40 protein-coding genes (1 of these 40 running past the window's edge) are annotated in these 43,235 nt (G+C 65.9%); 16 read left to right on the top strand and 24 right to left on the bottom strand.

The annotated features are described in order from the left end of the window. Together C167_RS0120750 and C167_RS0120745 are read right to left on the bottom strand one after the other, a co-directional pair. A partial coding sequence (locus C167_RS0120750; protein ID WP_017520225.1) for a PhoX family protein occupies positions 1-732 on the bottom strand: 732 nt, incomplete at its 3' end. A gap of 206 nt (positions 733-938) precedes the next feature. Further along, complete coding sequence (locus C167_RS0120745) at positions 939-1,646, bottom strand: MOSC domain-containing protein (RefSeq protein ID WP_017520224.1); 708 nt, start codon at positions 1,644-1,646, stop codon at positions 939-941. Between the two features lie 100 nt (positions 1,647-1,746). Between C167_RS0120745 and C167_RS0120740 the strand changes: the two genes are divergently transcribed. Beyond that, the gene (locus C167_RS0120740) at positions 1,747-2,625 is read left to right on the top strand and encodes a LysR family transcriptional regulator (protein ID WP_017520223.1); all 879 of its coding nucleotides are present in this window, start codon (positions 1,747-1,749) and stop codon (positions 2,623-2,625) included. A 441-nt stretch (positions 2,626-3,066) separates the two neighbouring features. On the opposite strand, the gene C167_RS0120735 is transcribed toward C167_RS0120740, so the two are convergent. The 10 genes from C167_RS0120735 to bioB all read right to left on the bottom strand — a co-directional run bounded on the left by C167_RS0120735 (position 3,067) and on the right by bioB (position 15,651). Next, the gene (locus C167_RS0120735; RefSeq protein ID WP_017520222.1) at positions 3,067-4,845 is read right to left on the bottom strand and encodes an acyl-CoA dehydrogenase C-terminal domain-containing protein; all 1,779 of its coding nucleotides are present in this window, start codon (positions 4,843-4,845) and stop codon (positions 3,067-3,069) included. 208 nt (positions 4,846-5,053) lie between these two features. Continuing rightward, on the bottom strand, positions 5,054-6,850 hold the full coding sequence (locus C167_RS0120730) for an acyl-CoA dehydrogenase C-terminal domain-containing protein (protein ID WP_017520221.1): 1,797 nt from the start codon (positions 6,848-6,850) through the stop codon (positions 5,054-5,056). A gap of 118 nt (positions 6,851-6,968) precedes the next feature. Continuing rightward, positions 6,969-8,249: a sensor domain-containing diguanylate cyclase gene (locus tag C167_RS0120725; protein ID WP_017520220.1), complete on the bottom strand. Its 1,281-nt coding sequence runs from the start codon at positions 8,247-8,249 to the stop codon at positions 6,969-6,971. 171 nt (positions 8,250-8,420) lie between these two features. After that, positions 8,421-10,226, bottom strand: a complete 1,806-nt coding sequence (locus C167_RS0120720; protein WP_017520219.1) for a phenylacyl-CoA dehydrogenase — start codon at positions 10,224-10,226, stop codon at positions 8,421-8,423. Between the two features lie 309 nt (positions 10,227-10,535). Beyond that, positions 10,536-10,772, bottom strand: a complete 237-nt coding sequence (locus tag C167_RS0120715; protein ID WP_017520218.1) for a hypothetical protein — start codon at positions 10,770-10,772, stop codon at positions 10,536-10,538. Between the two features lie 72 nt (positions 10,773-10,844). After that, positions 10,845-11,528 (bottom strand): dethiobiotin synthase, encoded by a 684-nt coding sequence (bioD, locus tag C167_RS0120710; RefSeq protein WP_017520217.1) that lies wholly within the window; start codon positions 11,526-11,528, stop codon positions 10,845-10,847. Between the two features lie 104 nt (positions 11,529-11,632). Further along, on the bottom strand, positions 11,633-12,430 hold the full coding sequence (gene bioC, locus C167_RS0120705; RefSeq protein ID WP_017520216.1) for a malonyl-ACP O-methyltransferase BioC: 798 nt from the start codon (positions 12,428-12,430) through the stop codon (positions 11,633-11,635). Next, positions 12,423-13,148, bottom strand: a complete 726-nt coding sequence (locus C167_RS0120700) for an alpha/beta fold hydrolase (protein ID WP_017520215.1) — start codon at positions 13,146-13,148, stop codon at positions 12,423-12,425. The genes bioC and C167_RS0120700 overlap by 8 nt, the downstream gene beginning before the upstream one ends. Continuing rightward, complete coding sequence (gene bioF, locus C167_RS0120695) at positions 13,141-14,346, bottom strand: 8-amino-7-oxononanoate synthase (protein ID WP_017520214.1); 1,206 nt, start codon at positions 14,344-14,346, stop codon at positions 13,141-13,143. The genes C167_RS0120700 and bioF overlap by 8 nt, the downstream gene beginning before the upstream one ends. A 246-nt stretch (positions 14,347-14,592) precedes the next feature. Continuing rightward, positions 14,593-15,651: a biotin synthase BioB gene (gene bioB, locus C167_RS0120690; RefSeq protein ID WP_017520213.1), complete on the bottom strand. Its 1,059-nt coding sequence runs from the start codon at positions 15,649-15,651 to the stop codon at positions 14,593-14,595. A gap of 243 nt (positions 15,652-15,894) precedes the next feature. On the opposite strand from bioB, the gene C167_RS0120685 reads away from it, so the two are divergent. The 6 genes from C167_RS0120685 to rarD all read left to right on the top strand — a co-directional run bounded on the left by C167_RS0120685 (position 15,895) and on the right by rarD (position 20,462). Next, positions 15,895-16,188 (top strand): hypothetical protein, encoded by a 294-nt coding sequence (locus C167_RS0120685; protein WP_017520212.1) that lies wholly within the window; start codon positions 15,895-15,897, stop codon positions 16,186-16,188. 25 nt (positions 16,189-16,213) lie between these two features. Beyond that, positions 16,214-16,936 carry a ComF family protein gene (locus C167_RS0120680; RefSeq protein WP_017520211.1) on the top strand — a complete coding sequence of 241 codons (723 nt, stop codon included), beginning with the start codon at positions 16,214-16,216 and terminating at the stop codon, positions 16,934-16,936. A 93-nt stretch (positions 16,937-17,029) separates the two neighbouring features. Then, positions 17,030-17,794, top strand: coding sequence for a TOBE domain-containing protein (locus C167_RS0120675; RefSeq protein WP_017520210.1), 765 nt, complete (start codon positions 17,030-17,032; stop codon positions 17,792-17,794). Between the two features lie 119 nt (positions 17,795-17,913). Beyond that, complete coding sequence (locus C167_RS0120670; protein ID WP_017520209.1) at positions 17,914-18,285, top strand: hypothetical protein; 372 nt, start codon at positions 17,914-17,916, stop codon at positions 18,283-18,285. A 68-nt stretch (positions 18,286-18,353) separates the two neighbouring features. Further along, positions 18,354-19,328, top strand: coding sequence for a serine/threonine protein kinase (locus tag C167_RS0120665; RefSeq protein WP_017520208.1), 975 nt, complete (start codon positions 18,354-18,356; stop codon positions 19,326-19,328). A gap of 246 nt (positions 19,329-19,574) precedes the next feature. Beyond that, positions 19,575-20,462, top strand: coding sequence for an EamA family transporter RarD (rarD, locus tag C167_RS0120660; RefSeq protein WP_017520207.1), 888 nt, complete (start codon positions 19,575-19,577; stop codon positions 20,460-20,462). 647 nt (positions 20,463-21,109) lie between these two features. On the opposite strand, the gene C167_RS0120655 is transcribed toward rarD, so the two are convergent. Both C167_RS0120655 and C167_RS0120650 read right to left on the bottom strand, forming a co-directional pair. Next, positions 21,110-21,628, bottom strand: coding sequence for a glycine cleavage system protein R (locus tag C167_RS0120655; protein ID WP_017520206.1), 519 nt, complete (start codon positions 21,626-21,628; stop codon positions 21,110-21,112). Between the two features lie 19 nt (positions 21,629-21,647). Then, complete coding sequence (locus C167_RS0120650) at positions 21,648-22,097, bottom strand: GNAT family N-acetyltransferase (protein WP_017520205.1); 450 nt, start codon at positions 22,095-22,097, stop codon at positions 21,648-21,650. A gap of 294 nt (positions 22,098-22,391) precedes the next feature. Here C167_RS0120650 and C167_RS0120645 point away from each other — a divergent pair, with 294 nt between their 5' ends. Both C167_RS0120645 and C167_RS0120640 read left to right on the top strand, forming a co-directional pair. Then, positions 22,392-24,569, top strand: a complete 2,178-nt coding sequence (locus C167_RS0120645; protein ID WP_017520204.1) for a malate synthase G — start codon at positions 22,392-22,394, stop codon at positions 24,567-24,569. Positions 24,570-25,166: 597 nt separating this feature from the next. After that, positions 25,167-26,696 carry an NCS1 family nucleobase:cation symporter-1 gene (locus C167_RS0120640; RefSeq protein ID WP_017520203.1) on the top strand — a complete coding sequence of 510 codons (1,530 nt, stop codon included), beginning with the start codon at positions 25,167-25,169 and terminating at the stop codon, positions 26,694-26,696. Positions 26,697-26,755: 59 nt separating this feature from the next. Here C167_RS0120640 and pcaD read toward each other — a convergent pair whose 3' ends face one another. Then, positions 26,756-27,553: a 3-oxoadipate enol-lactonase gene (pcaD, locus tag C167_RS0120635; RefSeq protein WP_017520202.1), complete on the bottom strand. Its 798-nt coding sequence runs from the start codon at positions 27,551-27,553 to the stop codon at positions 26,756-26,758. Positions 27,554-27,647: 94 nt separating this feature from the next. On the opposite strand from pcaD, the gene C167_RS0120630 reads away from it, so the two are divergent. Further along, positions 27,648-28,523, top strand: coding sequence for a LysR family transcriptional regulator (locus tag C167_RS0120630; RefSeq protein ID WP_017520201.1), 876 nt, complete (start codon positions 27,648-27,650; stop codon positions 28,521-28,523). Here the strand turns inward: C167_RS0120630 and C167_RS0120625 are convergent, their stop codons facing one another. Next, positions 28,524-29,276 carry a glutathione S-transferase family protein gene (locus tag C167_RS0120625; RefSeq protein WP_017520200.1) on the bottom strand — a complete coding sequence of 251 codons (753 nt, stop codon included), beginning with the start codon at positions 29,274-29,276 and terminating at the stop codon, positions 28,524-28,526. Between the two features lie 185 nt (positions 29,277-29,461). Here C167_RS0120625 and C167_RS0120620 point away from each other — a divergent pair, with 185 nt between their 5' ends. The 3 genes from C167_RS0120620 to C167_RS0120605 all read left to right on the top strand — a co-directional run bounded on the left by C167_RS0120620 (position 29,462) and on the right by C167_RS0120605 (position 33,609). After that, on the top strand, positions 29,462-29,965 hold the full coding sequence (locus tag C167_RS0120620) for an RNA polymerase sigma factor (protein ID WP_416774383.1): 504 nt from the start codon (positions 29,462-29,464) through the stop codon (positions 29,963-29,965). Next, complete coding sequence (locus tag C167_RS32835) at positions 29,962-30,924, top strand: FecR domain-containing protein (RefSeq protein WP_017520198.1); 963 nt, start codon at positions 29,962-29,964, stop codon at positions 30,922-30,924. The genes C167_RS0120620 and C167_RS32835 overlap by 4 nt, the downstream gene beginning before the upstream one ends. 276 nt (positions 30,925-31,200) lie before the next feature. After that, positions 31,201-33,609, top strand: coding sequence for a TonB-dependent siderophore receptor (locus tag C167_RS0120605; protein WP_017520197.1), 2,409 nt, complete (start codon positions 31,201-31,203; stop codon positions 33,607-33,609). A 101-nt stretch (positions 33,610-33,710) separates the two neighbouring features. Here the strand turns inward: C167_RS0120605 and C167_RS0120600 are convergent, their stop codons facing one another. After that, positions 33,711-34,568: a protein phosphatase 2C domain-containing protein gene (locus tag C167_RS0120600; protein WP_026079174.1), complete on the bottom strand. Its 858-nt coding sequence runs from the start codon at positions 34,566-34,568 to the stop codon at positions 33,711-33,713. A gap of 79 nt (positions 34,569-34,647) precedes the next feature. Between C167_RS0120600 and C167_RS0120595 the strand changes: the two genes are divergently transcribed. Continuing rightward, positions 34,648-35,613 (top strand): SMP-30/gluconolactonase/LRE family protein, encoded by a 966-nt coding sequence (locus tag C167_RS0120595; RefSeq protein ID WP_017520195.1) that lies wholly within the window; start codon positions 34,648-34,650, stop codon positions 35,611-35,613. Between the two features lie 31 nt (positions 35,614-35,644). Next, a complete protein-coding gene (locus C167_RS0120590) occupies positions 35,645-36,268 on the top strand; it encodes a glutathione S-transferase (protein ID WP_017520194.1) in 624 nt (207 codons plus the stop codon). A gap of 302 nt (positions 36,269-36,570) precedes the next feature. Here the strand turns inward: C167_RS0120590 and C167_RS0120580 are convergent, their stop codons facing one another. The 5 genes from C167_RS0120580 to C167_RS0120560 form a co-directional block, all read right to left on the bottom strand. Next, complete coding sequence (locus C167_RS0120580) at positions 36,571-36,879, bottom strand: hypothetical protein (protein ID WP_017520192.1); 309 nt, start codon at positions 36,877-36,879, stop codon at positions 36,571-36,573. A gap of 11 nt (positions 36,880-36,890) precedes the next feature. Continuing rightward, a complete protein-coding gene (creD, locus tag C167_RS0120575; RefSeq protein ID WP_017520191.1) occupies positions 36,891-38,333 on the bottom strand; it encodes a cell envelope integrity protein CreD in 1,443 nt (480 codons plus the stop codon). Between the two features lie 176 nt (positions 38,334-38,509). Further along, positions 38,510-39,925 carry a two-component system sensor histidine kinase CreC gene (gene creC, locus C167_RS0120570; RefSeq protein ID WP_017520190.1) on the bottom strand — a complete coding sequence of 472 codons (1,416 nt, stop codon included), beginning with the start codon at positions 39,923-39,925 and terminating at the stop codon, positions 38,510-38,512. Further along, entirely contained in the window at positions 39,925-40,614 is a 690-nt protein-coding gene (creB, locus tag C167_RS0120565; RefSeq protein ID WP_017520189.1) for a two-component system response regulator CreB, read from the bottom strand. The genes creC and creB overlap by 1 nt, the downstream gene beginning before the upstream one ends. A 65-nt stretch (positions 40,615-40,679) precedes the next feature. Continuing rightward, positions 40,680-41,201 (bottom strand): ATP-dependent zinc protease, encoded by a 522-nt coding sequence (locus C167_RS0120560; RefSeq protein ID WP_017520188.1) that lies wholly within the window; start codon positions 41,199-41,201, stop codon positions 40,680-40,682. A gap of 134 nt (positions 41,202-41,335) precedes the next feature. Here C167_RS0120560 and C167_RS0120555 point away from each other — a divergent pair, with 134 nt between their 5' ends. Beyond that, a complete protein-coding gene (locus C167_RS0120555) occupies positions 41,336-42,220 on the top strand; it encodes an acyltransferase (RefSeq protein WP_017520187.1) in 885 nt (294 codons plus the stop codon). Between the two features lie 6 nt (positions 42,221-42,226). Here the strand turns inward: C167_RS0120555 and C167_RS0120550 are convergent, their stop codons facing one another. After that, positions 42,227-42,790 carry a DUF2780 domain-containing protein gene (locus tag C167_RS0120550; protein ID WP_017520186.1) on the bottom strand — a complete coding sequence of 188 codons (564 nt, stop codon included), beginning with the start codon at positions 42,788-42,790 and terminating at the stop codon, positions 42,227-42,229. A gap of 97 nt (positions 42,791-42,887) precedes the next feature. Beyond that, on the bottom strand, positions 42,888-43,235 hold the 3' portion of the coding sequence (locus C167_RS0120545; protein ID WP_017520185.1) for a DUF2780 domain-containing protein. Its footprint extends 195 nt past the window's final position; only the last 348 of its 543 coding nucleotides appear in the window; the start codon falls outside the window, past its right edge; its stop codon occupies positions 42,888-42,890.

Genomic DNA, 43,235 nt, shown 5'->3' with positions numbered 1-43,235 from the left:
CTCGGGGTCGCTGGCGGTGCGCAGCAGGTCGTGGCCGGCCAGCGGGCCGGACAGGTCCAGCGGCGAGCTGCCGGTGATGCGGCGGTTGTAGCTCGAGCCCTCGACGCGCTGCCACCGGCCGCCGGCGTCCTTCTTCACCTCGATCACGCTCAGGCCGTGGGCAGCGATTTCCTTGCGCACCTCGCCTTCCGGGCGGCCGCGCGAACCGTCGGGGCGGTCCTCGAAGGTCTGGCCCTTGGGGTGCAGCGTCGGGTTGATGTACTCGTGGTTGATCACCAGCAGGCCGTGGCTGTCCGGCGCATCGGGGAAGGGGAAGTAGTGCATGCCGTCATGGTTGTCGCCGGCCTGCAGCTCCTGGGCTTTCCAGTCCTCACTGGCATCGCCCTTCCAGGCCGGCGAGCCGGTCACCACGGCGTCCCCCCAGGAAAAGAATGGCCGGGCACTGTAGCCTTCGGCGACGATCACCCTGTCGAATTTCGGGTCCTGCTGCACCGGCACGCTCTTGAAGCCCAGCAGCGCGGTGGGTACCGGGGCGTCCGCAGCGAACAGCGAGCGGCCGGGGAACAGGCCGCCGCCGAGGAAGCCGACCGCGCCCAGCACCAGGCTGTTCTTCAGCAGGCGGCGGCGCGAGGCGTCGATCAGCTCGCTCATCGGCAGGTTGCCGGAGGGGTTGATCGATTGGTCGTCGAAGGCGGCCAGTCGGTCATGGAAATCCTGGAAACGCTCACTCATCAGATGGATCCTTCCGCGCGGCCGTCTTTCTGACGGCTCGGGTTGTCAGTAAAAGCTATCGGCGGAAGGTTAGGAACGCGGTGTTACGTCGGCATGACAACGCCGCCGAACCCTGTGACAGGCTCGGCGGCGGCGATAAAAGCCGCCCCGCAGGACCAAGACGACGTCCGGGGGCGGGCGCGAGGACATTTGCGAAACAGTGCGGCTCAGCTCTGCAGGCCGCCCTGCTCCGAACATTCGGGGCCCGCCAGGCGGGCCGTCCAGTCTTCCAGCACGCCACTGGTGAGGCGTTGCGCGGCGGTCTTGCGCCAGCGCAGGGAGAGCGCGTCGCAGGCCATCATCAGGCGCAGTCCGGTACGTTCCAGCGGGTGGCCGAAGTACCAGTCCAGCAGGCTCGCCACGGTGAGCTGCGGGTAGTGCCGCTGCACCAGCTCCAGCGGTGCGTCGGGGGCGACCATGCCGGAACGGCGCACCCGGTAGAACCAGCCACAGCGCCCCTGTTCCTGCACCTCGAAAGGCAGGTCGGGCAGGTTCCAGCGCTTGGCCAGGCGGTAGCTGGGCGAACGCGGCTGGCTCACTTCGATCAGCGCTTCGCCCCAGCGGAACAGGTCGCCGATGCAGACCTCCTGTTCATTGAGGCCAAAGGTCGACAGGTTCTCGCCGAAGGCCGGCTGTCGCCAGCGCGTCTGCGGGTGCTGCTTGCGCCAGTGGCGGTAGTGCTCGGCCGGGTAGTGGTGCAGCGCGCGGTCCAGGCCACCGTCGCGGCGCAGGTCGGCCCGTGCGTCCCCCGGCAGCCCTTCGGCGCCGAGCCAGACTTCCTGATGGGTTTCCAGCTTGCCGATGTCGCTGAGCAGACCTCCCCAGCTTTCTTCGACTTTGCCTATGAAAACGCCCTGGATGACGATGCTTTCCACCTTTGTCTACCCATCTGAGACAGCGGACAAGCGCTAGAGTAGAGGCCTGGATAGGCATTACTCCATTTCGATTTTCCAGTTTCATTGATAAGCAGACCTTATGGATTTCCGCCAGCTCCGCTATTTCGTTGCGCTGTATGAGGAAGGCCACGTCGGGCGCGCCGCCGAACGCCTGGCGATTTCCCAGCCGGCGCTGTCGCAGCAGATCCGCCACCTGGAGCAGAACCTCGACGTGGCGCTGTTCCAGCGCAGCGGCAAGCGCCTGCTGCCCACCGCCGCCGCACACACGTTGTACAACCATGCGGTGCCGCTGCTCGAAGGCCTGGAACGGGCGCGCGAAGCCCTGCGCGGTTTTCGCGGGCAGAGCGCACGCAGCCTGGCCATCGGTGTGCTGCAGACGGTCAACGCAAGCCTGGTGCCGCACCTGGTGGAACGCCTGCACGCCGCGCAGCCGCACGTACAGGTGCGCATCTACGAGCTCTCGGGGGTGGAGATCGAGCGCCGCCTGCTGATCGGCCAGCTGGATATCGGCATCGGCTTCCTGCCCCCGCGCCAACCGGCGCTGCACGGCGTGGAGCTGTACCCGGACGAGCTGCAACTGGTGATCCCGGTGGATCATCCGCTGAAGGACTTCAAGAAGGTGTCGCTGGCCCAGGCGGCCGAGCTGCCGATGCTGCTGCTCGGCGAGGAATTCCGCGCCCGGCAGATCTGGCAGGAGCAACTGGCAGCCATCGGCCGGCGACCGCGGGTGCAGGCGGAGCTGAACCACATGGGCGGCATCCTCGACAGCCTGCCGCAGAGCCGCTTCGCCACTGTACTGCCCGGCCGCGCCCGGCAGATTCATGGGCACAAGGACCTGCTCTGGAAGCCGCTGAGCGAGCCGCGCATTCCGCTGAGCGTAGGGCTGGTCTATCGCGATGCGCAGCGGCAGCAGCCGACGGTGGAGCTGTTGCGGTCATTGCTCGACGGGGCGGTGTGACGGGGCAGGAGTTGCGGCTCTCGTAGGAGCGGAGCTTATCCGCGAATCCGGCCGATAGGCCGGTGGCAGGAGATTGCACCGCTGTCGCGGTGATCGCGGAGAAGCTCCGCTCCTACGAAAGCAGGCGCATAGCGACACAAAAATCCCAGGCAAGAAAAAACCCCGCCTCTCGCGAAGCGGGGTTTTGCAGACCGATATCCTGACGTCCGTGCTAGCCACCGTCCTTGGTGGATTCCCTTGTTTCCGTATTGTCGTTGGCGCTTCCTGCGCAATGTCCTGACTGAGAGAAAGGTTACCGCTGTAGGCCTTTATCAGAAAGACGCCGATCACCGCCGCTGTTTGTAAGCTTTGGCTTACACGGATTCGGACTAGCGTCAGTCAGAAAGGAAATATCCCCATGAAAAAGCCCCGCCGAGGCGGGGCTTTTTCATACGCGACCGCTTAGAACTGTGCGGCATCCAGCAGGTACAGCGACTCGCTGCCGGCCTTCACCGAGGCGCTCAGGGAATGGATGCGCGGCAGCAGGCGGGCGAAGTAGAAGCGCGCGGTGCCCAGCTTGCTGGCGTAGAACTCGTCCTGGCCTTCCTTGCCCAGTGCAGCGCGCGCCATCAGCGCCCACATGTAGGCGTAGGCGGTGTAGCCGAAGGCGTGCAGGTACTCCACCGAGGCGGCACCGATCTCGTTCGGGTTACCTTTGGCGCGATCCAGGACCCAGGCGGTCAGCTCGTCGAGATTCTGCACGGCGGCGTTCAGCGGGCCGGTGAATTCAGCCAGCTCGGCGGAGGCGGAAGCGGTGAAGGCACGGATCTCGTCGGTGAACAGCTTGGCGTAGGCGCCGCCGCTGCCGACGATCTTGCGGCCCATCAGGTCCAGCGCCTGGATGCCGTTGGTGCCTTCGTAGATCTGGGTGATGCGGCAGTCGCGCACCAGTTGCTCCTGGCCCCATTCGCGGATGAAACCGTGGCCGCCGAATATCTGCTGGCCGTGAAGGGTGGTTTCCAGGCCCATGTCGGTGAGGAAGGCCTTGGCCACCGGCGTCAGCAGGGCGACCAGTTCCTCCGCGCGCTTGCGGGTGGTTGGCTCTTCGCTGTACTTGGCGGTGTCCAGCTGCATGGCGACGTAGCTGGAGAAGGCACGACCGCCCTCGTTCAGCGCCTTCATGGTCAGCAGCATGCGACGCACGTCCGGGTGGACGATGATCGGGTCGGCGGCCTTGTCCTTGGCGACCGGGCCGGTCGGCGCGCGGCTCTGGATACGCTCGCGGGCGTACTCCACGGCGCTCTGGTAGGAACGCTCGCCGGTGGCGAGGCCCTGGATGCCCACGCCCAGGCGCTCGTAGTTCATCATGGTGAACATGGCGGCCAGCCCCTTGTTCGGCGCGTCGACGATCCAGCCGGTGGCGCCGTCGAAGTTCATCACGCAGGTGGCCGAGGCCTTGATGCCCATCTTGTGTTCGATGGAGCCACAGGACACGGCGTTGCGCTCGCCCAGCGAACCGTCGGCATTGACCATCACCTTCGGCACCAGGAACAGCGAAATGCCCTTGGAGCCCGCCGGCGCGTCGGGAAGCTTGGCCAGCACCAGGTGGATGATGTTCTCGGTCAGGTCGTGTTCGCCGCCGGTGATGAAGATCTTGGTGCCGGAAATCTTGAAGCTGCCGTCAGCCTGCGGCTCGGCCTTGGTGCGGATGATGCCCAGGTCGGTGCCGGCATGCGGCTCGGTCAGGCACATGGAACCGGCCCAGGTGCCGGCGTACATGTTCGGCAGGTACTTGGCCTTGAGTTCTTCGCTGGCGTGGTTGAGCAGCGACAGGCAGGCGCCAGCCGTCAGCATCGGGTACAGGCCGAAGGACAGGTTGGCCGAGTTGACCATTTCCTCGACCTGGGCGCCGATCACTTTGGGCATGCCCATGCCGCCGAACTCCGGCGCGCCGCCCACGCCCACCCAGCCGCCTTCGGCGTAGGTGCGGTAGGCCTCGGGGAAGCCCGCCGGGGTCTTCACGCCCTCGGCGCTCCAGCTGCAGCCTTCTTCGTCGCCGCTGCGGTTCAGCGGGGCGATTACGCCGCCGGTGACCTTGCCGGCCTCTTCGAGAATCGCGGAGGCGGTCTCGGCATCCACGGTTTCGGCCAGGGCGGGCAGTTCGGCCCAGAGATTGGCGACCTCGAAGACTTCATTGAGGACGAATTGCATGTCGCGCAGGGGAGCTTTGTAGTCAGCCATGATGGATCCTCGAACGAAAACGACGGCTGATCTGGCAGCCAGCGGTATCAGAATAGGAGGTACTCGAAGGTACGCCGCCGGAGTTTACTCCAACAACTTTTCAGACTTTAAGCGTCATGATGTGACCGAACAACTATTTATTGGTCACAATATGTAGCCTGAACGAGAAGGCCCGCTCGGGGCGGGCCTTCTTGTCTGGCGCGGGGATTTACAGGGCGAATTGCTCCGCCGACAGGCGCATCAGCACCTCGGCGCCGGCCTCCACTGCCGCCACATGGCCCGACGCGCGGGGCAGCAGGCGGCTGAAGTAGAACTCGGCGGTGGCCAGCTTGGTCTCGTAGAAGGCCTTCTCGCCAGCGCCCTCCTCCAGCTTCTGCTGGGCGACCAGCGCCATGCGTAGCCAGAAGTAACCCAGGGTCACGTAGCCGGAGAACATCAGGTAGTCCACCGAGGCGGCGCCCACTTCGTCCGGGTTCTTCATGGCGGCCATGCCGACCTTCTGGGTCAGCTCGCCCCATTGCTTGTTCAGCGCAGCCAGTTGGGCCACCTGGGCCTTGAGCTGCGGATGCTCGGCATGCTGCTGGCAGAGTTGGTGCACCAGCTTGGTGAAGCCCATCAGCAGCTTGCCCTGGCTGCCGAGGACCTTGCGGCCCAGCAGGTCCAGCGCCTGGATGCCGTTGGTGCCCTCATAGATCGGCGCGATGCGGCAGTCGCGTACCAGTTGCTCCATGCCCCATTCGCGGATGAAGCCGTGGCCGCCGAACACCTGCATGCCGTGGTTGGTGACTTCCAGGCCGGTCTCGGTCATGAACGCCTTGCAGATCGGCGTAAGGAAGGCCAGCAGGTTGGCCGCGCGCTCGCGCTCCTCGGCGTCCTGGGACAGGTGCTCGATGTCCAGCAGTTGCGCGGTGAAGTAGGCCAGCGCGCGGTTGCCTTCGTTGAACGCCTTCATGGTCAGCAGCATGCGGCGCACGTCGGGGTGGACGATGATCGGGTCGGCGGGCTTCTCCGGTGCCTTCGGCCCGGTCAGCGAACGCATCTGCAGGCGGTCCTGGGCGTAGCGCACGGCGCCCTGATAGCTGGTCTCGCCGAGGCAGAGGCCCTGCATGCCGGTGCCCAGGCGCGCGTGGTTCATCATGGTGAACATGCAGGCCAGGCCCTTGTTGGCCTCGCCGATGAGGAAGCCCTTGGCGCCGTCGAAGTTCATCACGCAGGTGGCCGATGCCTTGATGCCCATCTTGTGCTCGATGGAGCCACAGGCCACGGCGTTGCGCTCGCCGGCGTCACCATTCGCGTCGAGGTTGAACTTGGGCACGATGAACAGCGAGATGCCCTTGGTACCAGCGGGCGCGTCGGGCAGCTTGGCCAGGACCAGGTGGATGATGTTCTCGCTCATGTCGTGCTCACCGGCGGAGATGAAGATCTTGGTGCCGGTGATCGCGTAGCTGCCGTCGGCGTTGGGCACGGCGCGGGTCTTGATGATGCCCAGGTCCGTGCCGCAGTGCGGCTCGGTGAGGCACATGGTGCCGGTCCATACCGCGCTGGTCATGCGCGGCAGGTAGGTATTCTTCTGCTCCTGCGTGCCATGGGCATGGATGGCGGCCATCGCGCCCTTGGTCAGGCCGGGGTACATGCCCCAGGAGCAGTTGGACGCGCCGATCATCTCGCTGACCAGCAGACCGAGGGACGGCGGCAGGCCCTGGCCGCCATATTCCGGGTCGCTGGAAACGCCGTTCCAGCCGGCCTCGACGTACTGTGCGAAAGCTTCCTTGAAGCCTTTGGGCGTGGTCACCACGCCGTTGTCGAAGTGGCAGCCTTCCTCGTCGCCGGAGCGGTTCAGCGGGGCGATGACCTGCTCGCAGAACTTCGCGCCTTCCTCGAGGATGGCGGCGAACATGTCCGGGGTGGCGTCGGTGGCGCCGAGGGCTTCGTAGCGGCCGGTGAAGTCGAAGACTTCGTCGGTGAGGAAGCGCACGTCGCGCAGGGGGGCCTTGTACTCGGGCATCGCGAATCTCCGTTCGGTTCGTGCGCCGAAGCGGCGCGTAAAACCCGAACCTAACGATCCGTGACCGCCCGGACAATCACGCTGCACGCCCTGAATGCGCAGTCATAACGCAGGCCGCTCAGGCGGTGCGCACCGCTCCACGGCGGGATTGCCCATGCACGGCCACGCGGTTGCGCCCGCCGCTCTTGGCCGAATACAGCGCTTCGTCAGCGCCCTTGATGACCTCGTCCGGGCTGCGCCGCTCGGCATCGCGCTCGGCGACGCCAACGCTGATGGTCACCGAGACGGTCTGCGAATCCTTGCCGCTGCGCTTGCTGCGGCCCTGGCGATCATCCTTGGGACGGTTGCCGCGGTCGCGCAGGTGCATGGCATAGCCCTCGATGGCCTGGCGCACGCCATCCAGGTAGGGCAGGCACTGCTCCACCGTCTTGCCGGCGAACACCAGGGTGAATTCCTCGCCGCCGTAGCGGTAGGCCTTGCCACCGCCACCGGTGCGGCGTAGCTGGCTGGCGACCATGCGCAGCACCTGGTCGCCGACGTCGTGGCCGTGGCTGTCGTTGAATTTCTTGAAGTGGTCCACGTCGATCATCGCCAGCACGTACTGCTGGCCCAGGCGCTGGAAGCGTTCGTTCAGCGCGCGACGCCCCGGCAGGCCGGTGAGCTCGTCGCGGAACGCCATCTGGTAGGCCTCGTGCGCCACCGCGCCGGCCAGGGTGAGCATCACCAGGCTGGTCATCACGGTGAGCGCGTGGGGCAGGATGAACACCTTGGGCAGCATCCACAGCAGGCCGACCAAACCGAACAGCTGCGCAGCATGCAGCGGGCGGGGCTGGCGCACGTAGGCGGCGACCAGGGCGATGAAGGCCATGAGGAACCCGAAGTAGGACAACTGCGCGAGGTTCATCCACTGGCCGTGCAGCACCGGCCAGTAAGTGTCGCTGAGCAGTTCCGCCAGGCCCTGCGGGAAGCGCTTGGCCAGGGCCATCGCCACGCCGGCCACGGCGATCAGCGCGGCGCTGCGGGCGAGCAGGTCCTGCAGCATGTGCATGCGCTCCTGCCAGATGCCATACAGGCCGTAGAGCAGCGGCAACAGCACGCAACACAGGTGGAACACCAGCGCCGCCTCGGGCATCACCACGCGGTGCGCCTGGAAGTAGTCGACCTGGGTATCGAGGAGGAAATACGCGATATACACCACCGCCAGCATGAACAACTGGCGCTGGCGGCCATAGACCAGGCACAGCGCGCCACCGAGCAGGAGCAGCAGGGTCGGCAGCACATTGAACAGGGAGATGAAGAAGTCAGACAGTTCGCCCAGGGAGCCGGCGGCTATGCCGGCCGGAATCAGCAACAGGGGCGTGAGGAAATGGCTGATCCGGTAAGGGGCCTTGGGTCGCACAGGGGGTTCCGCAAAGTGGGTGCCGGGCTCGCCATCAGCGCAACGGCATGTGGCGTAATGATGGCATTTTCTGCGGAGATTTGTGTGGCTTGGGAGACGAAAAAGCCCGCCTTGCGGCGGGCTTTTTCCTGGTCAGCAGACGGACGGCGAGCCGCCCGTTTATAGCGCCGATCAATAACCGAGGGCGAAATCTTCCTCGGCCAGGTCCATCAGGTTGTTGGCGCCCGACAGCATGGCACCGACGTGCGCGCGGGTGCGCGGCAGGATGCGCTGGAAGTAGAAGCGCGCGGTCTTCAGCTTGGCCTGGTAGAAGGCCTCTTCGCTGGTACCGGCAGCCAGCTTCTCGGCAGCCAGGCGAGCCATGTCGGCCCAGAAGTAGGCCAGGCAGGCGTAGCCGGAGTACATCAGGTAGTCCACCGACGCGGCGCCGACTTCCTCGCGGTCCTTCATGGCGGCCATGCCGACCTTCATGGTCAGGTCACCCCACTCCTTGTTCAGGGCGGCCAGCGGTGCAACGAACTCCTTGACCGCTTCGTTGGCTTCGTTGGCCTGGCAGAACTTGTGCACGATCTTGGTGAAGCCCTTGAGCGCTTCGCCCTGGGTCATGAGGATCTTGCGGCCCAGCAGGTCCAGCGCCTGAACGCCGGTGGTGCCCTCGTACAGCATGGAGATGCGGCTGTCGCGGACGTTCTGTTCCATGCCGTGCTCGGCGATGAAGCCGTGGCCGCCATAGATCTGCACGCCGTGGTTGGCGGCTTCGAAGCCCACCTCGGTCATGAATGCCTTGGCGATCGGAGTGAGGAAGGCCAGCATCGAGTCAGCGGCTTTCTTCTCTTCTTCGTCCTGGCTGCGCTGGACGATGTCGACCTGCTTGGCGGCGAAGTACAGCATGGCGCGGTTGCCTTCGGCGAAGGCCTTGGCAGTCAGCAGCATGCGGCGAACGTCCGGGTGCACGATGATCGGGTCGGCGGCTTTTTCCGGCGCTTTCGGGCCGGTCAGCGAACGCATCTGCAGACGCTCGCGAGCGTAGGCGATGCCACCCTGGAAACCGATTTCGGCGTGGGCCAGGCCTTGCAGCGCGGTACCCAGGCGAGCGGTGTTCATGAAGGTGAACATGCAGTTCAGGCCCTTGTTCGGCGGGCCGATCAGGAAGCCGGTGGCCGCGTCGAAGTTCATCACGCAGGTGGCGTTGCCGTGAATGCCCATCTTGTGCTCGATGGAGCCACAGGACACGGCGTTGCGCTCGCCCACGTTGCCTTCTGCGTTGGGCAGGAACTTCGGCACGATGAACAGCGAGATGCCCTTGGTGCCTTGCGGGGCATCGGGCAGGCGGGCCAGCACGATGTGGACGATGTTATCGGCCATGTCGTGTTCACCCGCGGAGATGAAGATCTTGGTGCCGGTGATCTTGTAGGTGCCGTCAGCCTGCGGCTCGGCCTTGGTGCGCAGCATGCCCAGGTCGGTGCCGCAATGCGGCTCGGTCAGGCACATGGTGCCAGTCCACTCGCCGGATACCAGCTTGGTCAGGTAGGCCTGCTGCTGCTCCGGAGTGCCGTGGGCGTGCAGGGTGTTCATGGCACCGTGGGACAGGCCCGGGTACATGCCCCAGGACCAGTTGGCCTGGCCGACCATCTCGCTGATGGCCAGACCAAGGGATTCGGGCAGGCCCTGGCCGCCGTGCTCGACGTCATGGGCCAGGCTCGGCCAGCCGCCTTCGACGAACTGCTGGTAGGCCTCTTTGAAGCCGGTCGGAGTCTTGACGCCTTCCGGGCTCCATTTGCAGCCTTCCAGGTCGCCAGTGCGGTTCAGCGGAGCGATCACCTGTTCGCAGAACTTCGCACCCTCTTCGAGGATGGCATTGACCATGTCCGGGGTGGCGTCTTCGGCGCCCGGCAGGTTCTGGTAGTGCGCTTCGTAGCCCAGCAGCTCGTCGCGAACGAAACGGATATCACGCAAGGGGGCCTTGTAATCAGGCATAGCGGTAAACCTCTACGAAGGGTTCTGGTTAATGGGCGACCGGTTGCTGCGGTCGCAGTGCGGGAGCATTCCCGGCCGCCCAGTCGGTGCGCGTACGCATCCGGACAGTCAAACAGGCGTTTGAAACATACATTTACGCCATACCCTTGTCAAGCGTGCAAACCGACCGCCTGGTCACGCTCGCCGGGCTGTCTGCGGGGAGTATTAGCAGTGTCGCCCTGAGGGTAATTAAAGCCCATGGCAGAGCGGCCGGCGTGTCACGAGGACAGCCGGCCGCGGCGCAGAATTCAGGGGAGAGGAAGGTCGCGATCAGGCGCGGATATCAAGCAGCGTGCCGAGCGTTTCGTCGGCGGCCTGGATGACCTTGGCGCCGGCTTCGACCTCGTGCTGGCCACGGCGCAGGTCCACCAGATGGTCGGTCAGGGCGTCACTGGAGGCGATACGTGCACCGGCATTGGCGATATCGCTGCCGGCCTGGTCAACACGGCGCTGCCCGGTCTGGACGCTGGCCAGACCCGCAGAGAAAGCATTACCGGAGATTTCCATCGCAGTGCCTCCGCGACACAGCAGCAAGTGGCCACTATTCAAGCAGACGGCGCCCGCCAGGCCAAGGGCTGGTTACAAATCCAGGATGCCCAGGTCCAGGTGCGCAGCCACCGCCGCCGGAGTCGCCTGGGCCAGGCGCGGCACGCGTCCAACGCAAGGTGCCGGCAGGCGTTCGGCGAGGGTGGCGAGGTTTTCTTCCAGACGGGAGGTCTGCACATCGACGATGTTCGCCACCCAGCCGGCCAGCGCCAGGCCGTCGCGCTGGATCGCCTCGGCGCTGAGCACGGCGTGGTTGATGCAGCCCAGGCGCACACCGACGACCAGAATTACCGGAAGCTGCAGAGCGATGGCCAGGTCGGAGAGGTTCTCCTCCCCCGCCAGTGGCACGCGCCAGCCACCGGCGCCTTCCACCAGGGTGAAGTCGGCGCCCAGTTCCAGCACCGAACGCACCGGGCCTTTGAGCGCCGCCACCGTCAGCTTCACGCCCTGCTCGCGGGCGGCGAGGTGCGGAGCGATGGCCGGCTCGAAGGCGAAGGGATTCACCTGGTGGTAGGCCAGCGGCAGGCTGCACTCGCCCAGCAGCGCCAGCGCGTCGGAATTGCGCAGGCCTTCGGGAATACGCTCGCAACCAGAAGCCACCGGCTTGGCCGCCGCCGTGGACAACCCAGCCAGCCGCGCCGCGTGCAGAAGGCCGGCAGCGATGGTGGTCTTGCCGATTTCGGTGTCGGTACCGGTGACGAAGTAGGCGTGGGGCATGGTTTTCCTCTGGTGCTCTTCGTAGGAGCGAGCTTGCTCGCGAACGGGACTCACCGGCAGCGCCGGAGCTGAGGGGTTCGCGAGCAAGCTCGCTCCTACAGGATTCAGCTCTTGCGCAGGACGGCGTAAACCACCCGGTAAGTCGCCGGCAGCCCTTCGGGCTGGCGCAAGCGCTCGTACGCGGCGATCAACGCGCGCACTCGCTCGCGCCCGGTGAGGCCGTCGGGCCGGCCGGGATTGAGGTTGTGCGCGCCCAGCGCCTTGAGTTCATGGGTCAGGCTGCGCAGGTCGGGGAAGTGCAGGACACGGTCCTCGCTGCGCAACTCCAGCACTTCCAGGCCGCTGCCTGCGCAGTGCTGCTGGTACTGCTCGAAGGCGCGGAAGCGGTTCACGTGGACGAAGCCGTCCACCGCTTCCCAGCTCTGCCGCAGCTCGCCCAGGGTGCCGATACACAGGCTGCTGAAGGCCGCGACGCCGCCAGGACGCAGCACGCGGCGCGCCTCGCCCAGCACCGCAGGCAAATCCGCGCACCACTGGATCGCCAGGCTGGAAAACAGCAGGTCGCAGGCCGAGTCGCGCAACGGCAGCCGTTCGGCATCGCCACCGATGAAGTGCAGCGCACCACCCTGCTCGCGAGCGTGGCGCAGCATGCCCTCGGCGATATCGACGGCCAGGCCCTGTGCCTGGGGATAACGCGCCGCCAGGGCGCGGGTGAAATAGCCGGTGCCGCTACCCAGGTCGATCCAGCGCTGCGGCGCAGCCTGTGCCGGCAGCAACTCCAGCAGGCGGCTGCCGACAGCGCGCTGCAGGTCGGCCACTGCGTCGTAGGTCGACGCGGCGCGGGAAAAGGAGGCGGCTACCTGCCGTTTATCGGGCAGCGCGCTGGTACTGCAATCAGGCATCTTCGCCCTCGTGGATGAACTTCAGGATGGCGCTCGCCACTTCGTCCGGCTGCTCCAGCGGCAGACCGTGGCTGGCGCCGGGTAGCAGGCTGACTTCGACGTCCGGCAGCCCGTCCAGCAACGCGTCGGCGGCGCTTGCCGGGACCAGCGCATCGTTGGCGGCGAACAGGTGCAGTTGCGGGCCGGGATAGCGGCCGAGGGCGGCGCGGGTATCGAGCTGCCCCAGCAGTTGCAGGCCAGCGGTCAGGCCCTCCACGTTCAGTTGCGGCAATGCCACCTGCAATTGGCGAGCGAGGGTGCGCGCATCGCGGGCGCCCTGGCTGACCAGCAGCGTAAAGCGCTTGCGCACCAGCTGCGGCTCGAGCAGGAAGGCCTCGAAGAAGTCCTCGAAGACGTCGTTGGCCATGGCATCCGGCCAATCCTCGCGGCGACGGAAGCAGGGGTTGCTGGCGATGGTGACCAGCCCACGGCAGGACTCGCCACGGCGAGCCGCCAGCTCGGCGCCGAGCATGCCACCCAGGGACCACCCGGCAATCCAGGCATCATGGGCGACGTTGTCGTCCAGCTCGTCGAGCCAGGCGTTCGGGTCGGCATCCGCCGGCAGCGGCTCGATCTGCACGTTCAAATGCGGCGCCTGCTCCAGCAGCGCGTCGCGCAGCGGTTCCAGGGGAGCGCTGCCCAGGCCCCAGCCCGGCAGCAGGATCAGTTGGTCACGCATCATCGCCCTCCTCGGCATCGATCTCTGCCAGAAGGCTAGACGACACGCGCTGCCAGCTTTCGGCAAGCGCCAGCAGCAGGCGGTCAACCTGAGCCTCGGTGTGCGAAGCGGACAGGGTCACGCGCAGGCGTGCGGTACCCGCCGGCACGGTGGGCGGGCGAATTGCGCCGACGAGAATGCCGCGCTGGCGCAGCTCTGCGGACAACGCCATGGCCTGGGCGCTGCCGCCGATGAGAATCGGCTGGATCGGCGTCGGGCTATCCATCAGCTCCAGGCCGATGGCTTGGGCACCGGCGCGGAAGCGCGCGATCAGCCCATTCAGGTGGTCGCGGCGCCAGCTTTCGGCGCGCAACAGTTCCAGGCTCTTCAGGGTGGCGCAGGCCACCGCCGGCGGCTGGCTGGTGGTGTAGATGTACGGCCGGGCGAACTGGATCAGCGTCTCGATCAGTTCCTCGCTGCCGGCGACGAAGGCGCCCGCGGTGCCGAAGGCCTTGCCGAGGGTGCCGACCAGCACAGGCACGTCCTCGATCCCCAAGCCGAAGTGCTCGACGATGCCGCCACCGGTCGCACCCAGCGGGCCGAAGCCGTGGGCGTCGTCAACCATCATCCAGGCATTCTTCTTCCGCGCCTGCGCGCACAGCGCCGGGAGGTCGGCCAGGTCGCCATCCATGCTGAACACGCCGTCGGTGACCACCAGCGTGTTGCCCTCGGCTTTCTCAAGCCGAGAGGCGAGGCTGGCGGCGTCGTTGTGCAGGTAGCGCGAGAAGCGCGCGCCGGAAAGCAGGCCGGCATCCAGCAGCGAGGCGTGGTTGAGGCGGTCCTCCAGCACGCTGTCACCCCTGCCGACGAGGGCGGTGACAGTACCCAGGTTCGCCATGTAGCCGGTGGAGAACAGCAGCGCACGCGGGCGACCGGTGAACTCGGCGAGCGCCAGCTCCAACTCATGGTGCGGACCGCAATGGCCGTTGACCAGGTGCGAGGCGCCACCGCCGACGCCCCAGCGCTCGGCGCCGGCCCGCAAGGCGGCGATCACCGCGGGGTGATTGGCCAGGCCCAGGTAATCGTTGGAACAGAAGGCCAGCATCGGCTGGCCGTCGATGACCACGTCCGGTCCCTGCGGCGATTCCAGCAGCGGACGGCGGCGGTAGAGGTCCTCCGCCTGGCGCTGGGCCAGGCGGGCGGCGAGATCGAAAGGCATGCGTAACCCCGTGTCGGCGGCGGTCCTCCGGATGAAGGACCTGCAGGAGCAACAGTCTTCTTCCACGAAGTCCGTGCCGATGCTTCCCCTCTCTCCAGCCCTCTCTCTGAAGGCAGAGGGAACAGTTCGTGCCGGCTGATACAGAGACTTCGGCCTGCACTGAACGGTCCCCTCTCCCGCTTGCGGGAGAGGGTTAGGGAGAGGGGCACTGGAGGAGCGAGCTTGCTCGCTCCTATGAAAAGCAGGTCAGGCCGAAGCCGCGTTGTAGAACAACTGGGAGTCGCGTTGTTCCACCAGCGCCTGCTCGATGGCGGCCTGGTGCACCTCGTCGGCGTGCTCCTCGCGCTCCTCGGGCTTGATGCCCAGACGCGCAAACAGCTGCATGTCCTTCTCGGCCTGCGGATTGGTGGTGGTCAGCAGCTTCTCGCCGTAGAAGATCGAGTTGGCGCCCGCCATGAAGGCCAGGGCCTGCATCTGCTCGTTCATCTGCTCGCGGCCGGCGGACAGGCGCACATGGGATTTCGGCATCAGGATGCGGGCGACCGCCAGGGTGCGGATGAAGTCGAACGGATCGACATCCTTCTCCTCGGCCAGCGGGGTGCCCTTCACCTTCACCAGCATGTTGATCGGCACCGATTCCGGGTGCTCGGGCAGGTTGGCCAGCTGGATCAGCAGGCCGGCGCGGTCGTCCACCGACTCGCCCATGCCGAGGATGCCGCCGGAGCAGATCTTCATCCCCGCCTCGCGCACGTACGCCAGGGTCTGCAGGCGCTCGCTGTAGGTACGGGTGGTGATGATGTTGCCGTAGAACTCTGGCGAGGTATCGAGGTTGTGGTTGTAGTAGTCCAGGCCCGCTTCGGCCAGCGACTGGGTCTGCTCCTGGGTCAGCTTGCCCAGGGTCATGCAGGTCTCCAGGCCGAGCTTCTTCACGCCCTTCACCATTTCCAACACGTAGGGCATGTCCTTCGCCGACGGATGCTTCCAGGCGGCGCCCATGCAGAAGCGCGTCGAGCCGATGGCCTTGGCCTCGGCTGCGGCCTGCAGCACCTTCTGCACTTCCATCAGCTTTTCCTTGTCCAGGCCGGTGTTGTAGTGGCCGGACTGCGGGCAATATTTGCAGTCTTCCGGGCAGGCGCCGGTCTTGATCGACAGCAAGGTCGACACCTGTACGCGGTTCGGATCGAAATGTGCCCGGTGCAGGGTCTGCGCCTGGAACAGCAGGTCGTTGAAGGGCTGTTCGAACAGGGCCCGGACTTCGGCAAGAGTCCAGTCGTGGCGGGTTGCTTGGGCTGCGGTGGCACTCATCGGCAAAAGTCCTTCGACGCTTGGGGGCGCCTCTTGTCCAGGGGTGCCCCGGCGGCGCGCCACCGGGGAAATCAGGCTCAAGGCATCATATGTGGAGCTGTGACGCTGTCAACCACTCTCGCGACACAGGTCGACAAGTGAACATTTATCGACCAATTGCACGGATGGATTTGCCGCCGCGGCTGAACCGATCCGCGCCCTCGCCGCTCCAATCAGTCAGAACATTCAGGAGTCATACCCCAGATGGGAACAGAAGGATTCTTCGACGGCCTTGGCCAGATGGTCGGCAAGGCCATCCGCTTCATCGTCGATCTGCTGTCAGGCGTGCTCGGCGGCCTGTGGCGCGCGATGGACGACTTCTTCCACGGCCTGGCGCGCGCCGTGGGAATCGACGTCTCGATCTTCAGCTTCGTCCTGCTCTTCATCGGCTTGCTGCTGCTCTACAGTGGCATCCGCGCCTTCATGCGGCGCTCGATCTTCGGCGGGCTGATCTGGACGGTGCTGGGGCTGGTGGTCCTGAGCTGGCTGATCCATTGAGCAGCGCCGCCCACGGAGGGGCGAAATGCGGTTGCTTCACTGGCGCCCCGTCTGGTGGCGCCCCCGGGTGCAATGTCTTCTCTGCGGCGCAGCGGCGGAACAGGCCGCCCTGCCCCTGTGCGCCGGCTGTGACGACGACCTGCCCTGGCTGGCCGGGCATTGCACCGTTTGCGCACTGCCCCTGCCCGTTACCGGCCTGACCTGCGGGCCCTGTTTGCGCCGCGCACCCGCATTTCACCGCGTCGAAACTCCGCTGCGCTACGGCTTCCCCGTCGATGCGCTGATCACCCGCTTCAAGCACCAGGCCAATGCGCCGCTCGGGCGGCTGCTTGGTCAGTTGCTCGAACGCCATTTGCTGCATGCCTTTGACGAAGGATTGCCGCGCCCGGACCGACTGATCCCCGTGCCGCTGTCGCGCCGGCGCGAACGGCAACGCGGCTTCAACCAGGCGCAGCTGCTGGCGCAATGGCTGGCCGCGCCACTGGGCCTGCCGGTGGATAACCACCTCGTCCGCCGCGTGCAGGACACCCCGGCCCAGCAAGGCCTGGACGCCGCCACCCGCAAGCGCAACCTGCGCAGCGCCTTCGCCCTGGGCGACGGTGCACGGATCGAAGGCCTGCACCTGGCGCTGGTGGACGACGTGCTGACCACCGGCGCCACCGCCGAACGCATCGCCCGCCTGCTGCGCCGCGCTGGCGCACGGCGGGTCGACGTCTACTGCCTGGCGCGCACACCGCTCATGCAATAGAGGGCCGTTCGGCCACATTCCCGACATCTGCCCCTTGCGTTTTGCACGCCCGCAACGGAGCCTCCCCGCATACCAATAAATATTCACGAGACCATGACCACCCTCAGCCTGTTGACCCAACACGTCACCCGCCGCCCGCAGCGCATCGCCCTGTTGGCGCAGATCGCCCAGCTCGGCTCGATCACCCACGCCGCCAAGGCCGCCGGGATGAGCTACAAGACCGCCTGGGACGCCATCGATGAACTGAACAACCTCTCCGACCGCCCGCTGGTGGAACGCAGCGTCGGCGGCAAGGGCGGTGGCGGCGCCCGCCTGACCGCCGACGGCGAGCGCCTGCTGGCGCTGTACCAGCGCCTGGAAGCCCTGCGCGAACACTTCGTCGAGCATGTCGAGCACCAGGCTGATTTGGAGCTGATCGGCCGCCTGATGATGCGCACCAGCGCGCGCAACCAGTTGCACGGGCGCGTCTGCGCGGTGGAACCGTCCGGCCTCAACGACCTGGTGAGCATCGAGCTGCCCGGCGGCTCGCGCATCCAGGCGCGAGTCACCCGCGAGAGCACTGAGAAGCTCGAACTGGCCGACGGCTTGCCAGTGGTGGCACTGATGAAGGCTGGCTGGCTCTACGTCGACCTGCCGCACATTCCCTGCCCGGAAGGGCTGAATGCGCTGGAGGGGCATGTCGACGATATCCGCGAAGCCGAAGACGGCCCCAGCGAAGTACGCATCCAGTTGCCCAGCGGGCAGATGCTCTGCGCGCTGACCGACCCGGAACGGGTCGATATCCTCGGCCTGAAAGCCGGCTCGGCGGTGCGCGCACAGTTTTCCCCGGCCCAGGTGATCCTCGGCACGCCGCTATAGCCCCGGCTACCCTGGATTTCCCTGCCTCATATCAAGCCCGGCAGCACTGTGCCGCGCTCCAATAGCCAACAGCGTTTCGCCCGTGCCGGGCGGAACCCTGGCCAACCGGAGCTCCCACCATGTGCCGCCCACTCCTGCTGCTCGCCCTGCTGCTCCTGCCCCTTGCCGGTCACGCCGGCCCCGACGTACTGCGGGTCGGCGCCAGCGACGAACTGATGTCGATACTCGAACCCGTGGTGGACCAGTATCAGATCGAGACACGCAACAAGGTTCTACTGATCGGCGGCGACGAAGCCGAACTCGTCGAGCAGGTCCGTCAGGGTACGCCCTATGACCTGCTGCTGACCCCGCTGCATCACGCGGACAAGCAGGCGCAGCCGGTCACGTGCAAACTCCGATCGATGCAGGAGTCGACCCTGGTGAAGGGCGAACGTCGGGGGCTGGCCACGGACTTCGTCAAGTACCTGAGAAAACACTGCGCCGACCGTTGAGGCAACTGCCCACCCAAACGAAGCGGACTGGGTAAACTAGGCAGCTTTACCCTTGCCGGAACGTCGCCATGTCCCATCCCTTTTCCGCCCTCACCCCCGACCTGGTGCTGGATGCGGTGGAAAGCATCGGTTTTCTCAGCGACGCCCGCGTACTCGCGCTCAACAGCTACGAGAACCGCGTCTACCAGGTCGGTATCGAAGACAGCGAGCCACTGATCGCCAAGTTCTACCGCCCCGGCCGCTGGACTACCGAGGCCATTCTCGAGGAACACAGCTTCTCCGCCGAGCTGGCCGAGTGCGAAGTCCCGGTGGTGGCGCCGCTGGTGCACGAGGGCAGGACCCTCTTCGAGCATGCCGGCTTCCGTTTCACCCTGTTCCCTCGCCGCGGCGGCCGCGCACCGGAGCCGGGGAACCTGGACCAGCTCTATCGCCTGGGCCAACTGCTCGGCCGCCTGCACGCCGTGGGCGCCAACCGTCCGTTCGAGCACCGTGAGTCGCTCACACCGCAGAACTTCGGCCACCAGTCCCTGGCCACCCTGCTGGAGGGCAACTTCATTCCCAAGAGTCTGCTGCCGGCCTACGAGTCCGTGGCGCGCGACCTGCTGAAGAAGATCGACGACCTCTACGCACGGGTGAAGTACACGCCGATCCGCATGCACGGCGACTGCCATCCCGGCAACCTGCTGTGCCGCGACGAAACCTTCCACGTCGTTGACCTCGATGATTGCCGCATGGGCCCGGCGGTGCAGGACTTGTGGATGATGCTTGCCGGCGAACGCCAGGAGCGCCTCGGGCAGCTCTCGGAACTGGTCGACGGCTACCAGGAATTCCACGACTTCGACCCACGCGAGCTGCCGCTGATCGAAGGCCTGCGCGCCCTGCGCCTGATGCATTACAGCGCGTGGCTGGCACGCCGCTGGGACGACCCGGCGTTCCCCCCGAGCTTCCCCTGGTTCGGCACCGAGCGTTACTGGGGCGAACAGGTCCTGGTACTGCGCGAGCAATTGGCGGCGCTGGATGAGGAGCCGTTGCGGCTGTTCTGACCGCGCTCACAAGCGCATTGGCTCTTCGTAGGAGCGAGCTTGCTCGCGAACCGCATGACTCCGATGTCGCCGGCTAACAGGTTCGCAAGCAAGCTCGCTCCTACAAACAACGCCCTTCTGCGTAACGGCAACGTTACGCAGAATCTTTCAGACCCTGACGTCATCTACCGCAGCGGCACAGACAAGCCAGCGCGAGCGCCCTAGAATTGTGCAGCCACTCATTAGCTGCCTAACCAAGGATGTTCCATGGCCACCGCCAATCCCCGCCGGGGCTACGCCCTGGGCTTGACTGCCTATGTCATCTGGGGGCTCTTCCCGATCTACTTCAAGTTGCTCGAACGCATTCCAGCCCTGGAAATCATCACCCACAGGGCCATCTGGTCGGCGGTGTTCGGCGCCCTGCTCCTGCTGGTGTGGAAGCATCCCGGCTGGTGGCGCGAGCTGCGCGAGAATCCCAAGCGTATCGCCGTCCTCACCGCCAGTGGGCTGTTGATCGCCAGCAACTGGCTGGTCTACGTCTGGGCGGTGAATAACGGCCACATGATCGAGGCCAGCCTGGGCTACTACATCAACCCACTGATCAACGTGTTGCTGGGCCTGGTTATCCTGCGCGAACGGCTGCGCCCGCTGCAGTGGGTAGCGGTCGGCCTCGCCGCGCTGGGCGTGGCCCAGCAGCTCTGGCAACTGGGCAGCCTGCCCTGGGTGTCGCTGGCATTGGCGCTGACCTTCGGCTTCTACGGGCTGATCCGCAAGCAGGCACCGGTGGCAGCGCTACCGGGCCTGGTGGTAGAGACCTGGATTTTGCTGCCACTGGCGATCGGCTATCTCGTGCTGTTCGCCGACGGCCCGAGCGTGCACGCTGACTTCTGGGCCACCAAGGACGCCATCTGGCTCGCCGCCGCCGGCCCGATCACCCTGGTGCCACTGGTGTGCTTCAATGCTGCCGCGCGCCACCTGCCTTACGCGACGCTGGGCTTCCTGCAGTACCTGGCGCCGACCCTGGTGCTGCTGCAGGCAATCCTGCTGTTTGGCGAGCACCTGGACACCACGCGCCTGATCTCCCTCTGCTGCATCTGGGCTGGCCTGGTCGTCTACAGCGTGGACATCTGGTACCGCCTCTCCCGCGGCGACTGATCATTAATTGATCCACTGCCTGCAAGTCACGCCAGCTGCGACTTGCAGGCAGTCACCCGCAAATTGTCCACAGCTCTATCCCGCAAATGCGGGGATAACGGGTGTTTCTTCCACAAGACGCCCCTCGCCAGGCTTCCATGCGCCGTCTTCTCTGTCAGCCCCGGGCGTCATGATCAGTATTTGATCAATTTCACGCAAACCCCGTGCGTTAGGGCCTGTAGAGACATTCCCCCGGCTTGTCCACAGGCTCATCCCCGCTTCGTGTGGACGGGCAAACGCCGCCCGCTCAGAAAGTGGACAACCCTGTGAAATCCATAGGAATAGCGGCCTCCAGCGTTTCATGAACGGCTTCTCCACAGACTCTTCCAGTGATTTTGTGCACAGCGGCAGGCAAGTCCGGATCGCCCAGTTCGCCACGCGCGTTCTGCACAGAAAATGACCAGAACACTGAAGACCACGGAAACAGCAGGATTCAGCCACTTATCAACAGAATGCCCACGGGGCGATCCCCGCAATCTGTGCACAGCGACAAGACTCGCAGTGGATAAGAAGATCAACGCGCGGACCAAATAAAATGGGCCCTCCGCCAATCCATCAACAGAGAGCCCACAGGTTTTTCCACAAGCCGTGCGATCAGAGCGGGACGATCATTCCCCGCTGTGGAAATTCAGCTCCACCATCAGGTCGTCCGCCAGCTCTTCCAGCTTCTGCTGCAGGTTCTCCAGCGGCAGGGTCAGCGGCACGGCCAGCAGCGCCTCGGCGTGGAACAGCGGCTCGCTGCTCATCGGTGCGGGCAGCACTTCTGTGCTCAGGCGCTCCAGGTTTACACCGTGCTCGGCCAGCAGCTGGGTGATGTCGCGAACGATGCCGGGACGGTCGTTACCCACCAGGTCGAGGTGAATCGGCTTCCAGTTGCAGGCCGGCTCGATGCCGCTCTCCGCCAGCAGCACGCGAATGCCGTGTTCGCTCAGCTCCTGCAGGCCTTCCACCAGTTCGTCATAGCCCTCGGCGGGCACGGCTACGCGAAGGATCCCGGCGAACTGCCCGGCCATGCGCGACATGCGGCTTTCCAGCCAGTTACCGCCGTGGGCGGCGATGCATTTGGCCACGCGCTCCACCAGACCGGGCTGGTCCTGGGCGATGACGGTCAAAACGAGGTGGTCCATGAGCAGTCTCCGCGAAGGGCTAGGCCGTAAGGTCCAGCCAATAGGTATAGAACTGGTCGTCCCGCTTGTAGCCCAGGCGCTCGTACAGCGACTGGCCAGCGTGGTTGGTCTTCGCCGTCTCCAGCATCAGCCCGCAGGCGCCGGTGGCTTCGCCGTGGGCGCGGGCGGCGTTCATCAGCGCCTCGCCATAACCGTCGCGGCGCGCAGCGGGCAGCACGTAGAGGTCACTGACCAGCCATGACGCCTGCAGCGCCAGGGAAGCGAAGAACGGGTACAGCTGCACGAAGCCGACCGCCAGCCCATCGATGCTGCGCGCGATGAACACCGTGGACTGTCCGCTGCCAATGCGCGCCTGGAGGAACTCGCGAATCTTCGCGTGGGGCGCGGGCACCTCATAGAAATCGAGGTAGCCGGAAAACAGCGGGACCAGGTCATCCAGATCGGTGGGGGTGGCAAGCGTCACGGACATGCGGGATTCTCCAGGAGGGAAGAAGCAGTATAGGCACGGCGAGGTCAGCCGGCTGCGACGGGCTGCCACAGGTACCCATTCGGGTAATGCGTGTACAGTTTTAAGATTTATCTGGAACAATCCAGATGATATTTGCGAACATAAGACCTGCTACGTGACTGATATGCGTACTTTGGTCTAACCGCGACGCTAGCCCACTGATTTTTCCCACGGCATCATGTAGTATTCCGCGGCTCGGACTACAAGGCGTTTTGCCTGTGTCCAGAGCCGGTCCTGAGCAGAGTGAGGCAAGCAATGACTGAACGCGTTCAAGTCGGTGGCCTGCAGGTCGCCAAAGTCCTTTTCGACTTCGTGAACAACGAAGCCATTCCCGGCACCGGCATCGACGCCGGCAAGTTCTGGGCAGGCGTAGAAACCGTAATCAACGACCTGGCCCCCAAGAACAAGGCCCTGCTCGCCAAGCGCGATGACATCCAGGCGAAAGTCGACGGCTGGCACCAGGCCCGCGCCGGCAAGCCGCACGATGCCGTTGCCTACAAGGCCTTCCTGCAGGAAATCGGTTACCTGCTGCCCGAGCCGGCCGACTTCCAGGCCAGCACTCAGAACGTCGACGAAGAAATCGCCCGCATGGCCGGCCCGCAGTTGGTCGTGCCGGTGATGAACGCGCGCTTCGCCCTGAACGCCGCCAACGCCCGCTGGGGCTCGCTGTACGATGCACTGTACGGCACCGACGCGATCAGCGAAGAGAACGGCGCCGAGAAAGGCAAGGGCTACAACAAGGTCCGCGGTGACAAGGTCATCGCCTTCGCCCGCGCCTTCCTCGACGAAGCCGCCCCGCTGGAAACCGGCTCCCATGTCGACGCCACCGCCTACGTGGTGAAGAACGGCGCGCTGGCCGTCACCCTGAAGAACGGCAGCGAGACCGGCCTGAAGAACGCTGCCCAGTTCCTGGCCTTCCAGGGCGAAGCCGCCAAGCCGAAAGCCGTGCTGCTCAAGCACAACGGCCTGCACTTCGAAATCCAGATCGACCCGACCAGCCCGATCGGCCAGACCGACGCCGCTGGCGTGAAAGACGTCCTGATGGAGTCCGCGCTGACCACCATCATGGACTGCGAAGACTCCGTGGCCGCCGTCGACGCCGACGACAAGGTCGTGGTCTACCGCAACTGGCTGGGCCTGATGAAAGGCGACCTCGCCGAGCAGGTTTCCAAGGGCGGCAGCACCTTCACCCGCACCATGAACCCGGACCGCGTCTACACCAGGGCCGATGGTTCCGAGCTGAGCCTGCATGGCCGCTCCCTGCTGTTCGTGCGTAACGTTGGCCACCTGATGACCAACCCGGCAATCCTCGACGCCCAGGGCAACGAAGTACCCGAAGGCATCCAGGACGGCCTGTTCACCAGCCTGATCGCCATTCACAACCTGAACGGCAGCGCCACCCGCAAGAACAGCCGCACCGGCAGCGTGTACATCGTGAAGCCGAAGATGCACGGTCCGGAAGAAGTCGCCTTCGCCGCCGAGATCTTCAGCCGCGTCGAGGACCTGCTGGGCCTGCCGCGCAACACGCTGAAAGTCGGCATCATGGACGAAGAGCGCCGCACCACCGTCAACCTGAAGGCCTGCATCAAGGCCGCCGCCGAGCGCGTGGTGTTCATCAACACCGGCTTCCTCGACCGCACCGGTGACGAAATCCACACCTCCATGGAAGCCGGCGCCATGGTGCGCAAGGGCGCCATGAAGACCGAGAAGTGGATCGGCTCCTACGAGAACAACAACGTCGACGTCGGCCTGGCCACCGGCCTGCAGGGCAAAGCCCAGATCGGCAAAGGCATGTGGGCCATGCCCGACCTGATGGCCGCCATGCTCGAGCAGAAGATCGCTCACCCACTGGCCGGCGCCAACACCGCCTGGGTTCCTTCGCCGACCGCTGCCACTCTGCACGCGCTGCACTACCACAAGGTCGATGTGTTCGCCCGCCAGGCTGAACTGGCCAAGCGCGCGCCGGCTTCGGTGGACGACATCCTGACCATTCCGCTCGCCCCCAACACCAACTGGAGCGCGGAAGAGATCAAGAACGAGCTGGACAACAACGCCCAGGGCATCCTCGGCTACGTGGTCCGCTGGATCGACCAGGGCGTCGGCTGCTCCAAGGTGCCGGACATCAACGACATCGGCCTGATGGAAGACCGCGCCACCCTGCGTATCTCCAGCCAGCTGCTGGCCAACTGGCTGCGCCACGGCGTGGTGACCGAAGAACAAGTGCTGGAAAGCCTCAAGCGCATGGCTTCGGTGGTGGATCGCCAGAACGCCGGTGACGCCCAGTACCGTCCGATGGCACCGAACTTCGACGACAACGTGGCCTTCCAGGCTGCGCTGGAACTGGTCATCGAAGGCGCCAAGCAGCCCAACGGCTACACCGAGCCGGTCCTGCACCGCCGCCGCCGTGAGTTCAAGGCCAGGAACGGTCTGTAAGCACCTCGCGCCGCGTTGAAGAAACCGCCCTCCGGGGCGGTTTTTTTATGGCTGCGTCTGTGCAACGCCCACCCAAACGCGGACGAAGTCCTCCTACCCTAAATATCTCGCCGGGGCGTGCCCTCTCCCCCGCCCTGGCTGCGCGCCCCGCTCCGAAGGGAGAGGGAGCCATCCGAGCCGGCTGACGCTCCAGTTTCAGCCGGCACCGTCCCCTCTCCCTCCAGGGAGAAAGTCAGGGAGAGGGGAATCGCCGCTACGGAGGTTCATGCTACGCAGGGTCCGCCCGTTGGCGTAGCCGCGATGGATTCCGCCCGCTGCGAATCGGCCACGTAACGCATGTGCACAATTATTGTGTACAAAATCCACACCGTGCACCCCCAAGAATCGCAACCATCCTGAATCGCAAGTCAATGATTGCCATGGAAAATTAATTTCCTGACCACCTGGACAGCCACCAATGTCGCACCACCAAAGGGCTCAGACAGGATCCGAACCTGCGTTCAACAAGGTCAGAAAGACTGCAGACGGTTGCCCTGGCACGGAACTGGCTTTGCACACAAACCACAAAAAGCCGTGCATACAAAAGCCGAGTAGCCCATGAACTCCAGCCCTACCCACCTGTCCGGCGTTTCCCCTGTCCAACCAGCCGACGGCGGCGCCTGCGCGAAACCCGCCGCGCCGACCCTGAGCCCGCGCCTGTACAGCGCCGACCTGGCCCCGACCAAGGCCCAAGGCCGCAGTTGGGGGCGCTACAGCCTGTTCGCGTTGTGGACCAACGATGTGCACAACATCGCCAACTATTCATTCGCCATCGGCCTTTTCGCCCTGGGCATGAGCGGCGCTCAGATCCTCGCTGCCTTCGCACTTGGCGCACTGGTGATCTACGGCCTGATGAACCTGTCCGGCTACATGGGCCAGAAGACCGGCCTGCCCTACCCGGTGATGTGCCGCATCAGTTTCGGCATCCACGGCGCCCAGGTGCCGGCGCTGATCCGCGCAGTGATCGCCATCGCCTGGTTCGGCATCCAGACCTACCTCGCCTCGGTGGTCCTGCGCGTGCTGCTCAGCGCCATCGCGCCGAACCTCGCGTCCTATGACCAGAATTCGATCCTCGGCTTGTCGACCCTCGGCTGGATCACCTTCCTCGGCATCTGGTGCGTGCAACTGGTGATCTTCGCCTACGGCATGGAGATGGTGCGCCGCTACGAGTCCTTTGCCGGGCCGATCATCCTGGTGGCCTTCGCCAGCCTCGCCGGCTGGATGTACTGGCGCGCCGGCCTGTCGATCTCCTGGTCCAGCGGCGACGCGCCGACCGGCTCGGCGATGTGGCTGAAAGTGCTGGGCGCCGCCGCGCTGTGGGTCTCGCTGTACGGCACCATGATCCTCAATTTCTGCGACTTCACCCGCAACTGCCCGGACCGCCGCACCATCAGCGTCGGCAACTTCTGGGGGCTGCCGGTGAACATGCTGGGCTTCGCGCTGATCGCCGTGGTGCTGGCCGGCGCGCAGTTCAGCATCGACGGCAAGCTGGTGCAGAACCCCACGGAAATCGTCGCCGCGATCCCCAACACCTTCGGCCTCGTGCTGGCCTGCCTGGCCTTCCTGATCGTCACTGTGGCGGTGAACATCATGGCCAACTTCGTCGCCCCCGCCTATGTCCTCACCAACCTTGCGCCGAACCTGCTGAACTTCCGCCGCGCCGGCCTGCTCAGCGCGACCATCGCGGTGCTGATCCTGCCCTGGCATCTGTACAACAGCCCGGCGGTGATCGTGTATTTCCTCGGCGGCCTGGGCGCACTGCTCGGCCCGCTGTACGGGATCATCGTCACCGATTACTACCTGGTGCGCCGCAGCCGGGTGAGCCTGCCCGAGTTGTACAGCGAAAGTTGCGAGGCGGCCTATCACTACAACGGCGGCGTGAACCTGCGGGCGGTGGCGGCGTTCGTCCCGGCGGCGCTGATCGCCATCGTGCTCGCACTGGTGCCGGCGTTCGAGGCGCTGTCGCAGTTCTCCTGGTTCTTCGGCGCCGGCCTCGGCGCGCTGATCCACTACACACTGGCCGACCGCAAGCGCCGCTATGCGGACGTCTGCGGCGAACCCATCGCAGTGGATGCCGCGCACCATTGAGCCGGAGTAATCGAGCTTGTGGATAAACGACAAGGCCGCTCTCGGGCGGCCTTGTTCGTTCAGGGCGCCAGCAGGAAATCCAGCACCGCCCCCTCGAACTCGCGGGGAAACTCGATGTTCGACAGGTGCACCGCCGGCAGCGTCAGCAGGCGCGACCCTGGGATCGCCTCGGCGATCAGCTCGCTGTGGCTGGCGGCGGTCACGGTGTCGAACTGCCCGGCAATCACCAGCGTCGGCAGGCGAACCGCCTTCAGCGCTTCCCGCAGATCGGCCCCCTGCACGGCGGCAAAGGAACCGGCCAGGCCATGCCGGTTGGTCGCCAGCAGCGTGGCGCGGAACGGCTCCACTTCCGGCCGCCGCTGCGCCAGCCAGGATGCCGGAAACCAGTTGGCGAGAAAGGTAGCGGTGGTGCCTTGCAGGTCCTCGGCCTCCAGCGCCTCGACGATGCGCGCGTCCCACTGCTCCTGCGGCCCGAGCCAGGCCGAAGTGTTCGCCAGCACCAGCCGCTCGATGCGCTGCGGCGCGTTTACCGCCAGCCACTGGCCAACGAATCCGCCGAGCGAGAGACCGAGGAAATGTGCGCGCTCTACGCCGAGCGCATCCAGCAGCTCGATCACGTCTTCGCCCAACCGCGCCAGCGGATAGGGCCCCGGCGGCACGCTGGACGCACCATGGCCGCGTGCGTCATAGCGCAGCACGCGGAAGTGTTCGGTCAACGTGGCGACCTGCCCATCCCACATATGCAGGTCGGTGCCGATGGAGTTGGACAGCACCAGCAGCGGCTGCTCGGTGGGGCCGTCCAGGCGATAGGCGATGCGGGCGTTGTCGCGGGTGTTCAGGTAGCGCAGCGGGCTCATGGCGGCCTCCTCAGGGGTGATGAAAGCGAGGCTAGTTGCGGCGGCCCTACGAAAAAATTACAAAGAATGGACGATCTCTGTCAGGAAATCTGACATGCCCGATTTCACGCTACACGACCTGCAATGCTTCGACGCTGTGGTCGAAGCCGGCGGTTTCCAGCGCGCCGCCCAGCAGCTGCACCGCTCACATCCGGCGGTTTTCGCCGCTGTCACCCGGCTGGAGCACCAGCTGGGATTCGAGCTGCTCGACCGCAGCGGCTACCGCGTCGCCCTGACCGCGGCCGGCGCATCCTTCCATCGCCGTGCCCAGGATCTGCTGCGCGAACTGGGCAACCTGCGGGACCACGCCGCGCACCTGGCGGCGGGCGAAGAAAGCGAATTGCGCGTCGTGCTCGGCGACTTCTGCCCGCGCCCTGCCCTGCTGGAAAAACTCGCGCGCTTTTTCGCCGCGCAACCCCGCACGCACTTACAGCTGTACTTCGAAAGCGTCAGCGGCCCGCTGGAGAAGCTGCTCGATGGCGAGGCGGAGCTGATCCTGCACCGCGTGGACAAGGCCGATCCGCGCCTGGAATGGCTCGACCTGGGCACGGTGGACTTCATCCCGGTGATCGCGCCGACGTTGCTGGAGGGCAGAGGTGACATCCACCCCGGGCAGCTGCGCTCGCTCACCCAATGCGTGATGCGTGACAGCGCTCGCCACTCGCCGCCGGTGGATTATTTCACCCTGGACGGCGCACCGCAGTGCACGGTGCCGGACCAGGCGACGAAGAAGGAACTGGTGCTGCATGGCCTGGCCTGGGGCCACCTGCCGCGCCACCTGATTGCCGACGAGCTGGCTGACGGTCGCCTGCGCGATCTCAGCGGGCCCCACCTGCCCGGCCGCCGCGAGGAACTGGTCGCCGCGCGCCTGCGCGACCGCGCCCACGGCCCGGTGGCGCAGCGTCTGTGGAGCTTTCTGCAGGAAGCCTGATCAACTGCGGCTCATCGGCCCGCGCACCGGCTGCTCGCGCATGTGGCTCACCTCGCTAACCGGCGCGCCAGCAGCGATCAGCGCTTCGCGCTGCTGCAGGATCGGCGTGCGGGCGATGGCGCGCTCGAACTGGTTGAGCTTCTGGAACGCTGGCAGCGCGAAGGCCGCCGCGAGCATGGCTGCCAGTTTCGGCCAGCGCTGGGCGTCCGGTTCGTAGCGGGCCAACTGCGCGTTGCGCATGAAGCAGGCGACGCTGATGTCGGCGATGGACAGCTCGCCGAACAGCCAGCCGCTTTCCGGCAACTGCGCCTCCAGGTAATCGAATACAGCCGGCAGGTCATGCTGGTAGGTCTTCTCCAGCAGCGTCGCGTCCGGTTCACGGCCCCACACGCCGCGGCCGATCACCAACTGGTCGAACAGCTGCCAGATCACCACCTGGCCCATGCGGCTGTCGGCAAACTCCTCGATCCAGCGCGCGCGGGCGCGCTCGGCGATATCCGCCGGATACAGCGCCGGCTGTGGATAACGCTCCTCCAGATACTGGCAGATCACCGAGGAGTCGTTCAGCACCAGCTCGCCATCCACCAGCACCGGCACCTGGCGCAACGGGCTCAGGCGCTCGAACGCCTCGTTGCCGAAGAACGGCACGACGGAATCGATGCGGTAGTCCACGCCCTTCATTTCCAGCAGGACCAGCGCCTTGCGCACATAGGGCGAGAGGAAGGAACCGATGATCAACACGGGATCGGACATGGCGAGGCTTTCCGCGAAAGGGTCGGCCGATTGTAGAACGGCGGCGACAAACGGGCGATGGGCGGCAAAAGGCGACAGGCGCCAATTGCGCGGGTCACTGCACTTTGCGATCATTTGCGAATAGTTATCGTTTTTGAGCTTGATCCCATTTGGGATCATTGGGGAGTAGCGTGTCGGCCATCCAGATGGGTAGCGGCGAACTCGTTGGCGCCTTGTATCGCGATCACCGCGACTGGCTGACTGCCTGGCTGAACCGCAGCCTGGGCTGTCCGCAGCGCGCCGAAGACCTGAGCCAGGACACCTTCGTCCGCGTGCTCAGTCGTCGCGAGCTGCCCTCCCTGCGCGAACCCCGAGCCTTCCTGGTGACCGTGGCCAAGGGCATTCTTGTGGATCACTGGCGCCGCGTGGCGCTGGAACAGGCCTACCTCGAAGAATTGAAAGGCCTGCCCGAGGCGGTGCAGCCCTCAGCCGAGGAGCACTGCCTGATCCTTGCCGACCTTCGCGAGATCGACCGCCTGCTGGGCAAACTGTCCAGCCGCGCACGCAGCGCCTTCCTGCTCAACCGCCTGGATGGCCTGGGCCATGCAGAGATCGCCGAGCAACTGGGCGTCTCCGTGCCGCGCGTGCGCCAGTACATCGGCCAGGGCCTGCGCCAGTGCTACATCGCGCTGTACGGCGAGCCGACGTGAAGGGACCGGTTTCCCTGCAGGTGCTCGACGAGGCGATCAGCTGGCAACTGCGCCTGGGCTCCGGCGAACCGCGCCCCGACGATGAAGCCGCCTTCGCCCGCTGGCATTCGGCCCACAGCGAACACGCCCGCGCCTGGAGCCAGTTGGGCATGCTCGACCGCAGCCTCGCCGGCGCCGCGCCCAAGGCCGCGCGCAACGCCCTGCTGCGCTCGCCGGGCGAATCCCGGCGCAAGGTTCGCCGCCTGGCCGGCACCGGCTTGTCGTTGCTGCTGGTCGGCGCGCTCGCGCTGGGTGTCGGCAACCGTTACATGCCGGTGCGTTATGCCTTTTCCGACCTGCTGACTGCCACCGGCGAGCAGCGAGAACTGCGCCTGCCGGACAATACAAGGCTGTTGCTCAACAGCCGCACTGCCGTCGATGTGCACTTCGACGCCGAGCAACGGCGCATCGTCCTGCTCAGCGGCGAAATCCTGGTGGAAACTGCCCATGGCGACAGCCGCCCGTTCATCGTCGAGACCGACGAAGGCCGCTTGCGCGCCCTCGGCACGCGTTTCCTGGTGGAGCGCGACGATGGCGACAGCACCTTGCTCAGCGTCCTGCAGTCCGCCGTGGCCGCACGCCCCGAACAACTGCCGGACGAGCGCGTGATCAACCAGGGCCAGCAGGTACGCGTGCGCGCCGGTGGCTTCGGCGCAGTCCAGGCCAATAGCGCGACCGCCGATGCGTGGACCCACGGCATGCTGGTGGTGGACAACGTCCGCCTGGGCGAGCTGATCGAGCAACTGGCGCGCTACAGCCCCGGTTACCTTGCGGTGGACCCGGCACTGGCGGACCTGCGCATCACCGGCAGCTTCCCGCTGAAGAACATCGACCTGGCGCTCCGCTCGCTGGAGCCGACGCTGCCGGTGCGTATCGAGAGGCATGGCGCGTGGTGGTCCCGCGTGGTACCGCGCGGCTGAAACCACATACCCCGTAGGAGCGGACTTCGTCCGGCGCGATGCGGACCTATCGCGGACGGAGTCCGCTCCGCCGTGAAGCCCCTGCGTGGAGGCCTGCCCTCTCCCTAACCCTGGCTGGGGAGAGGGAAAGCCCAGGCACGGATTTTCAGAAGAAGACAGTTGCTCCTACGACACGCCGGCCGCGGATGCAGACTCGAAAAATTTTTTCACCCTGCCCTATCACTTTTCCATTCTCGTTCGGCAAGGAGGCATCGAGAACCGTAGGAGTCGTTTTCAATGCGCCGCTCGTTCAAACTGTCCCTCCGCCCCTGCCTGCTGGCCACCGCGATCCTGCTGGCCACCTCGTCGGCCATCGCCGCCGACGCCGTGCGTGACTACCAGGTGCCCGCCGGCCCGCTGGCCAGCACCCTCAACCGCATCGCCGCCGAAGCTGGCCTGTCGCTGAGCCTGGACCCGGCGCTGGCCCAGGGCCGCAGCGCGCACGCTGTGCAGGGTCGCTACGATGCCGCCGGTGCACTGCGCCAGGCGCTGCAGGGCAGCGGGCTGGAGCTGGTGGAAAGCGAGTCGGGCAGCTTCAGCCTGCGCCCGGTACCCAGCGACACCCTGTCGATGTCCGCCACCACCATCAGCGGCACCCAGGAAGACCCGGATGGCCCGGCGGTGGGCTACCTCGCCACCCGCTCCCGCGCCGGCACCAAGACCGACACCCCGCTGCTGGAAGCGCCGCGTTCCATCTCCGTCGCCACCCGCGAGCAGATGCAGGACCGCAACGTGCAGAGCCTGGACGACGCGGTGCGCTACATGCCCGGTGTGATCGCCAGCAGCTACGGCAACGACACCCGTGCCGAGTGGCTCAAGGTACGCGGCTTCGAACCGACCCAGTTCCTCGACGGCCTGCCGCTGCCCAAGGGCGCCTACGTCATGCCCAAGCTGGAAACCTGGGACCTGGAGCGCGTCGCCCTGCTGCGCGGCCCGGCCTCCTCGCTGTACGGCCAGACCCCGCCCGGCGGCCTGCTGGACATGACCAGTCGCCGCCCGCAGGCGGAAAGCAGCCACGAAGTGCAGTTGCAGGTGGGCAGCTACGAGCACAAGCAGATCGCCTTCGACAGCACCGGCAAGGTCGACGACACCGGCAACCTGCTGTACCGCGTCAGCGGCGTGGTGCGCGACAGCAACACCCAGGTCGAACACGTCGACAACAAGCGCTACAACATCGCGCCGAGCCTGACCTGGAACATCGACGACGACACCAAGCTGACCTTCCTCTCGCAGTTCAACCGCGACGATACCGGCATCACCAGCCAATTCCTGCCGCTGCAGGGCACCAAGCTGTCCACCCCGGCGGGCGAGGTGCGCTACCACAAGAACCTCGGCGACCCGGACTGGGAGTTCTACGACAAGACCTACTACGCCCTGGGCTATGCCTTCGAACACCGCATCAACGACGTCTGGCAGTTCCGCCAGAACCTGCGCTACACCAAGAGCGACCTGTCGTTCCAGGGCATCACCGCCGGCGGCACCGCCACCTCGGTCAGCGACGACGGCACCCTGGCCCGTGGCGCCAACGTGGTGAACGAAGACATCAGCCAGTTCGCCATCGACAACAACCTGCAGGCCGACTTCTCCACCGGCCCGCTCAAGCACACCCTGCTGCTGGGCCTGGATCACCAGCGCGCCAATACCAACTACCAATGGCTGTACGGCACCGCGCCGACCAGCAATATCAGCAAGCCGATCTACGGCCAGGACTTCAGCAACGTCGTCTACACCGCGTACAACGACTACAACCAGAAGATGCGCGATACCGGCCTGTACGCCCAGGACCAGATCGCCCTCGACAACTGGCGCCTGACCCTCGGCGGCCGCCAGGATTGGGCACACACCGGTTCGAAGTTCTACAACGCCGGCGGCGCCACCGATACCCGCCGCGATAGCCAGTTCAGCGGCAACGCGGCGCTCAGCTATGTGTTCGAGAATGGCGTGGCGCCCTATGTGTCCTACGCCGAGTCATTCCAGACCGAGGCCGGCGGCACCAACGGAGCGGCCTTCGAGCCGAGCACCGGCAAGCAATATGAGCTGGGCGTGAAGTACCAGCCGGTGGGCACCGACCTGATGCTCAGCGCCGCGGTCTACGACCTGACCCGCAAGAACATCGTCCTCACCGGCAGCGACTTCATCAGCCGCCCCGTGGGCGAGGCGCAGGTGCGCGGCTTCGAGCTGGAGGCCGTAGGCAACGTCACCGAGAGCCTCAAGGTGACCGCCGCCTACACCTACGCCAACAGCAAGATGACCAAGGTCGCCAATCCGCTGGACAAGAACCGTCCGCTGCCGCTCACCCCGGAAAACCAGGCCTCGCTGTGGGCCGACTACACCTGGCATGACGGCCTGCTCGACGGCTTCGGCCTGGGCTTCGGCACCCGCTACGTCGGCGAGACCCACAACATCGCCATCGGCAGCATGGGCTACGTGCGCGACAAGTCCGACGGCGACACCGGCTCCTACACCCTCTACGACGCCGCGGTGCACTACGACCTCGGCCGCCTCGACAACAGCCTCAACGGGCTGAACGTCGCCCTGAATGCCAACAACGTGTTCGACAAGGAATACCTCTCCACCTGCGACGGCTTCTACTGCTACTACGGCGACCGTCGCAACGTGGTGGCGAGCGTCAACTACACGTTCTGACGGCCAGCAGCTACCTGTAGGAGCGGACTCCCTCCGCGATAGGCCGGCATCGCGCCGGATGCCATCGCGGACGAAGTCCGCTCCTACACAATGGCCACCGCTCAGCGCACCACCTCTCCCCACACCACGCTCGCATCGTCATGGATCTTCAGGCGCGGATAGACCAGCGCCTGGTCGTCGGCGCCTTCCAGCGCGCGCAGCTCGTCGATCAATGCTTCCACACCGCGCTCGGGCAGCGCCGCGAACAGCGCATCGAGGTCGTAGCGGCGGAAATCCAGCAGCCGGTCGAAGCCGTCGGTCACCAGCATGAACGCCTTCAGCCCCGTCGGATCGAGCACCCGACGCTGCACATGGGGAATCCAGCGTTCGCTCGGGTCGAGGCACCAGTATCCTTCCGGCGTATTGGCCAGCGCGCGGTTGCGCCGCACCCACGCGCGGCTGGCCTGCCAGAGCTGCTCGTGATTCCAGTCCGGATTAGCCTCACGCAGCGCGATCAGGCGTGCAACGGATTGCCGGTCGATCTCCTCCAGCGGCGTATCGCCGAAGCTCTCGACGCAGCCATCCTCCCAGGCCAGGTGGATGCAGGTATCGCAGAGGTTGAGCAACTCCAGCGAGCCATCGCCCAGCACCCGCAGCAAGCTCAGGCAAGCGGTGGGCAGGTTGAGCTCCAGGCTCACGGCCACGCCGGAATCACGCTGGAAGTCCGCGGCGACACCTGCCTGCAATTGCACCAGCAGGTCTTGAGTCGGCCGGTACGGCTGCTCCTCCAGCAGGCGCTGAAGATGCGCATTGGCGCTCTGCGCCAGCCAGCGCGCATCACTCTCGCCGCCCACCAAACCACGACCCAGGCTGGTCGCGCCATCCAGCACCCAGGCTGCCGTCGCGGTATAGCCTATGGCGTCGTCGTTTACCGGCGAGCCCTGGCGGCACGCCGCCCCCACTACGGAAATCGTCGTCACAACCGCTCTCCTTCATTTCGTCGGCCACACTGACCGGCGTACAGTCTCATCACCTTCCGGACTCTGCCAAGGAGAGCCCATGCCTCGCGTCCTGTCCCTCCTCCTGAGCGGCCTGCTGCTCACCGGCCTGTTGCTGGCCACTGGCGCCCATGCCACGCAAGTGAAGTACTTCGACCTGCCCAAGGGCTCCGGCCCGCACGACGTGGCGCCCACCGAGGACGGCAAGGTCTGGTACACCGCGCAGAAGCTCGGCGTGCTCGGCCGGCTCGATCCGCAGTCCGGGCAGAGCGAGCAGATCAGTCTCGGCAAGGGCTCCAGTCCCCACGGCGTGATCGCCGACGAGAATGGCGATGCCTGGATCACCGACAGCGGCCTCAACGCCATCGTCCACGTCGACGCCCAGCGCCTGGGCGTGGAAGTCATCCCGCTGCCCAAGGAGGCGGCCAACGCCAATCTCAACACTGCGGTATTCGATGACGACGGCGTGCTGTGGTTCACCGGGCAGAACGGATTCTACGGTCGCCTCGACCCGGACAGCCGCGACCTGAAGGTCTGGCCGGCGCCGCGCGGCAAGGGCCCCTACGGCATCGCCCTGACGCCGGATGGAGGCGTCTGGTACGCCTCGCTGGCGGGCAACTACATCGGCCAGGTCGACGATATCGCCGATAACGCGACCACCTTCGACACCCCCGGCAACGACAGCGGCCCGCGTCGCCTGTGGGCCGACTCCGTGGGGCGGCTGTGGATCAGCCAGTGGAACGCCGGGAGCCTGGCGCGCTTCGACCCCAGCGACAACCAGTGGAAAACCTGGCAGTTGCCGGGTGATCATCCGCAGCCTTATGCGGTCTACGTCGATGCCATGGACCAGGTGTGGCTGAGCGACTTTTCCGCCAATGCGCTGCTGCGCTTCGACCCGCAGAGCGAGACATTCACCGCCTTCCCCAGCGACCATGAACATGCCAACGTCCGCCAGCTGCTAGGCCGGCCCGGCGAGGTCTGGGGCGCCGAATCCGGCGCCGATCGCCTGGTGCTGATCCGCGATTGAACCGATGACCCAACCCCAGGAGTTGCTGTCGATGAATCCCCGTCCCGTCCTGTTCCACGCCGCCGCTTCGCCCTTCGTGCGCAAGGTCATGGTCCTGCTGCATGAGACCGGCCAGCTTGACGCCGTGGAGCTGTACGCCGCCGTCCATACGCCCATCGCGCCGGATGCCGGCGTGCTGCAGGATAACCCCGCCGGCAAGATTCCCGCCCTGCGCCTGGTCGACGGCCAGACCCTGCACGATAGCCGGGTGATCCTCGAGTACCTCGACCAGCAGCATGCCGGCGAGCCGCTGATCCCCCGCGAAGGCGCAGCACGCTGGCGTCGTCTCACACTGGCTTCGCTGGCTGATGCGGTGCTCGATGCCGCCGTGCTGATCCGCTACGAAACCGCCATGCGCCCCCAGGAGAAGCACTGGGATGAATGGCTGGACAACCAGCAGCTGAAGATCACGCGCTCCCTCGCCTACTTCGAGGGCAAGGCCCACGCCGAACTGGCCGGGCGCTTCGACATCGCCGCCATCGGCGTAGCCTGCGCCCTGGGCTACCTGGACTTCCGCCAGCCGCACTGGGATTGGCGCGCTGACTATCCACAACTGGCGAAGTGGTTCGCCGAGATCAGCCAGCGGCCGTCGATGCAGGCGACCGTGCCGGCCTGACGGTTTGATGGGTATCGCTGCGCTCCACCCATCCTACGGTGCGCAGTTCCACAAGCGAGCCGGCATGTTCCAGACCCGCCAACCAGCACCGCCCAACTCCCTCTCCCCTCGGGAGAGGGTTGGGGCGAGGGGAAGCCGGCTGCGCCAGGTTTTCATCATCGACTGGCTGTGCCGCACCACCCGCCGCTGAAAACGTTCATCACGCCTCTCCCTCTGCCTCATCCCCTGCTCGAACAGCCCGGCAATCTGTCGCGCCAGCCGCCGTCCCACTTCGCGCTCCTCGCGCAGCCCAGCGCACGCACTCATGACTGCTTCTCCTGGCGGCCGAAGCGATAGATCGGTAGCGCCAGCAGCAGGCCGAGTTGGGCCACGCCCATGCACATTTCCAGGAAGGAACGCACGTGGGGATTGTTCGCCGCGTCCTCGACGTCGGTGAGCTGCGTCCACAGCTCGCCCGGCAGCAACAGCGCCAGATGCGCCAGCGGTTTGCCGGTGGCCACCAGCAGGGCGATCCAGTCGAAGCGGCCAAGCAGCATCAGCACGGGCAGGCACAGGCCACTGACCAGCAGGCCGGCGAACAGGCACAGGGAAAAACGCATCAGGTTGGGCATTTCCATTCTCCTCAGCGCTGCACGCGCACGTCTTGCAGGGAAAATTCCGGGTCGTCGCCGCGGGGCTTGCCGATGCCGTACCAGTCCAGGCGACGGGTCAGCACCATCACGCCGCCCAGCACGCCGAACAGCAGCAGCGAGCCCATCAGCAACGCGTAGTCCTCGGCGCTGAGCAGCGCGTAGAGCATCCCGTAGAGCCCGGCCAGCCCGACGCTGAAGCCGGCGCCGCGCCACAGGCTGTGCAGCACATGGCAGAGATAGAAACCGATCAGCCCGACACAGGCGCCAGCGGACAGCAGGTAGGCGAGCTCGAAGCCGACATGCTCGGAGAGCGACAGCAGCAGCAGGTAGAACAGCGCCAGCGCCATGCCCACCAGCGCGTACTGGATGGGGTGCACCGCCAGGCGCTTGAGCACTTCGAAGAGGAAGAAACCAGCGAAGGTGAGGACGATGAACAGCAGCGCATACTTCACCGCACGGTCGGTCTTCAGGTACTGGTCCACCGGGTCCACCAGCGCCACGCCGAAGCGGTGCTGGCCGAACTCGCTGCACTCGGCGGTACTGGCGCGGGAGGTATCCGGATCGTCCGCGCCGACCGCGCGGGCAACGTCCGCCTGGGCCGGCGCCGTGCAGGCGCGCAGCTGGTCCTCCAGGTTGGTGGCGAAGAAGCTGGTGCGCCAGCGCGCGCTGAAGCCCTTCTCGCTGATGCTGCGTTCAGTGGGCAGGAACTCGCCGCCGAAGCTGGGGTGCGGCCAGTCCGACACCAGGTTGACCTGGCTGTCGCGACCGACCGGGGTAATGTCCAGTCGGCTGCTGCCCAGCAGCGACAGTTCGAAGGCGTAGTCGAAGCGCTGCTCGCGGTCGCTGGCCTTGAGCGGCAGCACCGCGTGCACGCCGTTGCCGAGGAACTGGCTCTGGGTGCCTGGCTGGAAGTTGCGCAGTTCGTCGCCGACCTTCAGTTTCGGCGCGTTCTCGATGCCGCGCACATCGCTGATGCCAACGGCCAGCAGTGGGTCGTCGAAGCGGTAGCTGCCCAGGTCACTGGTGATGCCGTAGTTGGCCGGCAGCACGAAGCTGCCGCTGACCTGGCTGTCGGCATGGAACAGCCGCGCTTCGTAGATGCCACGGTGACGCAGCTCGGTGCGCATCTGCCCGTCGAGGCTGAAGACTTCCGGCAGGAAGTACAGACGCCCGCGCACCTCGCGCTCCTGCAGTACGCGCTGCTGGTTCGCCTTGTCCAGGCGCCAGCCACGGATGGTGCGGGTGTAGGGCACGACCACCAGCGGGCCGGTGAGCTGCTGGCTGTAGCTGGCGCTGCGGGCGATATCCTGCAGGACTTCGTCGCGGTAGTTCTGGCGCTCGTCGACCAGGCCGTCGATCATCAGCAGGGGGACGAGCAGGAGGATGATCAACAGCGCGATGGCGCCGAGCTTGATCCCGAGGTGGCGGTTCATCGAAGGCTTTCTCCGTAGGTGGACGACGGAGCAAGCCTGGGACCTGCGCGTGGGGACGCTCGGGCGGAAGTGTGGAGACTGTGTGGAGTTTGTGTGGCGTCGAGGCAACCTGTAGGAGCGAGCTTGCTCGCGAACATCCCCCACTGCGAGGTTCAGCTTCGCGAGCAAGCTCGCTCCTACGAAGGCAAGAGCAAGCCGGCGCGCACCCCGCCGTCGACGTTCTCCACGTGCAACTCCCCGCCATGCAGCGCCACTACCTCCGCGACGAAATTGAGGCCGAGACCGGTGCTCTTGCGTCCGCTCGCCGGGCGCGGCAGCGAGTAGAAACGCTCGGTCAGGCGCGGCAGGGCGAACTCCGGAATGGCTTCGCCCTGGTTGAACAATTCCACCCGCCAACCTTCGCCGTCCGGCTGCGCATCGAAGCGGATCACGCCTCCGGGCGGGGTGAAATCCAGCGCGTTGTCCAGCAGGTTGCCCAGCGCCTGGCGCAGCAGGAAACGCTCGCCGTGCACCATCGCCCGTGGCGCAATTGCATTCTCCAGCTGCGCGCCCTGGACGCGCGCCAGGCGCTCGTCGATCAGTTCATTCACCAGTTCCCGCAACGCCACCGGCACACGCTCTTCCAACCCCTGGCGCTGCTCGACCTGGGCGAGGTTCAGCAGGCGCTCGATCAGTTGCTGCAGACGCTCGCTTTCCCCGGCGATGTTGCCAACGAAGCGCGCCCGCTGCTCGGCGGGCATCTCGCCTTCGAGCAGTTCCGCCGCGCCGCGAATGGCCGCCAGCGGGCTTTTCAGCTCGTGGGTCAGGGTGTGCACGTAGCGCTCGACGTAATCCTTGCCCTCCAGTTGCACGCGCATGTGCTCCACCGCGTCGGCCAGTTGCGCCATCTCGCCGCCTCGATAACGCGGCAGCTCCGCGCGCCGGCCTTCGCTGACCGCCTGGGCGTAGCGGGTCAGGCGATCCAGCGAGCGGCTCAGCCACCAGGACAGGCCCGCGCCCACCAGCAGGCCGAGCACGATCAACCCGGCGCCGAGCCACGCCAAACGGCGCTGCGAGCGGTCGATGTAGGGCTGCAGCGTGCGGTTGGGCTTGGAGACCGAGACCACGCCGATGATCTTCCCGCCGTCGCGGATGGGCGCGGCGACGTACATCACCGAGGACTCCGGATCGTCCGCCGATTCCCGGCTGGAGCGGGCGCCGTACTGGCCGCGCAGGGTCAGGAAGACGTCATTCCAGCGCGAATAGTCCTGGCCCACGGCCTGGCCGAGGGAGTCCAGCAGGACGATGCCGCGCGCGTCGGTGACATAGATGCGGTGGTTCACCGCCGTCTTGTTCACGCCCCAGATGTCCGCCTGCGGGCTGCGCGCACCATAGGCGCGCAACATCTCCGGCAGCCGGCTCTGGTCGAAGGTGCCGTTCTTCACGTCGGCCTGGAGAATCTCGGCCAGCAGGTTGGCGGTGTCCACCAGCGTCTCTTCGCTGGACTGCCGCACACCGGGGCGGATCTCATCCATCACCGTGCGCAGGACGAACCAGCCGGTCAACCCGACGAAGAAGAAGTAGACCAGGAATATCCGCAGCGACAGCCGCATCAGCTCTTGTCCGGCGCGTAGCTGTAGCCCAGGCCGCGGTGGGTCTGGATCGGTTCGGCGGCGGGAACCACCTGGCGCAGCTTGGCACGCAGGCTCTTGATGTGGCTGTCGACGTTGCGCTCGTAGCCGGCATCGGCGGCGACGCCCAGGGCATCGAGCAATTGCTCGCGACTGAAAACGCGTTCGGGGCGCGCCAGCAGCGTCTGCAGCAGGCGGAATTCGTGACGGGTCAGGGCCAGCGGGTGGCCGTGGTAGCGAATCTGGAAGCGCTCCTCGTCGACCTCGAACGGGCCGTTGCCGGCGGGTACCGTGGCGGGTATTTCGCGGGGCGCGGTGCGCTTGAGGATGGCTTTCACCCGCGCGGCGACTTCGCGCGGGCTGAAGGGTTTGACCACATAATCGTCGGCGCCGATCTCCAGCCCCACCACGCGATCGATCTCGGCGTTGCGCGCAGTGAGGAAGATCACCGGTACTTCGGAAAAACGCCGCAGCTGTTTGCAGGCTTCGAAGCCGCTGATGTCGGGCAGGCCGACGTCGAGGATGACCAGGTCGAATGCGTCACGCTGCAGGCGTTCGAGGGCGGGGCCGGCGAGGTTCAGCCAGGTGGTCTCGAAACCTTCGGCCTGCAGGGCGTAGAGCAACGTGTCGGCGATGGCGGCTTCATCTTCGACGATGAGAATGTGGGGCATGGGATTCCGATTCCCGGGAAAGTCCCGAAAGGGTCCACCAAGCCCCGCGCCGCGTCAATCGAGGATCAGGAGCAGTCCGGCTTGCCGGCCACGAAGCGCTCGCCCGCATCCACCGCCACATGGAATTTGCGCAGGCCCTTGGCGCCCATCAGGAACGGGTAGTTGAAGTGACTGCGGTCGGTGAGGTTGACCTCGATGGTGCGCTGGTCACCGCCCAGGCACACCGGCAGCTCGATCACCGGACGCTGGCTGAGGCCGGGGCTGGACTCTTCCTCTTCATCCTCGCCGGCTCCATCGGAGCGGTTCTTGATCTTCGAGATGCGCGCGAGCTTGTGCTCGTACACCGAGTCGCCGCCGTCCTTGGTCGCCAACTTGAAGCGCACCCAGTCCTCGCCGTCGCGCTGGAAGATCTGGATGTCCTTGGCCGACAGCGAGGAGGTGTAGGCGCCGGTGTCCATCTTGGCCTGCAGGGTCTGGTCGAGCTCGGGCAGGCTGACCCATTCGTAGCGGCCGTAAAGCTTGGTCTCGGCGGCCAGTGCGAGGCCGGGCAATGCGATGAGCGTAAGCAGAGCGAGGGCGCGTTTCACGCGAAATCTCCGGGGTGGAATACGTCGCATAGGACTAGCACGGCAGCCATTGGTTCGCCATACCTGCGCCGCTTGGGCCGGAACAATTGTCTGCGTATCATGGCCGCGCCACCGTCGCACAAGGAATGGACCCCATGCCGGCCGTCAAAGGCGTCATCGCCAGCCTACTGCTGTTGCTCAATACCCTGATCCTGATCGGGCCGATGATGCTGATCGCGCTGTTCAAGCTGGTCATCCCCGGCCAGGCCGCGAAGGACGCCTGCTCGCGCGGGGTGATGTGGATCGCCGAGACCTGGGCGGAGATCGACAAGGCCATCTTCGCGCTGATGACCCCGACCGTGTGGGACATCCGCGGCGGCGCCCAGCTGCGCGGCGACACCTCCTACCTGGTGATCAGCAACCACCAGTCCTGGGTCGATATTCCCGCGCTGGTGCAGGCCTTCAACCGCAAGACACCCTACTTCAAGTTCTTCCTGAAGAAGGAACTGATCTGGGTGCCCTTCCTCGGCCTGGCCTTCTGGGCGCTCGATTACCCCTTCATGAAGCGCTACAGCAAGGCCTTCCTGGAGAAGCACCCGGAGCTCAAGGGCAAGGACCTGGAAATCACCAAGGCCGCCTGCGAGAAATTCAAGCGCATGCCGGTGACCGTGGTGAACTACCTGGAGGGCACGCGCTTCACCCCGGCCAAGCAGGCCCAACAGCAGTCTCCCTACCAGAACCTGCTGCGGCCCAAGGCCGGCGGCGTGGCCTTCGTGCTGGCGGCGCTGGGCGAGCAGCTCGATACCCTGCTGGACGTCACCCTGGTCTATCCGAAGGGCCCCCGTCCAGGCTTCTGGGACCTGCTGTGCGGACGCGTGCCGCGGGTCATCGTCGACATCCAGGCACGGGAGATCGACCCCGCGCTGTGGCAGGGCGATTACGAGAACGACGCGGAATTCCGCCAGTACGTGCAGCACTGGGTGTCGCAGTTGTGGGAACAGAAGGATGCACGCATCGAACAGCTGCGCCAGGAGTTCTGACGCTCGTTACGCACCCCGCCCGGCGACCGGCGCAGCCGGCGTCAGCGGGGCCGCTGGCGTGCCCCAGAGTCCGCCGAGCGTTCCCAGCAGCTGGCTGCTCAGGCCCTGCTCGGTGAAGTAGTCGAGGATCACTCCGGCGAAGCGGCCAATCATCGACTGGTCCATGCCCAGCACGCCGAATATCTGGTCGACGTCCTGCAGGTTGTTGATCCCGCCCAGCAGCGCCGCAGCGCTGCCCAGGCCACCGAAGCCACCCAGTGCGCCCCCCAGGTCGCCCAGCGCGCTGTTGCCGGCGAGCTGGTCGAGGTTCGGCAGGGATTTCTGCAATTGCGCCGTGTCGGTGTCCTTCAGGCTGTTCATCGCCATCGCCAGCAGGGCGCCGGTGCCCCCAATGGCCTGCTGCTCGCTGACGCCCAGCTGTTTGGTGAGGTCGCTCAGCAGCGCGCTGGCAGCCGGCGGCACGCTCTGCGACTGCGCGGCGGGCTCGCTGGTGTCGGTGAAGGTAGCGGCGAACACGGGGGAAGCGGCCAGCCAGGCGGCAGCCAGGAAGACGGCGGGACGGGTGGGCATCGACGGCTCCGGAATACGGAATTCCGGCCCCAGGACGGGGCCGGATCGACGATAGGACCGGAGCGCCTGGCGGCGGTTCCGCGCCGCCCGGCGGATATCAGGCGCCGGTGCCCCAGAGGTTGCCCAGGGTGCCGAGCAGGTGGCTGTTGGCGCCCTGCTTGCCGAAGTAATCCAGCAGCACGCTGGCGAACTTGCCGGTCATGTCCTGATCCATGCCCAGCGCGCCGAACGCCTTGTTGACATCGCCCATGCTGCTGACGTTGCCCAGCAGGCCGGTGGAGGCGCCACCACCCAGATTGCCGAGCTGGCCACCGAGGCCGCCCAGGGCGCTGCTGCCGGTGAGCTTGTCGAGGCCGGGCACGGTCTTGGCCAACTGCGAATAGTCCGTGCTGCTCAGCTTGTTCTTCGCCAGGCCCAGCAGTGCGCCGGTACCGCCGAGCGCCTG

This window comes from Pseudomonas nitroreducens TX1 (genome assembly GCF_000313755.1).
GTDB lineage: Bacteria > Pseudomonadota > Gammaproteobacteria > Pseudomonadales > Pseudomonadaceae > Pseudomonas > Pseudomonas nitroreducens_A.
Note: the sequence above shows the minus strand (reverse complement) of the source record. Positions and strands in the feature narration are given on the sequence as shown.

Bases quoted from the DNA above. Each gene is read 5' to 3' on its own strand.
- C167_RS0120740 (WP_017520223.1), top strand. From the start codon at position 1,747: ATGGATTTCCGCCAGCTCCGCTATTTCGTTGCGCTGTATGAGGAAGGC.
- C167_RS0120735 (WP_017520222.1), bottom strand. From the start codon at position 4,845: ATGGCTGACTACAAAGCTCCCCTGCGCGACATGCAATTCGTCCTCAAT.
- C167_RS0120730 (WP_017520221.1), bottom strand. From the start codon at position 6,850: ATGCCCGAGTACAAGGCCCCCCTGCGCGACGTGCGCTTCCTCACCGAC.
- C167_RS0120720 (WP_017520219.1), bottom strand. From the start codon at position 10,226: ATGCCTGATTACAAGGCCCCCTTGCGTGATATCCGTTTCGTTCGCGAC.
- C167_RS0120715 (WP_017520218.1), bottom strand. From the start codon at position 10,772: ATGGAAATCTCCGGTAATGCTTTCTCTGCGGGTCTGGCCAGCGTCCAG.
- bioD (WP_017520217.1), bottom strand. From the start codon at position 11,528: ATGCCCCACGCCTACTTCGTCACCGGTACCGACACCGAAATCGGCAAG.
- bioC (WP_017520216.1), bottom strand. From the start codon at position 12,430: ATGCCTGATTGCAGTACCAGCGCGCTGCCCGATAAACGGCAGGTAGCC.
- C167_RS0120700 (WP_017520215.1), bottom strand. From the start codon at position 13,148: ATGCGTGACCAACTGATCCTGCTGCCGGGCTGGGGCCTGGGCAGCGCT.
- bioF (WP_017520214.1), bottom strand. From the start codon at position 14,346: ATGCCTTTCGATCTCGCCGCCCGCCTGGCCCAGCGCCAGGCGGAGGAC.
- bioB (WP_017520213.1), bottom strand. From the start codon at position 15,651: ATGAGTGCCACCGCAGCCCAAGCAACCCGCCACGACTGGACTCTTGCC.
- C167_RS0120685 (WP_017520212.1), top strand. From the start codon at position 15,895: ATGGGAACAGAAGGATTCTTCGACGGCCTTGGCCAGATGGTCGGCAAG.
- C167_RS0120680 (WP_017520211.1), top strand. From the start codon at position 16,214: ATGCGGTTGCTTCACTGGCGCCCCGTCTGGTGGCGCCCCCGGGTGCAA.
- C167_RS0120675 (WP_017520210.1), top strand. From the start codon at position 17,030: ATGACCACCCTCAGCCTGTTGACCCAACACGTCACCCGCCGCCCGCAG.
- C167_RS0120670 (WP_017520209.1), top strand. From the start codon at position 17,914: ATGTGCCGCCCACTCCTGCTGCTCGCCCTGCTGCTCCTGCCCCTTGCC.
- C167_RS0120665 (WP_017520208.1), top strand. From the start codon at position 18,354: ATGTCCCATCCCTTTTCCGCCCTCACCCCCGACCTGGTGCTGGATGCG.
- rarD (WP_017520207.1), top strand. From the start codon at position 19,575: ATGGCCACCGCCAATCCCCGCCGGGGCTACGCCCTGGGCTTGACTGCC.
- C167_RS0120655 (WP_017520206.1), bottom strand. From the start codon at position 21,628: ATGGACCACCTCGTTTTGACCGTCATCGCCCAGGACCAGCCCGGTCTG.
- C167_RS0120650 (WP_017520205.1), bottom strand. From the start codon at position 22,097: ATGTCCGTGACGCTTGCCACCCCCACCGATCTGGATGACCTGGTCCCG.
- C167_RS0120645 (WP_017520204.1), top strand. From the start codon at position 22,392: ATGACTGAACGCGTTCAAGTCGGTGGCCTGCAGGTCGCCAAAGTCCTT.
- C167_RS0120640 (WP_017520203.1), top strand. From the start codon at position 25,167: ATGAACTCCAGCCCTACCCACCTGTCCGGCGTTTCCCCTGTCCAACCA.
- pcaD (WP_017520202.1), bottom strand. From the start codon at position 27,553: ATGAGCCCGCTGCGCTACCTGAACACCCGCGACAACGCCCGCATCGCC.
- C167_RS0120630 (WP_017520201.1), top strand. From the start codon at position 27,648: ATGCCCGATTTCACGCTACACGACCTGCAATGCTTCGACGCTGTGGTC.
- C167_RS0120625 (WP_017520200.1), bottom strand. From the start codon at position 29,276: ATGTCCGATCCCGTGTTGATCATCGGTTCCTTCCTCTCGCCCTATGTG.
- C167_RS0120620 (WP_416774383.1), top strand. From the start codon at position 29,462: ATGGGTAGCGGCGAACTCGTTGGCGCCTTGTATCGCGATCACCGCGAC.
- C167_RS0120605 (WP_017520197.1), top strand. From the start codon at position 31,201: ATGCGCCGCTCGTTCAAACTGTCCCTCCGCCCCTGCCTGCTGGCCACC.
- C167_RS0120595 (WP_017520195.1), top strand. From the start codon at position 34,648: ATGCCTCGCGTCCTGTCCCTCCTCCTGAGCGGCCTGCTGCTCACCGGC.
- C167_RS0120590 (WP_017520194.1), top strand. From the start codon at position 35,645: ATGAATCCCCGTCCCGTCCTGTTCCACGCCGCCGCTTCGCCCTTCGTG.
- C167_RS0120580 (WP_017520192.1), bottom strand. From the start codon at position 36,879: ATGCCCAACCTGATGCGTTTTTCCCTGTGCCTGTTCGCCGGCCTGCTG.
- creD (WP_017520191.1), bottom strand. From the start codon at position 38,333: ATGAACCGCCACCTCGGGATCAAGCTCGGCGCCATCGCGCTGTTGATC.
- creC (WP_017520190.1), bottom strand. From the start codon at position 39,925: ATGCGGCTGTCGCTGCGGATATTCCTGGTCTACTTCTTCTTCGTCGGG.
- creB (WP_017520189.1), bottom strand. From the start codon at position 40,614: ATGCCCCACATTCTCATCGTCGAAGATGAAGCCGCCATCGCCGACACG.
- C167_RS0120555 (WP_017520187.1), top strand. From the start codon at position 41,336: ATGCCGGCCGTCAAAGGCGTCATCGCCAGCCTACTGCTGTTGCTCAAT.
- C167_RS0120550 (WP_017520186.1), bottom strand. From the start codon at position 42,790: ATGCCCACCCGTCCCGCCGTCTTCCTGGCTGCCGCCTGGCTGGCCGCT.